At 42.7% G+C, this 57,671-nt stretch carries 51 protein-coding genes (2 of these 51 running past the window's edge); 22 read left to right on the forward strand and 29 right to left on the reverse strand.

Going from position 1 to position 57,671, the window contains the following annotated elements; genetic code table 11:
• The 3 genes from relA to dgt form a co-directional block, all read right to left on the reverse strand.
• A protein-coding gene (gene relA, locus LDO73_RS13395) for a GTP diphosphokinase (protein WP_224058483.1) crosses the window boundary here: on the reverse strand, positions 1-925 show its 5' end (the start). It extends 1,307 nt beyond the left edge of the window; only the first 925 of its 2,232 coding nucleotides appear in the window; it begins with the start codon at positions 923-925; its stop codon lies off the left edge, out of view.
• 16 nt (positions 926-941) lie between these two features.
• Entirely contained in the window at positions 942-2,273 is a 1,332-nt protein-coding gene (gene rlmD / locus LDO73_RS13400) for a 23S rRNA (uracil(1939)-C(5))-methyltransferase RlmD (protein ID WP_224058495.1), read from the reverse strand.
• A 204-nt stretch (positions 2,274-2,477) separates the two neighbouring features.
• The gene (gene dgt, locus LDO73_RS13405) at positions 2,478-4,010 is read right to left on the reverse strand and encodes a dGTPase (protein ID WP_224058508.1); all 1,533 of its coding nucleotides are present in this window, start codon (positions 4,008-4,010) and stop codon (positions 2,478-2,480) included.
• A gap of 131 nt (positions 4,011-4,141) precedes the next feature.
• Here dgt and mtnN point away from each other — a divergent pair, with 131 nt between their 5' ends.
• Positions 4,142-4,834, forward strand: a complete 693-nt coding sequence (mtnN, locus tag LDO73_RS13410; RefSeq protein ID WP_224058525.1) for a 5'-methylthioadenosine/S-adenosylhomocysteine nucleosidase — start codon at positions 4,142-4,144, stop codon at positions 4,832-4,834.
• Between the two features lie 96 nt (positions 4,835-4,930).
• Entirely contained in the window at positions 4,931-5,740 is an 810-nt protein-coding gene (gene btuF, locus LDO73_RS13415; protein ID WP_282560852.1) for a vitamin B12 ABC transporter substrate-binding protein BtuF, read from the forward strand.
• Between the two features lie 320 nt (positions 5,741-6,060).
• Here btuF and erpA read toward each other — a convergent pair whose 3' ends face one another.
• The gene (erpA, locus tag LDO73_RS13420; RefSeq protein WP_224058531.1) at positions 6,061-6,405 is read right to left on the reverse strand and encodes an iron-sulfur cluster insertion protein ErpA; all 345 of its coding nucleotides are present in this window, start codon (positions 6,403-6,405) and stop codon (positions 6,061-6,063) included.
• Between the two features lie 237 nt (positions 6,406-6,642).
• On the opposite strand from erpA, the gene hemL reads away from it, so the two are divergent.
• Positions 6,643-7,932, forward strand: coding sequence for a glutamate-1-semialdehyde 2,1-aminomutase (gene hemL, locus LDO73_RS13425; protein WP_224058534.1), 1,290 nt, complete (start codon positions 6,643-6,645; stop codon positions 7,930-7,932).
• Positions 7,933-8,150: 218 nt separating this feature from the next.
• Here the strand turns inward: hemL and mrcB are convergent, their stop codons facing one another.
• On the reverse strand, positions 8,151-10,697 hold the full coding sequence (mrcB, locus tag LDO73_RS13430) for a bifunctional glycosyl transferase/transpeptidase (protein WP_224058537.1): 2,547 nt from the start codon (positions 10,695-10,697) through the stop codon (positions 8,151-8,153).
• A gap of 211 nt (positions 10,698-10,908) precedes the next feature.
• Entirely contained in the window at positions 10,909-13,368 is a 2,460-nt protein-coding gene (gene hrpB, locus LDO73_RS13435) for an ATP-dependent helicase HrpB (protein ID WP_224058540.1), read from the reverse strand.
• 161 nt (positions 13,369-13,529) lie between these two features.
• Here hrpB and sfsA point away from each other — a divergent pair, with 161 nt between their 5' ends.
• The 7 genes from sfsA (at position 13,530) to panD (ending at position 19,569) form a co-directional block, all read left to right on the forward strand.
• On the forward strand, positions 13,530-14,246 hold the full coding sequence (gene sfsA, locus LDO73_RS13440; protein ID WP_224058543.1) for a DNA/RNA nuclease SfsA: 717 nt from the start codon (positions 13,530-13,532) through the stop codon (positions 14,244-14,246).
• A 190-nt stretch (positions 14,247-14,436) separates the two neighbouring features.
• The gene (dksA, locus tag LDO73_RS13445; RefSeq protein WP_006659320.1) at positions 14,437-14,892 is read left to right on the forward strand and encodes an RNA polymerase-binding protein DksA; all 456 of its coding nucleotides are present in this window, start codon (positions 14,437-14,439) and stop codon (positions 14,890-14,892) included.
• A 378-nt stretch (positions 14,893-15,270) separates the two neighbouring features.
• On the forward strand, positions 15,271-16,797 hold the full coding sequence (gene pcnB / locus LDO73_RS13450) for a polynucleotide adenylyltransferase PcnB (RefSeq protein WP_224058546.1): 1,527 nt from the start codon (positions 15,271-15,273) through the stop codon (positions 16,795-16,797).
• Between the two features lie 71 nt (positions 16,798-16,868).
• The gene (gene folK, locus LDO73_RS13455; protein ID WP_224058549.1) at positions 16,869-17,351 is read left to right on the forward strand and encodes a 2-amino-4-hydroxy-6-hydroxymethyldihydropteridine diphosphokinase; all 483 of its coding nucleotides are present in this window, start codon (positions 16,869-16,871) and stop codon (positions 17,349-17,351) included.
• A gap of 66 nt (positions 17,352-17,417) precedes the next feature.
• A complete protein-coding gene (gene panB / locus LDO73_RS13460; protein ID WP_224058552.1) occupies positions 17,418-18,209 on the forward strand; it encodes a 3-methyl-2-oxobutanoate hydroxymethyltransferase in 792 nt (263 codons plus the stop codon).
• 34 nt (positions 18,210-18,243) lie between these two features.
• A complete protein-coding gene (panC, locus tag LDO73_RS13465; protein WP_224058555.1) occupies positions 18,244-19,107 on the forward strand; it encodes a pantoate--beta-alanine ligase in 864 nt (287 codons plus the stop codon).
• An 81-nt stretch (positions 19,108-19,188) separates the two neighbouring features.
• Complete coding sequence (gene panD / locus LDO73_RS13470; protein ID WP_224058558.1) at positions 19,189-19,569, forward strand: aspartate 1-decarboxylase; 381 nt, start codon at positions 19,189-19,191, stop codon at positions 19,567-19,569.
• An 83-nt stretch (positions 19,570-19,652) separates the two neighbouring features.
• Here the strand turns inward: panD and LDO73_RS13475 are convergent, their stop codons facing one another.
• From LDO73_RS13475 to LDO73_RS13510, 8 genes are all read right to left on the reverse strand, one after another.
• Positions 19,653-20,201, reverse strand: coding sequence for a fimbrial protein (locus LDO73_RS13475; protein WP_224058560.1), 549 nt, complete (start codon positions 20,199-20,201; stop codon positions 19,653-19,655).
• A gap of 9 nt (positions 20,202-20,210) precedes the next feature.
• The gene (locus LDO73_RS13480; protein WP_224058562.1) at positions 20,211-20,747 is read right to left on the reverse strand and encodes a fimbrial protein; all 537 of its coding nucleotides are present in this window, start codon (positions 20,745-20,747) and stop codon (positions 20,211-20,213) included.
• Between the two features lie 16 nt (positions 20,748-20,763).
• A complete protein-coding gene (locus LDO73_RS13485) occupies positions 20,764-21,783 on the reverse strand; it encodes a fimbrial protein (protein WP_224058564.1) in 1,020 nt (339 codons plus the stop codon).
• An 11-nt stretch (positions 21,784-21,794) separates the two neighbouring features.
• Positions 21,795-24,287 carry a fimbria/pilus outer membrane usher protein gene (locus tag LDO73_RS13490; RefSeq protein WP_224058566.1) on the reverse strand — a complete coding sequence of 831 codons (2,493 nt, stop codon included), beginning with the start codon at positions 24,285-24,287 and terminating at the stop codon, positions 21,795-21,797.
• Between the two features lie 116 nt (positions 24,288-24,403).
• Entirely contained in the window at positions 24,404-25,084 is a 681-nt protein-coding gene (locus LDO73_RS13495; RefSeq protein WP_224058568.1) for a fimbrial biogenesis chaperone, read from the reverse strand.
• Positions 25,085-25,131: 47 nt separating this feature from the next.
• Entirely contained in the window at positions 25,132-25,677 is a 546-nt protein-coding gene (locus tag LDO73_RS13500) for a fimbrial protein (RefSeq protein WP_224058569.1), read from the reverse strand.
• 743 nt (positions 25,678-26,420) lie between these two features.
• Positions 26,421-27,191 (reverse strand): ABC transporter permease, encoded by a 771-nt coding sequence (locus LDO73_RS13505; protein ID WP_224058571.1) that lies wholly within the window; start codon positions 27,189-27,191, stop codon positions 26,421-26,423.
• Positions 27,188-28,129, reverse strand: coding sequence for an ABC transporter ATP-binding protein (locus LDO73_RS13510; protein ID WP_224058573.1), 942 nt, complete (start codon positions 28,127-28,129; stop codon positions 27,188-27,190). Before LDO73_RS13510 ends, LDO73_RS13505 begins: the two co-directional genes overlap by 4 nt.
• Positions 28,130-28,383: 254 nt before the next feature.
• Between LDO73_RS13510 and can the strand changes: the two genes are divergently transcribed.
• Positions 28,384-29,037 carry a carbonate dehydratase gene (gene can, locus LDO73_RS13515; RefSeq protein WP_036955599.1) on the forward strand — a complete coding sequence of 218 codons (654 nt, stop codon included), beginning with the start codon at positions 28,384-28,386 and terminating at the stop codon, positions 29,035-29,037.
• A gap of 233 nt (positions 29,038-29,270) precedes the next feature.
• Here can and hpt read toward each other — a convergent pair whose 3' ends face one another.
• Together hpt and cueO are read right to left on the reverse strand one after the other, a co-directional pair.
• A complete protein-coding gene (gene hpt / locus LDO73_RS13520; RefSeq protein WP_108478397.1) occupies positions 29,271-29,807 on the reverse strand; it encodes a hypoxanthine phosphoribosyltransferase in 537 nt (178 codons plus the stop codon).
• A 115-nt stretch (positions 29,808-29,922) separates the two neighbouring features.
• Positions 29,923-31,587 carry a multicopper oxidase CueO gene (gene cueO / locus LDO73_RS13525; protein WP_224058576.1) on the reverse strand — a complete coding sequence of 555 codons (1,665 nt, stop codon included), beginning with the start codon at positions 31,585-31,587 and terminating at the stop codon, positions 29,923-29,925.
• Positions 31,588-31,917: 330 nt separating this feature from the next.
• On the opposite strand from cueO, the gene LDO73_RS13530 reads away from it, so the two are divergent.
• On the forward strand, positions 31,918-32,265 hold the full coding sequence (locus LDO73_RS13530; protein WP_036955602.1) for a YacC family pilotin-like protein: 348 nt from the start codon (positions 31,918-31,920) through the stop codon (positions 32,263-32,265).
• Positions 32,266-32,329: 64 nt separating this feature from the next.
• Here the strand turns inward: LDO73_RS13530 and LDO73_RS13535 are convergent, their stop codons facing one another.
• Both LDO73_RS13535 and LDO73_RS13540 read right to left on the reverse strand, forming a co-directional pair.
• On the reverse strand, positions 32,330-33,370 hold the full coding sequence (locus LDO73_RS13535) for an AbrB family transcriptional regulator (RefSeq protein WP_224058579.1): 1,041 nt from the start codon (positions 33,368-33,370) through the stop codon (positions 32,330-32,332).
• Between the two features lie 191 nt (positions 33,371-33,561).
• The gene (locus LDO73_RS13540) at positions 33,562-34,200 is read right to left on the reverse strand and encodes a TetR/AcrR family transcriptional regulator (protein WP_224058580.1); all 639 of its coding nucleotides are present in this window, start codon (positions 34,198-34,200) and stop codon (positions 33,562-33,564) included.
• Positions 34,201-34,603: 403 nt separating this feature from the next.
• Between LDO73_RS13540 and LDO73_RS13545 the strand changes: the two genes are divergently transcribed.
• Both LDO73_RS13545 and LDO73_RS13550 read left to right on the forward strand, forming a co-directional pair.
• Positions 34,604-35,824 carry a Tm-1-like ATP-binding domain-containing protein gene (locus LDO73_RS13545; protein WP_224058581.1) on the forward strand — a complete coding sequence of 407 codons (1,221 nt, stop codon included), beginning with the start codon at positions 34,604-34,606 and terminating at the stop codon, positions 35,822-35,824.
• Between the two features lie 10 nt (positions 35,825-35,834).
• On the forward strand, positions 35,835-36,662 hold the full coding sequence (locus LDO73_RS13550) for a phosphoenolpyruvate hydrolase family protein (RefSeq protein WP_036955608.1): 828 nt from the start codon (positions 35,835-35,837) through the stop codon (positions 36,660-36,662).
• A 92-nt stretch (positions 36,663-36,754) separates the two neighbouring features.
• Here the strand turns inward: LDO73_RS13550 and LDO73_RS13555 are convergent, their stop codons facing one another.
• Together LDO73_RS13555 and LDO73_RS13560 are read right to left on the reverse strand one after the other, a co-directional pair.
• Positions 36,755-37,516 (reverse strand): hypothetical protein, encoded by a 762-nt coding sequence (locus tag LDO73_RS13555; RefSeq protein WP_224058582.1) that lies wholly within the window; start codon positions 37,514-37,516, stop codon positions 36,755-36,757.
• Positions 37,517-37,683: 167 nt separating this feature from the next.
• The gene (locus LDO73_RS13560) at positions 37,684-38,580 is read right to left on the reverse strand and encodes a diaminopimelate dehydrogenase (protein WP_224058583.1); all 897 of its coding nucleotides are present in this window, start codon (positions 38,578-38,580) and stop codon (positions 37,684-37,686) included.
• Positions 38,581-38,773: 193 nt separating this feature from the next.
• Here LDO73_RS13560 and LDO73_RS13565 point away from each other — a divergent pair, with 193 nt between their 5' ends.
• On the forward strand, positions 38,774-40,120 hold the full coding sequence (locus tag LDO73_RS13565) for an MATE family efflux transporter (RefSeq protein WP_224058584.1): 1,347 nt from the start codon (positions 38,774-38,776) through the stop codon (positions 40,118-40,120).
• Between the two features lie 196 nt (positions 40,121-40,316).
• Positions 40,317-41,642, forward strand: coding sequence for a serine dehydratase subunit alpha family protein (locus tag LDO73_RS13570; protein ID WP_224058585.1), 1,326 nt, complete (start codon positions 40,317-40,319; stop codon positions 41,640-41,642).
• A 146-nt stretch (positions 41,643-41,788) separates the two neighbouring features.
• On the opposite strand, the gene yjiA is transcribed toward LDO73_RS13570, so the two are convergent.
• The 4 genes from yjiA to LDO73_RS13590 form a co-directional block, all read right to left on the reverse strand.
• Positions 41,789-42,754, reverse strand: a complete 966-nt coding sequence (gene yjiA / locus LDO73_RS13575) for a GTPase (protein ID WP_224058586.1) — start codon at positions 42,752-42,754, stop codon at positions 41,789-41,791.
• A gap of 39 nt (positions 42,755-42,793) precedes the next feature.
• Positions 42,794-42,997: a YbdD/YjiX family protein gene (locus LDO73_RS13580; RefSeq protein WP_154602399.1), complete on the reverse strand. Its 204-nt coding sequence runs from the start codon at positions 42,995-42,997 to the stop codon at positions 42,794-42,796.
• A 101-nt stretch (positions 42,998-43,098) separates the two neighbouring features.
• Complete coding sequence (locus LDO73_RS13585; RefSeq protein WP_224058588.1) at positions 43,099-45,252, reverse strand: carbon starvation CstA family protein; 2,154 nt, start codon at positions 45,250-45,252, stop codon at positions 43,099-43,101.
• Between the two features lie 394 nt (positions 45,253-45,646).
• On the reverse strand, positions 45,647-46,135 hold the full coding sequence (locus tag LDO73_RS13590; protein WP_224058590.1) for a WG repeat-containing protein: 489 nt from the start codon (positions 46,133-46,135) through the stop codon (positions 45,647-45,649).
• 360 nt (positions 46,136-46,495) lie between these two features.
• On the opposite strand from LDO73_RS13590, the gene LDO73_RS13595 reads away from it, so the two are divergent.
• A complete protein-coding gene (locus LDO73_RS13595) occupies positions 46,496-48,103 on the forward strand; it encodes a GMC family oxidoreductase (RefSeq protein WP_224058592.1) in 1,608 nt (535 codons plus the stop codon).
• A 49-nt stretch (positions 48,104-48,152) separates the two neighbouring features.
• Here the strand turns inward: LDO73_RS13595 and purT are convergent, their stop codons facing one another.
• Positions 48,153-49,331 carry a formate-dependent phosphoribosylglycinamide formyltransferase gene (purT, locus tag LDO73_RS13600; protein WP_224058593.1) on the reverse strand — a complete coding sequence of 393 codons (1,179 nt, stop codon included), beginning with the start codon at positions 49,329-49,331 and terminating at the stop codon, positions 48,153-48,155.
• A gap of 161 nt (positions 49,332-49,492) precedes the next feature.
• Positions 49,493-50,419 carry an EamA family transporter RarD gene (rarD, locus tag LDO73_RS13605; RefSeq protein WP_154627587.1) on the reverse strand — a complete coding sequence of 309 codons (927 nt, stop codon included), beginning with the start codon at positions 50,417-50,419 and terminating at the stop codon, positions 49,493-49,495.
• Between the two features lie 641 nt (positions 50,420-51,060).
• On the opposite strand from rarD, the gene LDO73_RS13610 reads away from it, so the two are divergent.
• Positions 51,061-51,690: a response regulator transcription factor gene (locus LDO73_RS13610; protein ID WP_224058594.1), complete on the forward strand. Its 630-nt coding sequence runs from the start codon at positions 51,061-51,063 to the stop codon at positions 51,688-51,690.
• 745 nt (positions 51,691-52,435) lie between these two features.
• Here the strand turns inward: LDO73_RS13610 and LDO73_RS13615 are convergent.
• Complete coding sequence (locus LDO73_RS13615; protein WP_224058596.1) at positions 52,436-53,068, reverse strand: helix-turn-helix domain-containing protein; 633 nt, start codon at positions 53,066-53,068, stop codon at positions 52,436-52,438.
• A 217-nt stretch (positions 53,069-53,285) separates the two neighbouring features.
• A complete protein-coding gene (gene rimO, locus LDO73_RS13620; protein WP_224058613.1) occupies positions 53,286-54,620 on the reverse strand; it encodes a 30S ribosomal protein S12 methylthiotransferase RimO in 1,335 nt (444 codons plus the stop codon).
• Positions 54,621-54,797: 177 nt separating this feature from the next.
• On the opposite strand from rimO, the gene LDO73_RS13625 reads away from it, so the two are divergent.
• Positions 54,798-55,181: a hypothetical protein gene (locus tag LDO73_RS13625; RefSeq protein ID WP_224058616.1), complete on the forward strand. Its 384-nt coding sequence runs from the start codon at positions 54,798-54,800 to the stop codon at positions 55,179-55,181.
• Between the two features lie 131 nt (positions 55,182-55,312).
• Here LDO73_RS13625 and LDO73_RS13630 read toward each other — a convergent pair whose 3' ends face one another.
• The gene (locus LDO73_RS13630) at positions 55,313-56,242 is read right to left on the reverse strand and encodes a haloacid dehalogenase-like hydrolase (RefSeq protein ID WP_224058618.1); all 930 of its coding nucleotides are present in this window, start codon (positions 56,240-56,242) and stop codon (positions 55,313-55,315) included.
• Between the two features lie 266 nt (positions 56,243-56,508).
• Here LDO73_RS13630 and LDO73_RS13635 point away from each other — a divergent pair, with 266 nt between their 5' ends.
• The 3 genes from LDO73_RS13635 to LDO73_RS13645 all read left to right on the forward strand — a co-directional run.
• Positions 56,509-57,066, forward strand: coding sequence for an iron transporter (locus tag LDO73_RS13635; RefSeq protein ID WP_224058621.1), 558 nt, complete (start codon positions 56,509-56,511; stop codon positions 57,064-57,066).
• Between the two features lie 101 nt (positions 57,067-57,167).
• Positions 57,168-57,506 (forward strand): cupredoxin domain-containing protein, encoded by a 339-nt coding sequence (locus LDO73_RS13640; protein ID WP_224058624.1) that lies wholly within the window; start codon positions 57,168-57,170, stop codon positions 57,504-57,506.
• Positions 57,507-57,514: 8 nt separating this feature from the next.
• Positions 57,515-57,671: the beginning of an FTR1 family iron permease gene (locus LDO73_RS13645; RefSeq protein ID WP_224058627.1), read on the forward strand. The gene runs 701 nt beyond the window's last position; the window shows 157 of its 858 coding nt (coding positions 1-157); its start codon is at positions 57,515-57,517; its stop codon lies off the right edge, out of view.

Here is a 57,671-nt window from a genome sequence, read left to right on the forward strand (position 1 = left end):
CGTCGAACTCATCGGGTAAATGACGGAAATGGGTATGTACAATTCCCAATGCTGCGTAACAATCTTGCAGTCTTTCCACCACAATACGCACCGCACGCACATCGTATAACTCGCCAAATGCCAAGGATTTCTTCTGCATTTTGCGCCAAATACTGTAGATGTGTTTTGGTCGCCCGTACACTTCCGCTTGAATTTGCTCTTTGAGCATATATTTGCGTAATGTTGTCACAAAATTATCAATATAATCTTCGCGGTCAATACGGCGCTCGTGCAGCAATTTCGCAATTTTTTTGTATTCGTCAGGGTGCAGATAACGGAAACAGAAATCTTCTAATTCCCATTTTAATTGCCCGATCCCTAAGCGGTTTGCTAGCGGCGCATAAATGTTGGAACACTCTTTTGCAGCTAAGACGCGTTCATCTTCGCTGGCATCTTTAACTTCGCGTAAATGGGCGATACGTTCGGCGAGTTTAATCACCACGCAGCGGAAATCTTCCACCATCGACAGCAGCATACGGCGGATGTTATCCACCTGTACGGAACTGGTTTCGTTAGATTGCGTGGCTTTAAGTTCACGGATAGCATCCATTTCAATCACGCCTTTTACCAGCGCATGGATGGATTGACCAAAATCATCAATAACGGATTGTTCGTCGAGTTTTCCCTCTTCAACTAGAGGGAACAATAACGCGGCTTGTAAGCTACCGATATCCATGCTGAGCGTGGATAGAATTTCGGTCATTTCAATGCCGCGCCACAGCAGCAGAGGTGCAATATCCTGCCCCGATAATTTATCGTGACAATACTGCCAGGTATGGATGAGTTTTTCTTCTGATTGTTTATTATTCAAACCCAAATCATTAACCCATTTTTCGGGGGCAAATTCACCTGCTGGGGTTAAATGCGCACTTCTTACTGCAACCATATCTTCTCCCTACCTGTTACACCTCTGGGCTACGAACAAATAGCGCCATAGATTCCAGATGACTAGTTTGCGGAAACATATCCAACATCCGCAATTGAGATAACTGATACCCGCCTTCAAGCAAAACTTTACTGTCTCTTGCCAGCGTTGTTGGATTACAAGAAACATAGACAATTTTTTCTGGCATCAGTTTAATTAAATGTTCCATTACGCCAGCGGCACCTGCTCGAGCAGGATCTAGCAGCACTTTATTAAAACCTTCTTGCGCCCACGGCTGAGTGTGGATCTGTTCTTCCAAGTTCTCATTATAGAACGCCGCATTCTCAATTGAGTTGCGCTGGGCGTTATTTCTGGCTTGAGTGACTAAATTTTCAACACCTTCAACACCAACCGCCATTTTTGCTAAACGGGCAATTGGCAGCGTAAAGTTACCCATCCCACAGAAAAGATCCAATACCCTATCTTCTGGGCTTAGATCTAACCATGCTAAGGCTTGTGCCACCATGTGCTGGTTAATTTCGCCATTCACTTGAATAAAATTTGCAGGACTAAATTGTAAGATTTCACCCGCCACCTGATATTCAGGTAATGCGGAGTCAACCTCAAGCGGAACTAACTGCCCTTCATTCCCTGCTAACCAAATACTGAGCTCATGAGATTTGGCAAATTCTAGCAAGCGTTTTCTATCAGATACGTCAACAGGGGCTAAATGGCGTAACAGGATAAGATTGCCGTTATCCCCGTGAATCAGCTCTACATGCCCTAATTTACTGGCAATCGATAGCTGATTTAAACAACTGGACAGTGGCGCTAGCAGCGCATCAAGCTCTGCGTGTAATACAGAACAACTTTTAATATCCACTAGCGTGTTGGTTTGCGTTTGGCGAAACCCCATCATTAAGTGATTGGATTTATTTTGATATTGCAGCCCCAAACGCGCTCGGCGGCGATAGCTATATTCTTCACCACCAATCACCGAAATAGGTGGCAATACAGACCCTGTTTCACGTCCCATTAAATGCTGTAAAGCCCGCGCTTTGCTTTCACGTTGAAGCCCAATTTCCACATGTTGCTGTTGGCAGCCACCACATTGATTAAAATAACGGCAGCGCGGTTTCACACGTTGCGGGCTAGTGCTGAGACGTTTAATAACTTTGGCTTTGGCGAAATGGCGTTTATCCTCAGTCAGTTCGACTTGAGCCTCTTCCCCTGGTAGTAAACCAGTGATAAATATGGCTTTGCCATCATGGCGAGCTACGCCTTGCCCAGCGGCATCTAAACTATCGACATGAACCGTGATTTGGCGGCGTTGGGTGGTGCGGCGATTTGGCGAGTAAAATTGGGCCATAAGTAGTCACTAAACGGGGTTAAATAATTTCTATTTCAAGCCACAGGTTGGTAAGCCAATATTTACTTTATAACGGCTTACTTTATCACTGCGACTGCCTGATAATTGGGTAGACAAATTAGCGGGCTATCATAGCATTTTTTTACCAAAATGAGTGACCACTTAGTTTTTTGTCACGCTATATACTGATTTTTTTTATCAGCGTTAATTCGTCACCATAAATTTTCGATACTCTTCATAAGCATAATGGTCAGTCATTCCGCTAATGTAGTCTTGGATCAGTCTGGCTCGATAATAAAACTCTAACATCGATTTATCCGCATCGCTGGTGACTGAAATTTTCTCTAAAGCTTCGTTATATGAGAGTCGATGTTTATTCGATAACTTATGAAATAGGCGAGTTTCGATGAAAAAGTGCTTATGGTAATTTTGTGCTACTAATGCCGCAAAATCCGCTCTATCCATCATCAATAGTGGGCTGTAAATATCTAATAATCCACTGATAATTCGGTAGCCTTGTAACTCTAACTCTTCCACTTCATGGTGATTAAATACATGCTTAAACGCCACTGTTTTTAAGGCTTTTAATAGTCGATGTTCTTGGCTTTTATCTTCAAGTAACGCGCTGTTAAAACTACCGTGATAAATTTCAGGCAGGTTTTGAATAAAGCGCTGGGCGCTGTAATGGGCGAGTTTTCCCGTAATGTTGACACGTAAATACATGAAAAACTGATCTTGCTGAATACGCCTTGTGTGGTTATCGCTGATATTATTAAATGCCCGCAAAATAGTTTGGTCGAAGAGATCCCCAGATTTTACCTCGCCCCACTCTGCTTTTAGGTACTCAATTAATTGCTCAACGGTATAAATGCCCTTTTCTGCTGCATCGTCTAAATCTGCAATACAGTAAGAAATATCATCCGCCGCTTCCATGATATAAGAGAGCGGAAAACGGCAATATTTATCCATATCCAACTTTTTACTTAACTCGCTGACAAAATCCGCTTCAGACCAATAATAACCGGGTTTTTTCATTAAATAGTCAAACTCAGGCGGGGTCGGTTCAAGGTCATAAGCGCCGCGAGTATATTTCAAAATAGAACCAATTTGGGCGTAGGTTAAATTCAGCTTGAGCAGGCGATGCGCCATGCGCAGCCCTTGTGCGTTACCTTCAAACGAGCATAAATCTCGTTTAAGCTGACGACGAAAGAGATCTTGCTTTTCATTACCTGTCAGTTGTAACGCTTTAATTTTGCAAGGGTCTGGCGTTTCTGGCGTGAAGAGATAATCTGGCGATAATAATTTACTGAACCAACGCTGAATCGCCGCTTCACCGAAATGCCCAAACGGCGGGTTGCCAATATCATGCATTAAGCACGCCATTTCCACGAGGCTTTCAAAGGCATCACAACGGTCGGTTAAACCATATTCATCAAGTCGTTTTTTCTTTTTCAGTTCACCCAACACCGTTTTGCTGATGTAGCGCCCCACCTGCTGAACTTCAAGAGAGTGCGTTAAACGGCTGCGTACTGCGGAATTTTGTTCAAGGGGAAAAACTTGGGTTTTCTGCTGTAAACGACGAATAGCGGCAGAGTTGATAATCCGTCCACGGTCACTTTCAAATAAACGGTTTACAGCATCCTCATCATCGGGTGAAATTTTTTGATTTTTCCCACTGCTCATATAGTTACGTTGGAAACTCAGCTTTTTAACAAAATTAATCTCTTTTTCCGCCATACTAGCCCCTGCGCCTCAACTTTTTATTCCAGCGTTCCCAAAGAAAAGGCAGAGGAAAACCCACCTTTCGATGTTACACTTTAGCCATCTACGACATAAGTGTCTAATTAATCAACAGTGAGTATGACATAATGAAAATCGGTATCATAGGTGCGATGGAGCAAGAAGTTGCGACCCTGCGCGAAAGAATTGAAGGCTGCCAAACATTGAGCCTTGCTAGCTGTGAGATTTATACAGGTAAAATGAATGGCGTTGATGTTGCCTTATTAAAATCAGGCATCGGTAAAGTGGCAGCAGCGATCGGGACTACTTTACTGTTAGAACACTGCAAGCCAGATGTTGTCATCAATACCGGTTCTGCTGGCGGTTTAGATCCACGTTTAAATGTGGGTGATATCGTCGTATCGACCGAAGTGCGCTACCACGATGCGGATGTCACTGCATTTGGTTATGAGCCTGGTCAAATGGCACAGTGCCCACCCGCATTTATTGCCGATACAAAACTCATTGAAACTACCGAACAGTGCGTTAAAGCGTTAGATATGAACGCCGTTCGCGGTTTAATTTGCAGCGGTGATGCTTTCATTAACGGTGCTGATCCTTTAGCTCGAATCAAAGCGACATTCCCGAACGTTGCAGCCGTTGAAATGGAAGCTGCTGCTATCGGCCATGTCTGCTACCAGTTTAACGTGCCTTTTGTGGTGGTTCGTGCAATTTCAGATGTGGCAGACAAAGAGTCCCACACTAGCTTTGACGAATTCTTACCTGTCGCTGCACGCCAATCTTCATTGATGGTTGCGGCGATTGTCGCTGCATTAGCATAGTCTATTGCTCATTTTATCAAGGCATAACTGACCTTCATTTATGCCTTTTCTAATACCTTTTTGTGAAGTAATGCTATGAATCTAACGAGCAAACTCATGCGTTCACTGATTGGTTTTCTGTTTTTCTTAAGCCTCGCCAATAGCGCATTCGCCGACCCTAAATCTCGGGTCATTAGTTTATCTCCCGCCAATACAGAGCTGGCTTATGCCACGGGGTTGGGGGATAGCTTAATTGCCGTAAGCGCCTATTCCGATTACCCCGAATCCGCCAAAAAACTTGAGCAAGTTGCGGATTGGCAAGGGTTGAATGTGGAGCGGATTATTGCCTTAAAGCCGGATTTGATCTTGGCGTGGCGAGGCGGCAACCCACAGAGACCATTAGATCAACTGGCGTCGTTGGGGATTCCAATTGTCTATTTTGATCCACAAAGCATTGACGGGGTTATCGCCTCACTGGAAGAGCTTGCACAATACAGCCCTCATCCAGAAGTGGCAGAGAAAAATATCGCCCAAATGCGTAACACGTTAAAGATGCAAAAAGATAAATTAGATAATAATAAAAAATCTAAGCAATTATTTATTCAGTTAGGTACTCAACCATTATTTAGCGCTGGAGATAATACGCTTCAAAATGATGTGGTTAAGACTTGCGGCGCTCAGAATATTTTTGAAAACAGCGCAGTCCAATGGCCTCAAGTCAGCCGTGAGCAAGTACTCACCCGCAAACCCGATGCCATCATTATGACTGGCACTCCAGAGCAAGAAAATGCCATCAAAGCTTTCTGGGGCACACAACTCAATGTCCCCATCATTCGCTTAAATGAGGATTGGTTCCACCGCGCCGGCCCTCGCATCATCAATGCCACCGAGCAGCTTTGCAACCAGCTAAACGCATTACCAAACTGAAAACTAAAGAAGTAGATGTTAAGAATTTGAGAATTTAAGAATTTAAGAATTTAAGATTACAGCAGGATTTTTCTAAATAGTTCGAGGTGTGACAAGGCGGCAAATGAGGAAATTCCTAGGAGCATACACAAGTATGTGACTAGGGTTGACGAATGAAGCCAACACAGTCACAACTTGAAATATAACGAAAAAAAATTTTTCTAAATAGTTCGAGTTGTAGCAAGGCAGCAAGAGAACGAGGCCCTAGGAGCATACACAAGTATGTGACTAGGGCGAGAGAGCGTAGCTAACGAAGCTACGGCTTGAAATATGACGAAAAATCACACGCTGAAGGACGACCCACACCCACACGTGGATTTGGCATTCGGATTCGTCACAATAAAGCGCGATCCTTCTAACCCTTCGGTGTAATCCACACTTCCACCCACTAAATATTGCAGGCTCATTGGGTCGACAACTAGCGCGACACCTTGTTTTTCGATAGTCATATCCCCTTCGTTGATTTGATCATCAAAGGTAAAACCATATTGGAAGCCACTGCAACCACCGCCCGTAATATAGACGCGCAGACGCAGATTTGGGTTGTTTTCATCAGCGACTAAGTCTTTGACTTTGGTTGCTGCTTTATCAGTAAATTGCAGAGGCAGAGCTACATCATCACTCATTTATTACTCCAGACCGGTGACCGGTAAATTCATATGTAAGGCAAAGCCTACTTAGATCAATTTCCCAATTATCCGTCACCTGACTCATTGGTTCAAGTGTTGTTACACAATTGAGCACAGAGTTACTATTCATCCTTATGATTGGCTCATCATTGTGATTGATAGCATTGGTTTAATCGCCCTTGTGCTTTAGAATAGCGGCAACTTTTTATTTAGTCTCTTTTCAGGAGCCCTGCAATGCACCATTCCGAAGAATTATATAATGAAGCCCAACAGCTGATCCCTGGCGGTGTTAACTCCCCTGTTCGCGCCTTTAATGGTGTGGGTGGTACTCCGTTATTTATCGAGCGCGCTGATGGCGCTTACATTTATGATGTCGATGGCAAAGCTTACATTGATTATGTGGGTTCTTGGGGTCCAATGGTATTGGGTCACAACCATCCTGCTATCCGCGATGCGGTGATTAAAGCCGTCAATAAAGGCTTAAGCTTTGGTGCGCCAACGGCTGCTGAAGTGGAAATGGCAAAACTGGTGTGCGAGTTAGTCCCATCTATCGATATGATCCGTATGGTCAACTCCGGTACTGAAGCCACCATGAGCGCGATCCGCCTTGCTCGTGGTTATACAGGTCGCGATAAAATTATTAAGTTCGAAGGTTGCTACCACGGTCACGCTGACTGCCTATTAGTAAAAGCAGGTTCCGGTGCACTGACAATGGGTGAGCCTAACTCTCCAGGCGTACCTGAAGATTTCGTTAAGCATACTTTAACCTGCACATACAACGATTTAGCCTCTGTGCGCCAAGCTTTCGAAAACTACCCAGAAGAAGTGGCATGTGTGATTGTTGAACCTGTCGCGGGCAACATGAACTGCGTTCCACCAACCGCAGAATTCCTGCCGGGTCTGCGCGCATTATGTGATGAATTCAATGCACTGCTGATCATTGACGAAGTGATGACAGGCTTCCGTGTTGCACTCGGTGGCGCTCAAGATCACTACAACGTACAACCGGATTTAACCTGTTTAGGTAAAATCATCGGTGGCGGTATGCCAGTAGGCGCTTTTGGCGGTCGCTATGAAGTGATGGAAAAATTAGCACCAATCGGCCCTGTTTACCAAGCAGGTACACTTTCTGGTAACCCTGTTGCCATGGCGGCGGGTTTAGCCTGCTTAAATGAAGTCTCTCAACCGGGGGTTCATGCACGCTTAACGGAGCTGACCGATAAGCTGGCTCGTGGCTTAGCCCGTGTTTCTAAAGAGCAAGGCGTGCCAATGGTAATCAACCATGTGGGTGGGATGTTTGGTCTATTCTTTACTGACGCCGAATCAGTAACATGCTACCAAGACGTGATGAAGTGCGATGTAAATCGCTTTAAGAAATTCTTCCACTACATGTTAGAAGAAGGCGTTTACCTCGCCCCATCTGCTTTCGAAGCGGGCTTTATGTCTATCGCCCATAGCGATGAAGATATTCAACGTACCATCGATGCCGCTGAAATTGCACTGGCAAAAATCAAAGCCGAATAATCCCCGCAATAAACCACACCCATAAAAATAGGCTCAATCTGCAAAGACTGAGCCTATTTTTTATCTATTTCTTAGGATCTATTTTTTGATCTGTTTTCTTTTCCAATCAAACTCAACATTCTCCAAAATCCCGTGCGTTGTAGCTAGGCGGCAAGTGAGCTAAGCCCTAGGAACATACACAAGTATGTGACTAGGGTTAGCGAGTGCAGCCAACAACGCTACGGCGTGCGGGATGACGGAGAATTGGACGGAGAATCGCCAAACATATCCTTTACCCAGTCCGGTGCTGCTTCCTCTTGCGGAGCCTCACCATTCCCATTCAAATTCCACGCTGGATCTTGCGATGCAGATCCTTGGCATAGGCTTTGCGGGTCTTCTGTCCAGACTGGCAACATTCTGCCGCCACCTAAATCAGAGCAGCTAAATTGGCCATCCATCATAACGCGCATGTCGGTTATCCCTTCTGGCGCTCGGTTGATAAGTGTCAGTGGCGTTTGGTTATCTAAATAGCGTTGATAAACTCGCAGTGCTCCTGTTGAGCCCGTTAACTGTGTTGGTCCGTTGTTATCACGACCGACCCAAACAATAGCCACTTCCTTACCGTCGATACCCGCGTACCAGCTATCACGCAGGTCGTTGGTGGTACCCGTTTTACCCGCCAGATTGTATTTACCATATTTATTCAGTAATACGCGCCCAGTACCTTGCTGTACCACTTGCTGCATACCAAACAGCGTTAAATAAGCGGCTTGAGATGGTACGGCACGCTCTGCGGATGGGTAACTTTGATACAGCTCTTTGCCATCACCATCAATCACTGAACGTAATGCAGATAATTTTGCGCGATTACCTTCGCCACCAATGGTTTGGTACACTTGCGCCACTTCAGCTGGCGTTAAGTTCACCGCACCTAACAACATCGCAGGCACTTTTTCCATCGCACTTTCTGGCGCACCTAGACGGATAAACGTATTCATCACTTGGTCGAGACCAATTTCCATTCCTAAGTTTACGGTTGGAATATTTTGTGATTTCGCTAATGCATCCACCAGCATCATACGGCCATTGAAGTTACGGCTATAGTTGCGTGGGCTCCAACTTTGATTACCGACCTTGATGGTCAGCGGTTCATCGGATAGCCACGTATTTAAGCGGAAACGGTCTGGCTCACTTAACGCCGTTAAATAAACCGGTGGTTTTGCTAAAGAACCAATGCTTCGACGGGCATTTAGCGCTCGGTTGAAACCTGAGAATTGTGGATCAGAGCCGCCGACCATTGCACGTACTTCGCCGTTAATACGGTCGACAACCACCATGGCACCTTCGATATCATCCAATTTACGTGCTTTACGTAAATCAGCCACACCGAACTCTACCGCATTTTCTGCCGCCGTTTGCGCCACAGGATCTAAGGTGGTAAAGATTTTCGCCCCAGAGAGATCTTTAACTTTATCCCCAAGCTTCTCACTCAGTTCTTGTCTCACCATCTGCATAAATGCCGGTTGAGATGCGACTAATCCCTCTTTGTTTTTCACGCCGAGCGGTCGAGCACTCAGAACTTGGTACATCTCATTATCGATAACACCACGGGTTTCGAGGATTTTAAGCACAATGTTACGACGTTTAATCGCATTTTGTGGCTTAGTCCACGGGTTAAAGGTTGATGCACCTTGCACCATTCCTACCAGCAATGCTTGTTGGTCAAAGCTTAATTCATTGATTGGTCGGCCAAAGTAATACAGACTCGCCAGCGGGAAGCCGCGAATTTCATCATTACCATTTTGCCCTAAATAGACCTCATTCAAATACAGCTCAAGAATGCGTTCTTTGCTGTAGTTGTAGTCTAAAATCAATGCCATAAAGGCTTCGTTCGCTTTACGTTTCAGGGTTCTTTCGTTAGTTAAAAATAGGTTTTTCACCAACTGCTGCGTTAAGGTACTTCCCCCCTGCACGGAGCGACCCGCGGTGACGTTCGCTACCACCGCACGACCAATAGAATATAAGCTAACACCATCATGCTCATAAAAGTTTCTATCTTCCGTTTCGAGGAGGATTTTCACCAAGGATTCAGGGAAGTCCGCCATTGGCAGCACTAAACGCTGTTCATTATTCGCGGATTGCATCATGGTGATCAGTTTCGGATCTAAACGGAAGAAACCGAACGAGCGCCCATTTTCAATATTTTCAATCTTGCTCAACATGCCATTTTCAAACACCAGACGCGCGAGGACTTGCCCCTCTTTTTGGTCTGGGAAATTAAATGGACGACGCAAAATTTCAATGGTATTGCCTTTCACCACAAACTCACCGGACGTGGTGATTTTGCTGACTTTACGGTACTGCATCCCTTCAAGCAGGTTGCTCATTTCAGCTTGGCTGTAATCCATACCCGGCTCAAGGTTTACCATGCGTCCGTATACCGCCGCAGGCAAGTCCCACACCTTACCATCAAGGCGTTCTTTAATTTGTTGGTTTAGATAAAAACCGTAAGCCGCCAGTATCACTGCGAGTACCAGCATTAATTTAACTAGCAGCCAGAACCAGCGCCATTTACTCTTGCGAGGTTTGTTCTTTTTTGAGCCTTTTTTGGTCATTTGCTCTTCTTCATCGTCTTCATCATCAAGATATTCATCATCAATATCTTCATCATCGTATAGATCTTCATCATAATCATCGCGGCGTCTACGGCGGCGTGAAGAGGATGACGATTTCTCAGCAGCGCGTCTTTTACGTCTGCCAATGGGTTCAAAATCTTTACCGGACATGGTCGCTCCATATCTCCTATACCTAAATAGGCATTAAAATCTAACTATACATGCATAAGTACAACTACAAATACGTAGAGGTAACATAAGGCTAATTTTGGCTCATAACTCAAGGAATTTCACGGAAGAAAGCTCCTAATTACACTTCCTTACGCTGCCTATTGGGCACCATTGCCTAATTTACAGCCCGTTATTAGAGCACAAAATTAGGTTATTTCGCACGCATCATCGCTTTTTTTGTTTGTCGTGTTGGTTCGGCATTCGCGGGGTCATCTGGCCAAGGATGTTTTGGATAACGCCCTTTCATCTCTTTTTGTACCTCTTTATAGCTCCCTTGCCAAAATGCACCGAGATCTTGAGTTATCTGGATAGGACGCCTTGCAGGCGAAAGCAGTGATAATGTTAATGTCACTTTGCCATTTGCTACGGTTGGGTTGGCTTTTTCACCAAACACTTCTTGCAGGCGAATTTCAACTACGGGTGGCTTGTCTAGCGCGTAGTGAATACTTACCTCGCTCCCAGAGGGAGCGATATAGGTTACAGGGAAAGTGCTGTCTAGCCATTGGCGCTGCTGCCAATCCAATCGATTTAATAATAAATTCATTAAATCAATTTCTTGCAGCTTTTTCTTGCTTGTCACGCCATTAAGATAAGGGGCTAACCATTCATCAAGCGTCTCAAGTAAAATTTCATCATCCATTGCAGGTAATGACGAGTCAGGAAAATAACGTGCAGCTAATTCACAACGAATGCGCAACTGCAGGGTATTTTCTTGCCAGTTTAACTGTTGCAAACCATTTTGCTGAAGCCAGTAAACCAGTGCATTTTTAATCTCTTCCGGTTCTGGATTAGTCAGCCGTTGAGATTTCACGACTAACTGCCCACATTGCAAGCGCCGCCATGCCAGCAAGCTCCCCCGCTGCTCATCCCATTCAACTGTCTCTTGAGTGCTAAAAAGATGCGGGCAATCCTGTTGAAGCTTTTCAATTTCAATAGAATACGCCAGTGAGATACGCGCATCCGCCGAGGTTTCTGACTGCCATAATGCCGCTACCATCAGCCATTCATTGCCCATCAACGGGTCATTGTCATTCAGTGTTGCCCCTAACCCGCTGGCTAATTGATAACGAGTCTGATGGTCACGGGATTTTGCTATGTAGTCTGGAAACCCTGCGGCAAGTAATGTTGGTAACCACTCACTAATCAGCCCAGTGGTTTTTCCTAAAGAATGGGTAACCTTGCCACCACTCAAGATAGAGGCGCGTTTGCACCAGTTCTCCGTCGGACATTCTAAATGGGTATGTAGGTCGATTGCTCCGCCCCGAGGTGGCTCTTCAATAATTGCTGTTAATAATGCAGCAAGTTGAATAACGGATTTATTTTGAGTTTGTTGCGCGTGATATAGCATGGCAGCAGTACGAACTGACGTTCCGGTACCCGCCATTTTACTGCCCATCGACGTGAGTTTCCCTTGGGCATCTGTGACACCCAATTTGAATAATAGGGTTTTCGCTGCCGATAATGCCGCCTCAGGGGGAACATCTAACCATTGGAGTTGAGAAATGTCGTGACAGCCCCATTGAAGGAGCGCTAACCATAATCCGCTTAAATCACTATTATTAATTTCCGCTTCACTAAATTGTGCTGCTCGTTCGGCTTGTTCAGCACTCATTAGGTGCCAGCATACACCCGCTTCTAAACGCCCAGCTCGCCCCGCACGTTGGGTCATTGAAGCTTGACTAATGCGTTTTTTAATTAGCTTTGTCAGCCCACTTCGCGGGTTAAACTGCCCCACTCGCTCAAACCCGCTATCCACCACTAAACGGATCCCCTCGATGGTGAGACTGGTTTCCGCAATGTTGGTCGCCAGCACGACTTTACGTTTTCCTTCAGGGGCAGGCAGAATCGCTTGTTGCTGGGCTTGAATTGACAGTGCGCCATACATTGGACACAACATCACATCGTCAGTCACTAACCCTTCTAGCTCGCTTTTCGTCCGCTCAATTTCGCCCACACCGGGTAAAAAAAGTAACAAAGAGCCAGCTTGTTGCTGCATCAGTTGCCAAACCGCACTAGCGACTTCTTGATGAAATGGTTTGTTTGGATTGATAGGCTTATATTCTCGTTGAACAGGGAATGCCCGCCCTTGTGAACTGATCACTGGCGCATCAGGAAATAACTGACTAAGGCCTTGATCATCAAGCGTAGCGGACATTAACAGAATTTTTAAATCATCCCGCAGTGCTTGCTGAGAATCCAATAATAGCGCTAACCCTAAATCAGCCTGCAAATTACGCTCATGAAATTCATCCAAAATAACCAATCCGACACCTTCAAGCATCGGGTCATTTTGTAATTGGCGAGTGAGAACCCCTTCCGTCACTACTTCCAAACACGTTTTTGCGCTCACTTTGCTTTCTGAGCGCATACGTAAACCAATAGTTTCCCCTGTCGATTCTCCTAACTGCTGTGCTAAGCGAGCGGCGACTGAACGCGCTGCTATACGCCGTGGCTCTAACATAATAATCCGCCCTTCTATCTGTCCACTTTTGAGGATTTCTAACGGCAGCACCGTTGATTTACCTGCCCCCGTCGGCGCATGTAACAGAACTTGAGAGGATTTCGCTAAAGCAGCGAGTAAGTCATCACTTACTTCTAAGATAGGGAACACTAAGGGGTAACTCCATGAGGTTTAACTTTCTATGAGAAGCATTGTAGCATTAACAAATTGTAGCATTAACGAATATGGCTCATTAATACTGTCTATTAACTAAGCCCATCTATAGCATGGTGCTATGTTATGTCACGAACAACGCGGTAAACGGAGAATACATGGAATTTATCCCCCCTTTAAAATCAGCCACATTAATTAAACGCTATAAACGTTTTTTAGCGGATGTCGTCACCCCCGAGGGAGAGGAAATGACGATACACTGCGCAAACACAGGGGCGATGACTGGCTGTGCAACCCCCGGAGATACTGTGTGGTACTCTACCTCGGATAACCCGAAACGAAAATATCCGTACAGTTGGGAGTTAACGCAAACCCAAAATGACCATCTAATTTGTATTAATACACTGCGAGCAAATCAATTAGTGGCAGAAGCGTTGGCAAAAAAGCATATTCCAGAATTATCTGACTACAGTATAGTGACCCCAGAAGTGAAGTACGGCAGTGAAAACAGTCGGATTGATTTTTTACTCACTCAAGAGGGCTTGGCTGATTGCTTTATCGAAGTAAAATCAGTGACTTTACTAGAAAATAACCATGGCTATTTCCCTGACACTCAGACAATCCGAGGACAAAAACACCTTAGAGAGCTGACTTTGATTGCTAAAGAAGGAAAACGCGCCATACTTATGTTTGTAATTTTACATAGCGGTATCCACGTAGTATCCGCGGCTGCACATATTGACCCTAAATATGCAGCGTTATTAGAACAAGCTATAGCCAATGGCGTCGAAGTTCTGTGTTATCAAGTGGATATATCTAAACAAAAAATGCAAATAGGGACATCAATTTGCTTTACCCCGACTAAGTCATTTTAGTTTAGTCGATATTTAAATAAGGTCATCGAGTTAGGAGTGCTAGTGAAGGGAAGAAACACGCTTGTCCTCACAGCATTACAAAACTCATCACATGAACGATTGCCAAGACGGCTGTCTTCTGATATTTATAGCGACCTTAAATTTTCCCCCTTGGGGTTTTTGTAAAATTTGCGTGTGTAGGAGAAGCATTATGCAAGAAGGGCAAAAACGTAAGACATCGTCCTTAAGCATTCTCGCCATTGCCGGGGTTGAGCCCTATCATGAGAAGGCTGGCGAAGAGTACATGAACGAAGCCCAATTGGCGCATTTTAAGCTCATTCTCGAAGCATGGCGCAATCAACTCAGAGATGAAGTGGACCGGACTGTTACTCATATGCAAGATGAGGCAGCTAACTTTCCAGACCCCGTTGATAGAGCCGCTCAGGAAGAGGAATTCAGCCTCGAATTACGTAACCGCGACCGCGAACGTAAATTGATCAAGAAGATCGAAAAGACGCTGAAGAAAGTTGAAGATGAAGATTTTGGCTACTGCGAATCTTGTGGTGTGGAAATTGGCATCCGTCGTTTGGAAGCGCGTCCAACAGCAGATTTGTGCATTGACTGTAAAACATTAGCAGAGATCCGCGAAAAGCAGATGGCTGGCTAATTGTTGTTTTGGGAGTCCTCAACGGCGCATTAACCCTGCGCCGTTATAAGGATTCGCACCCTCAAAAAAGTTTAAACTCCCCTTTTCCTCATCTTTATATCTCTCATTTTTTCTACATTTGTTATCGTTTGCGTCTCGCGAAAAAAGCTACAATTTGTATAATATTCACTGGTTTAATTGATATAAAAAATAATTAGCCATGACTTTTATTCGTTTAACCATTCTCAAAGAAACTTCAGTGAGCTATGATTAGCCGCTTATTTTGTTTAATGAATCTATGTAATGACATCGAGGTGTACTATTTTTAACCGAGTAGCAAATTTCTGCCGCAATATTTTATCTCGTAATGAACCAGCATCGTCCGCAGAACAGGACTCGATGCCAAAGCGTGGTGCACGAGACACACAGGCAGCCGGTGAAAGGCCAGTCACTCCTTCTGCATCAGAGAAAAAATCTGAGAGGAAAACTCGGCATGAGCAGAATACTAGACATGACCAGAATACGAGACAAACAAAGAAAGCGGTTCGTCCCTCTAAACGTTCCGATGCTCAACCCCAGAAGCGAACATCCGTGACGAAACAAGAATCGATTACCGTTATTCCACGCGCTCAGCACATAATCTCGCGTGATGATATTAGTGAAAATGCACTGAAAGTATTGTACCGCCTCAATAAAAATGGCTATGAAGCCTATTTAGTTGGCGGTGGTGTACGTGATTTGTTATTAGGCCAAAAACCAAAAGATTTCGATATCACCACGAATGCAACCCCAGAGCAAATTCGCAAGCTATTTCGTAATTGCCGACTGGTTGGTCGTCGATTCCGCCTTGCGCACATTATGTTTGGTCCAGAAATCATTGAAGTCGCCACCTTCCGCGGTCACCACGACCAAGAAGTCGATGATAAAAACCAGTCATCTCAAGCGCAAAATGGCATGCTCCTTCGCGACAATATTTTCGGTTCCATTGAAGAAGATGCTATCCGCCGTGACTTTACCGTCAATAGCCTGTACTACAATATTGATGATTTCTCTGTACGTGATTACGTCAATGGATTGCAAGACTTAAAAGATGGCGTCATCCGTCTAATTGGCGATCCAGAAACGCGTTACCGTGAAGATCCGGTTCGGATGATCCGCGCTGTTCGTTTCGCCTGTAAGCTGAATATGCGTATCGAGCCAAATACCGCAGAGCCGATTCATCGCTTAGCACCATTGCTAAGTGAAATCCCTTCTGCTCGACTGTTTGAAGAATCATTAAAATTACTTCAAGCCGGTCATGGTTACGCAACGTATAAAATGCTGACGCAGTACCATCTGTTTGACCAACTGTTCCCTGTGATTGCCAGCCGCTTCACTGAGAATGGTGATTCACCGATGGAAAAAATCATTGAACAAGTGTTAAAAAACACCGACTTCAGACTGAAAAATGATAAGCGCGTTAACCCTGCATTTTTATTTGCAGCCATGTTATGGTATCCCGTCACTGAGCATGCGGAGAAATTATCACAAGAAGGCGGTCTCGCTTATTATGATGCCTTTGCACTTGCAATGAACGATGTACTGGACGAACAGTGCCGCTCTATTGCGATCCCAAAACGTATCACCACCACCATGCGTGATATCTGGATGTTGCAATTACGCTTACCACGTCGCCAAGGGCGTCGTGCGAATAAATTGATGGAGCACCCGAAATTCCGTGCCGCCTTTGATTTATTAGAGCTTCGAGCCAATGTGGAACACCGTAATGAGCTACAAGAACTCGCTTTATGGTGGGATGACTTCCAACAAGCCAATGCCCAGAAACAGCGTGAAATGATCTCGGAACTCGGTAGTGCGCCAACTCGCCGCCGCCAACGTCCGCATCGTTCATCACAATCCGGTAATAGAAAACCGAATAAATCATAATGGTGTCAATCGCAGCGGCTTAAGCGGTCGTTGCGATCACCTTAGAGAGATAAAGATAGAGAGATAAAGAGATGGAGCAAGTGTACATTGCCATTGGCAGCAACTTAGGCGAGCCACTGAAGCAAGCACAACAAGCGATTGCCGCATTAGATGCGATCCCAAACAGTCGCGTTGTGAGCACTTCTTCTATTTATCGAACTAAACCCCTCGGTCCACAGGATCAGCCTGATTTTCTCAATCTGGCGGTTTTGCTGGAAACAGAACTCGAACCTGAAGACTTACTCAATCATACTCAAAAAATTGAATTGGATTTAGGGCGCGTTCGCAAAGATGAGCGCTGGGGGCCGAGAACATTAGATCTCGACATCATGCTGTTTGGCAATCGAGTGATCCACACCGAGCGCTTAACTGTTCCACATTATGGGTTAAAAGAGCGTGAGTTTATGCTATACCCGCTCAGTGATATTACCCCTTCCCTGATTTTTCCAGATGGTGAAAAACTGTCAGAAAGACTTACACACGTCCCTCAAAATGGCCTAATGCTTTGGGAATAAATTCCTAATGTGTTTAACCTCGTTCAGGTATGGTCATAAGAGAAATCATTTCCGGAGGTTATTTTAATGAAACCCATTTCTCTCGCTGATTTGTGTCAATATAAAAAAGAGAAACACAAATTTGCTACCATTACAGCCTACGATGCCAGCTTTTCTCAACTGTTTGCTGAGCAAGGTATCCAAGTGATGCTGGTTGGTGACTCCTTAGGTATGACTATCCAAGGCGAAACTAGTACCCTTCCTGTCACTGTCGAGCAGATTGCTTACCACACTCGCTGCGTACGCAAAGGTGCCCCTAACGCATTTATCATCGCTGATATGCCTTTTATGAGTTATGCCACCCCTGAGCAAGCCTGTACCAATGCCGCTATTTTGATGCAAGCTGGGGCAAATATGGTGAAAATCGAAGGTGGCAGCTGGCTATGTGAAACCGTCAAAATGCTGTGTGAACGCTCCGTACCGGTCTGCGGTCACTTAGGCTTAACCCCACAAGCGGTAAATGTACTTGGGGGCTATAAAGTCCAAGGTCGTGATGAAGTCACCGCCAATCAGCTTATCAAAGATGCAATTGCCCTCGAGAATGCGGGTATTCAACTGCTGGTTCTTGAATGTGTACCTACATCCCTTGCTAACCAAGTCACTGAAGAATTGCTGTTACCCGTCATTGGAATTGGTGCTGGTAATGGTACTGACGGACAAATTCTGGTGATGCATGATGCGTTAGGGATCACCGCCAAACCACCAAAATTTGCGAAAAACTTTTTGGCTGAAGCTGGCAATATTCACGATGCTATTCGCCTATATATTCAAGAAGTTGAGCAAGAAATTTACCCGAGTGACGCTCACTCATTTTCGTAATTCTGTATGAAATATAACGATAAGGATGGGAAGTATGCGGATCGTTGAAACATCGCCAATCTTGCGCCGTGAAATTCGTCGCTGGAAACAAGAAGGCAAACGTATTGCGTTTGTCCCAACGATGGGCAATTTACATGATGGGCACCTGACACTGATTGACCAAGCTAAACAGCAAGCCGACATTGTCATTGCCAGCATTTTTGTCAATCCAATGCAGTTTGACCGTCAATCCGATTTAGCCAATTATCCTCGTACCTTGCAGGAAGATTGCGAAAAGCTGAAACGTAAAAATGTCGATTTAGTTTTCGCACCGTCTGCGGCCGAGTTTTACCCTGAAGGAATGGATAACCAGAGCTACGTTGAAGTACCTGAAATTTCCACCATGTTAGAAGGGGCTAGCCGTCCTGGGCATTTCCGTGGCGTTGCGACCGTGCTGACCAAGCTATTTAATCTCGTACAGCCTGATATCGCATTATTTGGTGAGAAAGATTATCAGCAGCTTCAGTTAGTACGAAAATTGGTGACTGACCTTTCTTTCGATATTCAGGTTGTCGGTGTCCCTATCGTTCGTGCTAAAAATGGCCTAGCGCTGAGTTCACGCAATAATAATCTGTCTGCCGATGAGCTAAAAATTGCCCCTCAGCTGTTTGCTATTATGCAAAAAGCAGGAGAAAAGCTCGCGGATTCTCCCGCGGCAGCAACGGGTTTAATTGGTGAAATGGAAGAGTCTTTGCGCCAAGCAGGATTTACCCCTGACGAACTCTTTATTCGCGATGCCGATAACCTCGGTGAACTGACGGTTTCCAGCCGCCGCGCCGTGATTTTAATGGCTGCTTGGTTAGGCCAAACCCGTTTAATCGACAATCTGCAAGTCGATTTACCGCTCGATATCGCTTAACTAATTTAAACATCATTGATGTCACAACTAGGTAGTAAGAAAACGCACTAACAACGCTGTGGCTTAAATGAGGAAGAATAAATGCAAAGAAAAATGTTACTAGGAAAACTCCACCGCACCACTGTCACTCAAGCAGACCTCCACTATGAAGGCTCTTGCGCTATCGATCAGGATTTCTTAGATGCCGTCGGCATCTTAGAATACGAAGCTATTGATATTTATAATGTAGATAATGGCGAACGTTTTTCAACCTATGCGATTGCAGGGGAACGCGGCTCTAAAATTATTTCGGTGAATGGTGCTGCGGCACGCCGTGCAGCAGTTGGCGATAAGCTGATTATCTGCACTTATGGGCATTTAACTGAAGAAGAAGCGCGCCAGCATAAGCCCAAAGTCGCCTACTTTGATGCGAATAACACCATGAGCCGTATTGCTAAAGCTGTGCCAGTACAAGTGGCTTGATGCATTCCCCAGAATATACTTCTATTTTCTGGGGATCGAATTACTAGACGAATTACCTACTCATTATTTTAATCAAAAACTGATTAGTTGTAATAGATATCGAGGCTTAAGTCTCCATTTGCAGGACCTGGAGTCACCACATCTGCAGTCTGTTTATAATAAGATGCAAAGTAGACGGTAAAAGGTCCTCCTCGCTCTTGATTTGAACGTACACTGATACTGCTATCAAACATCATGATATACGAAGAAACTGGGTTAGTACTGGTCCTATATCTTGTCTGAATACCCAGCCCTGTTGCTGCATCTCGTCCACTCAAGCGCAATATCGTATCTCGGTAAGAGGAACTTCCACTCAATGTAACGCTGATCCCTGCATTTTCGGCACAATCAAAAACTAAACTCCACTCTGTGGGTTTAGTAGTCGAACCATTTTTCAAACCAAAAGTGGAATTTATAAGATGGTCACCAAGGTTGACATTTTGCACCCTTGATGAGTTCAATGAACATGTTCCTGCTTGAACTCGGCCTGTAACATTAAAAATAGCATCATAACTTAATGCTTCTACGGGAAGAAAAAACATTAGCATAAGAAAGAAATAGTGATATGCAGATTTAATTCTTTTTATTTTCATCTCTATTCCTTAATTATTTTCCACAACAAATGTGATTGAGGCATTGGCATTACCTGCCGTCGCTGAATCCGCCAATAATTTATAATTGGCTCTAAATTTCACCTTGTTTGACCCACTACTTGTCGCTTTAGAACTGAGTAACACGCTCACAGAGTTATTTCTTTTTGATTCCCAAACTCGACGTTCGGCTGAATAGGCTTCAATTTGAATAGCCATGCCGGTCGCCGCACCATCACCTTGGTCTATTGCAAATGAGCGCCCATCAATTGCTTGGGTGCCTTGGAGTTTTCCAACAATTTGGCTACCGGATGTACAGGTAAACTCTAATTCAAATTCTTCCCATTCCGTAGTGCTATTTTTAGACATTCCATAAATTAACCAAACGCCTAAGTTAACATTTAAATTATCTGTCACTATTTTGCAGGTAGAGCCTTTAATTGAACCCGTAAAATTGACTTTCACGGATGCGGCCGGATCGGCGGCCAAACTCATAAACGGTACCATCGTAAATATGTAAATGATGAGGATGCTATAGATATATTTCATTATTTATTACCCTCTTTTATTTATACACGAGGGTAATAGTCACTTGAGCATTCCCTTCTGTTGCTTTTACGTTATTTGAGGTTTTGACGTATTTAAAATCGAATGTTTTTGTGATCACTTCGCTCGAGCGACCTGTATTGATCAATGAATATAACTGGCTACTAGATAACGTTCTATCTCCACCTAATCTTAATGGCGTTGATTTACCGGCTTCAAAAACCTGTACAGCAAATCCAGGATCTTCCTTTTGGTTTTCTAAGTAAATAATATTTGAGTTAATATTATCTGCATGCATATTATCTGCAATACTATAGAAAATAGACATTTGGCTTGGGCAATCAATGACAATGGATTGCTGTGCATGCCCAAAAGTTTCCCCAATGTTTAACGCTCGAACTTTTGCAATATCATGCACACCTAAATTCACGCTTTGACGAACCCCCGTAATTTCACAAGTTCGTTGCGCCCATTTAATCACCGTAGATGTCGGTTGAATTTCACCAACAGCAGAAATCCAATCGAGGTTACCCATGCATTGAACATTAATAGGCTCAAAGTTTGTAACAACATTATCTTTACCTTCAATGTTGCCAGATGTTGTTTTGACATACATCATTTGCACCTCTAACGGTAATGCGGATGCGTATTCTACTGGAATAGGATTATTATGTGTTTTCAACGGATACCAACGGCTAGTTCCTTGCTGGCGAACAGCCGCAACATAACCAATCCCCTCTTGCCCTGAATGAAAAACAGTGTAATCCCCAGATCCATCCTTAAAAGTTAGCCCTGTTGACTTACCATTTATTTGAGGTAAAAAAGTAAAACTTCCCGCCTGATTTGCCTGGCATAATTCATTATTAGAAACTGAACTAAATGTTTTCCAGCCATCTCCTAATACCGCGGTTTGAGGTGATTTTTGAGTCGCAGCATTGATTTCTAAATCACCGAGATTAACTCGTAAAATGCCAGCACTTAATACATCTAAAGAGAATAATGAGATGCCAAAGAATGCAATAATTTGTTTTAATTTCATATCAAAATCCTCTATAGATGATGGCTGCATGTAACAGGCAAAATAGGTAAGTGTTGGCTTAACTGTTGAGGCGTTAATTGGTATTCTGCAATACACTGATCTTGATCTTTCTTACCCCACTTAACCTGAAAACGCCCTTTTTCAGGCATTCCACTCAAGTAAATATCACCATTTTCATTTGCGATCGCTTGGCTTGTATTTTGAGTATCATCACCCACCAACTGAGCCATTGCCCCAAATGGCACACTTTTACCGTTATATGAAACGTTAAATAGCAAACGATAGCCAACATGAGTTTCATAGTTAGCAATAATTGCCGCCCCCTTAGTTGGCACAACTGAGACGGTATTGGTTTTTAACTCCACATTATCAGGCAGTGTGCTGACATTGAGTGAGATTTCGTTTTTAGCATATGGATTTAAGTAAGGAACGATGGCATAACCGCGATAATCCGTCGAAACGCCAGTACGGTTAGCTATTTGAACATTATCCGCGCCAGGCGCTCGAACAATGGCAAATGAATCGTTAATAGGTTGAGATAACGTCACGCCATACGGATGTGCAACTACCGCCCCAGACATACCGTAGTTAGCTCGTTGAGTATTGCTATCATAGCTGTATCCAGCATTCGCAAGCCCAAAGCGACCACGATAAGAAGCGGAGGCATTCCCACTCGCTTTTCTGTCATTATTACCGTATGACTGTTGAACTGAGTAGTTTAAATTTTGATCTTCAAGAAGAGTCCCACTGACGCCAGCCATCGCATCAACATTTCCATGGTTATCCGTCGTTAAATTTGTACTTAGTGATGCAGTGCTTCCCAAATTATTATCAAGTGGGATTGAAATTGAAAAAGAAAAAATATTGTCGGCTTTTCTTTGATATGGCGTATCAGAATAACTGTAATTTATACTGTACGTTATTCCTCCATGGGTATTGTTATATCCTGCATTGACCGAACGTTCTTTACCTGAACGATTCCAATAATCCTGCTGGTAAGACGATAAATATATATTGCCAAGTTCGTTCAAAGACTGGCTTATCATTATTTGGAAGCGATTTTTTTTATTATTGATATAGAATGAGTTGGTGTCACTATTCGCTTCAGAGAATGTATAATAACCTTGTGTCGAATAACGGTAATTTGCCAAGGTAACAGATGTTCCCGTTGTTAGCATATTTTTAGAATATTGAAACCGATATGACTCACCGCTGTTGCTAGTTTCTTTGCCTCTTAACCCTTTTGTTTTTGCTTGAGTAACATCACCTGAAAATGCCCCCCAAACACCCAAGTTAATCCCCATTCCCAATACATAGGATTGATAATTCTGAGACAGTAATGTACCCACATACCCAGTAATCCCTTTCGGTAATCCATAGATAACCGTACTCTGCATAAACTCAGGTTCAAGACCATTATCATTCGCTTTATACTTACCACCAGTCAAAGAGTATTTTAATTGCCCTTCTCTTTGCATAATGGCGACTGATGAAAATGGGACGACATAACTACGTTCCGAGCCATCGGCTTCTTTAATTATTACCGTTAAATCACCACCAGACCCCGTTGAATATAAATCATCAATTTCAAATGCACCGGGAGAAACATAAGATTGGTAGATAATGTAATCATTTTGTTTTACAGTCACTTCCGCATTACTTTGAGCAATACCACGAACAATCGGTGCAAAACCTCTTAGTGAATTAGGTTGCATCGCTTCATCACTTTGTAATTGAATTCCACGAAATTGAAACCCATCAAAAATTTCGTTTGGAGTGACTGTATCGCCAATAATTAGTTGAGATTTTAAGCTATTAATGCCTCTCTCTAAGCTAGTTTCAATACTCTGCCAATCTCTATCTCCCGCATTATCCGAATACGTTGAGTAATTTTTTAGACGCCATGGCCCCATATTTAATGCGCTTCGTAAATTAGCATAGTGAGAATTACTGCTTGAAGCGTTATTGCGCCCCCAATTATTTGAGCCACTATAATAATAATTCATGACTAATGCTGGAACGCCATTTTCCCATTTACTCACAGGAATAGCATCAGCCGCTATTTTGTCCATTGAAACTTGGGGAATCGATAACATCAGTTTTTGCTGAGTTAAATCTAATGTAGACTTAGCATCTTGAATATATTGGTCAATATTCCCGATTTCATGATCATCGGAGAGCGTAGCTAAAGCAGGAATAGCACTGACTTTAACCCCCCAATCCGCCAAATCACCTTTCGTTAAAATGGGGACTAGCTGTTCATGAGCCTTATCCTCAACAAACGTAATCTCTTTTGTTTCGACTGAATTGCCATTAATAATGATATCAACGCGATATTTTCCAGCCAGTTGCCCACCTGGCTTTGAAAACTGCTCAAGATCTTGTAGATGAGCCACATTTTGCCCTTCCACAATACTTAATGAATTTGGGTTAAAATAGTCACTCGCGATAGCATTATAGGGACAAACACCCAAAATAATGGCTGAAGAAATGACTCTTATCATTTGTTTAAGCTTGAAATTTGAACACTCATTATATGAACACATCGCATATCCAATATCGCCTTGATAAAAATCCAATTGTTTTTGTTTCATTGGCATAACGAGCTATCTTCCAAGTATTATTTAAGCGTCTGAACTTTTGATTTAGTTATTGTTCCGTGATCGTTCACTGAACTCCACGTCACTTTATTCGCTTGAAATCCTGAAATATTCCAAGATGCATCCCCAAATGGTGGCACCATTCCAGGATTTTCAATTTCTTTATTACCAACCGTTAATTCACCAAATGACACATAGTAAGGTGTTGAATTTTTAGCCTTTAGCGTATTACCTTGTTTTTCGAAACTCAGTTTTTCATATGCTGTTAAAGCATCCGAAGTTGGTAATGCACTTGGTCTATAAATAAGCTTTATTTTATTGTTGATTGAAATAGTTAGGCTATTTGTTGCATTCTGTTCTGATGGTGGAATGGACTTCACATTCAACCAATAAACTGATTCTCTGTCGGTAGGTAACTTAGGGTCGGTTAATACAATACGCACCACATTCGCAGACTCAGGTTCAATTCTAAAAAGTGGTGGGGTCACAGTAAAAGGGGGTTTAGCTTGATCATTTTCATGAAAGCTATTGACCCACGACTGCACTAAATAAGGGCTTTTTTCTTCATTTCTAACCGAAATTGACGCTTCTTTTTTATCACCTTCATAGATGACTCTCGTACCACCTAATACAACGCTCGCATTTGCACTAACCGTTGATATGCAAAACAGAGATAAAGCAACAAGCGATTTTTTCATCATTTTTCCCTTACAAATAAAAGAGGGAACCAACGTTCCCTACAATTAACTTATTGATTATATTGAATAGTAACAGTTACATCCGCATTTGCCGCACCTGGGGTCACTTTGTCAGCCGTTGTTACATAACGTGCATAATATGTTTTCTCGCCTGAGTTATTGGTTAAATCAATTCCATCAACCTCAGTACCAGGCACATAGTAATTTTTATTCGTTGCGCTAGCTGAAATCCCAATGCCTACACCTGTTGCAGAGTCAACTTTATATAATGCTGGTTTATCTGCGTGTGGTGTTCCTTCGAAAATGACTCGAGCTTTATTAATAACATCAGGACAATTGCTAAGACCGATAGTAAATGGTACTGCTTCTGTTGTTTCATCCGCTTTTTCGAATGTTCCTGAAATCCAAGTGCCTAATTGTACTGTTCCTTCATTTTTATTTTCATTATTAGCCTCAACAGTACAAGTTGTATCGATAAATTGGCCTTTAAAATGAATTTTTCCACTTGCATTACCGGAGCCCGGAGCTGCACTTACTGCACTTGAAAAAGAAATGGCAAGAATAGAACTCAATAATAATGTTGTTTTAAATTTCATGGGTGTCCTCTCAAATATATAGTAATAATACTTAAATAAATAAGGATAAATAAATGTAGAGTAATTAAATATTATCGGTGTCATTGACTCCCAATAATTATATAAACCCATATCAAATTAACCCACCAAACGAGTAAATGATTTTAATTTGAGATTAATTAACTAATAACCCCAAGGAAAATAAACAACAAACAAAAAATTAGCATAAAAATCCGATCAATTTAAAATATATAGAGTGTTAACGATAACAATGAAGTTAAGTTTAATTTTTATATTATATTTTCATGTGTAACGCTATATTTCCAAAGAAACAGAAATTAATCTTTACTAAAATAAATTTACCCTTTCGCAAATAAATCCCTCAAGAAAAAATACAATTCATTAACAACGGACTTCCCTAGGTTTCGAAGGCTATATAAAAAATCCCTTATATCCGCCTTATCTGTTTATTTTTTGTCGAATTCATATCAAAAATGCCAATACCAATAGAAATAGGCACCTAAAAAATCGAGTTAAGAATATTCTCATTTATAACAATTGATAATATTATTGATTGAAATTCACAATTAAAATGGGTAGTTGTAAATTAAGATTAATAGTAACAATTTGAAACTATCTTCATCGTGATATAAACATTCTGTTTTTATAGTTAATAAAAAAGACTATTCTTAAATAATTCAATAAATGAAATCCAAGAATAGTCTTATTTTATATAATAATTAATATAGATTATGACATTATTACTAGCTTCTTAATCCGCGACCTTGTTCAATTAAATACCATGTCAAAGCATAGAAAATAATTAAAAACACCATTAATACACTCAAAGTCACGACGATAGACACATCAGCAATGCCTAAAAATCCATATCTAAAGCCACTAATCATATAAACGATGGGGTTCAGCTTAGAAACCGCCTGCCAGAATGGGGGTAATAGCGATAACGAATAGAATACCCCACCCAGATAAGTTAGTGGCGTTAATACGAAAGTAGGAACGATACTGATATCATCAAACGTCTTAGCAAAGATAGCATTCAGTAGCCCTGCAAGGGAGAACACAATTGCCGTTAATAACAGAGTGATCACCACCATTGACCATGAATGCACTTGCAGCGGAATAAAGAACAATGAGACAACCGTGACTAAAAATCCGACTAAAATCCCACGGGCAACCCCACCGCCAACAAAACCCGCAATAATCACATGGGTTGGTACGGGAGCCACTAACAACTCTTCAATATTTTTCTGGAATTTAGACCCAAAAAATGACGAACAGACGTTGGAGTATGAGTTAGTGATCACCGCCATCATGATAAGACCGGGAACAATAAACTGCATGTAGTCTACGCCGCCCATATCACCAATCCGTGAACCAATTAAGTTTCCGAAAATCACAAAATAGAGCGACATGGTGATCACAGGAGGCAACAACGTTTGCACCCAGATACGACCAAAGCGAGTGACCTCTTTGATCCAAATCGTTTTTAGGGCAACCCAATATAGCGAGATCATTGCGCACCTTCCTGCACTGAAACTTGATTATCTTTTTTCACTAAGCTGACAAACAGCTCTTCAAGGCGGTTCGCCTTATTGCGCATACTCAAAATTTGAATTCCTTGGTCACTTAACTGGCTGAATACGCCATTGAGCCCTTGCTCACGTTTCACATCCACTTCAAGAGTTGACGTATCCACTAAGCGAGATTCATACCCCATTAAACTTGGAATTGGGCTTTTTGGCATCAAATCGAAAATAAACGTTTCTGACTCTAGCTGGCTTAAAAGCTGCTTCATACTGGTATTTTCCACCAGCTCACCATGCTGAATGATCCCGATATTACGGCACAGCATTTCCGCTTCTTCCAGATAGTGAGTAGTCAAAATAATGGTGGTGCCCTGTGCATTCAACTTTTTCAGGAACGTCCACATAGAACGACGCAATTCAATATCGACGCCGGCTGTCGGTTCATCGAGGATCAACAATTTTGGTTGATGCATCAACGCCCTCGCAATCATCAAGCGGCGCTTCATTCCCCCAGATAAATTACGGGCGCGTTCATCACGTTTTTCCCACAGATCTAACTGCGTGAGATACTGCTGTGCGCGTTCATTTGCCACATTTCGAGGTACACCATAATAACCCGCTTGGTTTAAAACAATCTGTAATACTGTTTCAAACGGGTTAAAGTTAAACTCTTGAGGCACTAATCCAAGTTGTTGTTTAGCCAATACAACTTGCTTATCTAAGTCATAGCCAAACACTTTCACCGAGCCACTGGTTTTGTTGACCAATGAGCTAATAATGCCAATCGTTGTTGATTTTCCTGCACCATTCGGTCCAAGTAAGGCATAGAAATCACCATCTTCCACGCTTAAATCAATGCCACGCAACGCTTTCACGCCACCTGCATAGGTTTTGGTCAGCTGCGATAGTTCGAGTGCGTAAGTCATATATTAAAAATACCTTTATTCTTGGGGCTGTTTGGAGGCAATATAGATTAATGATGCCACTTTTTCCTGTCGGATGTTATGCAGAAAAGTGATAATAATTTAACAATATATTATTCAACATCCCCCTTAATGAGGGTTGTCATGTATAAATGAGTGGTTCATCATAGATATGAAATTAGTATAACTAATTATTATTTAATCAATAAATGCTGTATAAGATTTTATCGCACAGTCACACAACTAGGCTATAAGTCATGATGAGAAAAATTGAAGAGCTGTTTGCTAATAACGAAGCATGGTCAGCGTCTGTAAAAGAAAAAGATCCTGAATTCTTTAAAGAATTATCAAAAGCTCAAAAACCAAGATTTCTATGGATCGGCTGTTCAGACAGTCGAGTGCCTGCCGAAAAGCTGATCAACGCAGCCCCTGGGGATCTCTTCGTTCACCGTAATGTGGCGAACTTAGTTATCCATACGGACTTAAACTGTTTATCAGTTATTCAGTATGCGGTTGATGTTCTGGAAGTCGAACACATTATTATCTGTGGTCACTATGGATGTGGTGGTATTGAAGCAGCGGTGGATAACACCGAATTGGGCCTGATCAATAACTGGTTATTACACATTCGAGATATCTGGTATCGCCATAGTTCTATGTTAGGTGAACTGAAACCGTGCGAGCGCTTAGACCGCCTTTGCGAATTAAACGTGGTTGAGCAGGTGTATAACTTGGGTCATTCCACTATCATGCAATCCGCATGGAAACGTGGTCAGAAAATAATGATCCACGGCTGGGTCTACGGTATCAATAATGGCCGCTTACACGACTTACACATTACCTCAGATAGCCGCGAAAAATTAGAGTTAGGTTATCGTGAGGCTATCTCTAAGCTCACACAGAAAAAATAATTTTTCGAAAATAAGATAGCAAAAGAGCAGCTTAGGCTGCTCTCAGACCATTGACAAACCATCAGGTTTGGAAATGGCTCTTTAAGGTTGTAAAATTAACGAGGAAAATCAATTTATTGATTTTCACCTGATAACACAAAGAGGGAAAAACCACGCTTTTATCCCTCTTTGTCATCAACCTAAAGAGCAGCCTAGGCTGCTCTTTTTATTGCTAAGAATACAGTTTTAAAAACTTACTCTTCCAGCAGAGTGACATGCCCAATATACGGCAGGTGGCGATACTGCTGCGCGTAGTCGATACCATAACCGACAACGAATTTATCTTCGATTGAATAACCAATCCACTCAACCGGTACATCTACTTCACGGCGAGAAGGCTTATCCAACAGAGTGCAAATTGCCACAGATGCAGGCTCACGCAGGCCAAAAATTTCACGGACTTTATTTAACGTGTTACCTGAGTCAATAATATCTTCCACGATCAGCACATGCTTACCGCGAATATCTTCATCTAAGTCTTTCACGATTTTCACATCACGGCTTGATGTCATTGCATTGCCGTAGCTTGATACGGTCATGAAATCAACTTCATGAGGTACGGTGATTTTACGGCATAAATCCGCCATAAAAATGAAAGAGCCTTTTAACAGACCAACCAGCACTAAATCACCTTGTTTGTCTTGGTAATGAGCACTAATGCTGTCTGCTAATTCACTGATTCTTTGAGCAATCTCTTCTTCAGAGATCATTACATCCAGAGTATGTTTCATCATCTATTACGCATGTATGGGAAAGGAAAGCGCGTAATTTTAACATAAGCCACACAAAGACGCGATGACCAAAACAAATGGCAGTGACCACTTAGCCGCTGCCACATTAGCAATCTTAACTAACCGTAAAGCCCATCATCATGCCGGTATCTTCATGCTCCAGTAAATGACAGTGTGCCATATAAGGGTGCTGCGGCGTCGCAGTATGTTTGAATTCCACTAATACTTCGCTCACTTGGCCTTCCACTTTCACAATGTCTTTCCAGCCTTGGCGATGCGGTTCAACCGGACGACCATTTTCTTTGAGGATCCTAAAACGCGTTCCGTGAACATGGAATGGGTGCAACATCATATCGCCACGCCCTGAAATCACCCAAACCTCTTGCTGATTTAGCGGCGTATTAAACGCAGGATGGGTCATTGAGAAAACCTGCCCATTGATGGTATTCGCATTATGAATATCCAGATCACCCGAGCCCATACCGCAATGACCGCCACTGTTTTGCGTGCCGGCCGCCATTTTGCCATGCGCCATATTGCTGTTATTCATATTTCCATGGTTCATGTTTCCATTCCCCATATTGCCACCATTCATATTGGAATGATCCATATTCCTCATCATACCGCCATGACCGCCCATGCTACCCATCGCCTGTGGACCATATTTTTCACGCAGCATCATCATGCCTTGCATATCCAAACGCATATCCATCATCAAATGGAATTTACGGCGATTTAGCCCCGTCAGTGAAGGAATGGCTGCAATTGTGGCTAATTGCTCAGGTAATTTTCCAGCGCTCGCACTCAAGGTCGTTTCAATACGTAAAACAGGCAGTGGTTGATCGAATGGCGCGATGGTCATCCCCATTTGGCCAACAGGTAGAGTGACAAGGTCGAAGGAGCGACCATCTGAGGCATCAATCAATACTTCAAAACGCTCGCCCATTAAAATCGGTAATTCAGTTAATGCAATAGGCTCAGCCAGCAATCCACCATCACTGCCCACCACATACATTTTTCGTCCATCACTGGTCGATACGTTCAAACTACGTGCGTTACAACCGTTTAATAAACGCAGGCGGATCCAGCCTTTCGGCGCAACATGTTTAGGATAAACCGCTCCGTTGGTCAGCATCATATCCCCAAACCAACCCACAGCTGCGCTCATCACATCCAGTTGATAATCAATTTGCCCATCATCTTTTAAGCGCTTATCTTGCAGAATAACGGGAATATCATCGACGCCCCACTCACTCGGTAAGCCATATTTTTGGCTATCTTCATCTTTAACCAGTACTAATCCCGCTAACCCCATCGCCACTTGGTAACCCGTTTTTCCGTGAGTATGAGGGTGGAACCAGCAAGTGGCTTCAGGTTGGTTGAGGGTAAAATTGACTTTACGGCTAGCCCCGGGAGCGATAATCGCTTGAGGCCCACCATCTTGCTCGCCGGAAATTTCCAGTCCATGCCAGTGTACGGTTGTCTCTTCGGGTAATTGGTTGGTGATATTAATGTTCACTGACTGCCCATTTTTCAGGCTAAGTGCAGGGCCCAATAAATCGCCGTTATATCCCCACGTCGTAGTTTTCTTGCCCGGTACAAACTGTGAAATACCTTGCTTGATGGCGATTTGAATATTCCCTTGTGCATCCGGTTCTACAAGTGGTGGAATAGCCAATGTGGGATAATTCCCGGCAGCAACAGCCATGCGGCTCCAAACTGGTAGTGCGCTCGCGGCATAAGCGATAGCACTCAGCTTCAGAAAATCACGACGTAACATAGATAACCTTCCTTTTATTTATCAAAATCAACAATCAGTGAGCACGGTATGACAAGTCTGAAATTGCCCTTGCCAAGCAAAACGTGGTTTAATGATTGGGATGATAAAGCTTCCCCTTACAGGAAGGTCAATAAATCCATGCATCTAATATGGGTTTATTACATAGATTTAAGAAAGTTAGAATTGACTAACGAATCTATACACAAAATAATCTAAAGTGCTTAGTATCTATAGAGTACATCGTAGCCATAAAGAAATCAGGCAACTTGATGTAATGCGAGTATGTTCTTATGCTAATGTTACTTGACATAAAAACCAGATGAATATCGAATGCAAAAATTTATATTGATGTCATGCTTAATGATGCTTTTGGGGCTAACCAATACCGCCAAAGCACTCTCTACCAATGAAGCTGAAGACCTCGCTGATCTGACCGCTGTGTTTATTTATTTAAAATATGATTGCGGCTATTCCCAAATTCCTGACAGAGAAATTGAGCGCGCCATTGTTTACTTTGCGAAAAGTAATAAATGGGACTTGGGAAACTACAACTCAGATAAAATGAGCAAGCTGAATAAAGAAAGCTACGATGATTTAAAAGGTATTCCACTGACTCAAGAGTTTAAATGTCAATCTTTGGCGAGAGACTCTTTAGGGCTATTTGCTTACGTAAAATAAACCTAAAATCCCTACGGAAACATGTCGATATCCCTTATAATCCACATCGATACATGTTTCCTTCTTATCCCTCTTTCTTCCCTTTTCTCTCCTGCCAAAACAGAACTACCGATGGAATAGTTTGGATAATCACCATCCGAATAATATGGTTAGACATCACAAAGCCCGCATCCAAATTCATCGTTATTGCAGCAAAAGTCATGGCTTCCATACTTCCCGGTGCCCAAGCCAACAATAGCACCGCAATATCATACCCCGTCATCCACGCAGCAAACACCGTGATCAAAAAGGTCAAAATAATATTGATGATCACCACTTGGGCTGAAGAGTAAATGTTTTTTATCAGGGCAGATAGCGGGAACACAATGAAATGATTACCGATATTCATCCCAATTAAAACCATGCTCAACTCAGTCAGCATCAATGGGAAATGGAGCTGAACATCAATCCAACCTTGAATTAACGTTGCCGCCCCGAGGGACGTTAACATAAAAGGAGCCGGTACTCGGAGGCGTTGCAAAAACATCCCGACCACCACACCCACCGTCACAATCACCAATAACCAGAACGTGGATTCGAGCGTTAACGTTGGCCATTCAATTAGCGGCTGAGGATCACCCTCACTTCCTACCACCAAGCCTGCCAATAAAATAAGAATAATCAAACGAATAGTATGGGATATAACAATTTTTTGCGGCGGAGTATGAGTATGATCCGTTAAGGCAAGGATAGCCGCCATCGCTCCCGGCACCGAGCCTAACATCGCTTCCTGTTTTGTCCACCCTACCTTGCGGTGAAACCAGAAAAAACTAAATGAAAACTGTACGGCTAAACAGGCCACCAGCATCAATAGCAGTAACAATAAGTTATCTGTATCCTTCAGCGACACTTGATTAAACATCAACCCTACAGAGGTTCCGAGTGTCACTTGAACAAAGGTAATGGTGTGTTTAGGGATAGGGAATGAGAAACCAAGACGATGGAAAATGATAATGGCGATAATCGGACCGAACATCAACGCTAAGGGAATGCCGATATAAGTGAGTGCGCCGCCAACAATGGCACAAAGAATGATCCCAACACTCATTTTTATCAGCTTTATCATCGGACAGTAACCATTGATATAATTAATTATATGATCAAGTTATATCACAATCATTCAAGATCATAAGGCTAAGAATGCTGAAATGCTCATCATGTCTGTTTTTCGTGAAGGTTTAACCGATAATCCTACGTGGTGCATAAAATCCCCCTATAGACAGGAGGATATTAGGCGAATTTGAGAGGGGTAAATGTCTATGGCTTTTCAATCTGCTGCTTATCCTCAGTCGCTTGATTAATAATGGCTTTTGCCATCCACTGTGCAATTTCAGTGACCTGATCGTTATCCAATTTCCAGATATCTTTTAATACCAAGAAAATTTCTGAACCGTAGATCACGGAAAATGCTTTGATTACTTTATCAATGACTTCATTTGGGAACTCAGATTTCATCGGTGATGTGACCATCGCCAAAATATCTTTACGATTACCGCGCTCTAATCGTTTCTCTTCGGGTTCCGGTGAAGGTGATGAACGCCCTAACGCCCACTGTTGAAGTGATGTTTGTAACGCCGCACGCAAAACCCCTTCGTGAGCAAACATACGCGGGAACGCATAACGTAACAGCTCATCGATCCGCTCTTCTGTTTTTTCGCTTTGCGGTTTCCACGTCAAAATAGGGCCGAGGCTAACATTCACTGTCGCGGCAATCAGATCACTTTGCGTTGGAAAATAACGATACGCCGTCGCACGCGAAACGCCCGCTTCCATCGCTAACTCAGACACTGACGGCATTGCCCCTTTTTCAAATAGCTCAACGGCCGTTGACACGAGTAAGTTATAGGTACGTTTGCGCGTTCCTTTGTAGTCTGGCATGAGATGGCTCAGTGGCATGTCTTTATCCTTAAAATCGCCTTTCTATGAGTGTAGACAATATCTTTCACAGTACATATTCGCCGATAAGCATTCTTAATCATCTGACGAGTATGTTGTGTGCTCGCTTTCGAAATTACGCTATAAATACAGCACGGTAAATCATTATATTTAAATATTCATAGACAAAAACCATTACTCTGATTTCACTATTTTATGATAACCACTCTATTTATAATGTTTTATCAACAAGATACAAATCATCATCTAAATATCGGAACAGATAACACCAAAAATGAGACCACAGTCTCATTGTTGACTTATCGTAAATGATACTATAGTCTCATTGAGATGAAAAATTCAACATACCCTACACATATTTAAGTAACCAAACAACGTTACATAAAAAACAAAGGATTTTTCTATGCAAAAACATCAGGGTTTTATTTATGTCGCAAGTACCCTAGACACAAAAAGCGCTGAACTTTTTTATGTCAGTGACTTAATAAAAAATGCAGGGCTTGCTGTACGTACCGTTGATTTGAGTACTCAGCCATCATTATTAGAAAAAAATGCTGATGTCACCGCCCAAATGGTTGCCAGTTTCCACCCTCAAGGTGCTGGTGCCATTTTCTGCGGGGATCGCGGGAAAGCGATAGAAGCGATGGCGCAAGCCTTCAGCATCTATCTTGCTGCACAAACTGACGTCGCCGCAATACTTGGGCTAGGCGGCTCAGGGGGTACGGCACTGATTACACCAGCAATGCAAATTTTACCTGTCGGTGTGCCAAAACTTATGGTCTCCACCATGGCTTCGGGAGATATTTCCGGGTATATCGGCGCGAGCGATATCTCCATGATGTACTCCGTCACGGATGTTTCTGGGCTCAATGTCATTTCACGTAAAGTCCTGAAAAATGCAGCCAACCAAATTGCCGGTGCAGTCTGGTTTGATAACGGTGAAAGCGATCCCGCTGAAAATAAACCCGCAATTGCCTTGACCATGTTTGGTGTCACCACACCTTGCGTCCAGCAATTGACTGCAAAATTAGAACACGACCATGACTGCCTTGTGTTCCATGCAACGGGAAGTGGCGGTAAAGCCATGGAAAAATTGATTGATAGCCGCTTATTAGATTCCGTTTTGGATATCACCACCACGGAAGTGTGCGACTACCTATTTGGTGGCGTGTTGGCTTGCGATGAAGACCGCTTTGGTGCCATCGCACGAACTCAAACACCTTGCGTATTATCTTGTGGTGCATTGGACATGGTGAACTTTGGCCGCCCTTCCACCGTGCCAGAACAGTATAAAGATAGACAGTTTTATCACCATAATGCCCAAGTCACACTGATGAGAACGACCATAGAAGAAAACCGTCAGATGGGGCATTGGATAGCAGAAAAGCTGAATGCTTGTGAGGGCGAAATTCGCTTTATTATCCCAACAGCCGGTTTTTCCGCATTAGACATCGACGGCGCACCATTTTGGGATCCGCAGGCAGACCAAGCCTTTATCGACGCATTAACACAGCACTTAGTCACAACAGAAAAACGACAATTAATATTAAGCCCGCATCACATTAATTCATCAGAGTTCTGTGATCAGGTTATTGAATTACACCAGGAAATAGTAAACAAGTAGAGGCTCATCAATGAAACATAACCGCGAAGACTTACTGAAAAATTTCAGAGAGATGATTGCTCGTGGAGAACCCATCATTGGCGGTGGTGCAGGGACTGGTCTATCCGCTAAATGTGAAGAAGCCGGTGGCATCGACTTAATCGTTATTTATAATTCAGGTCGTTACCGTATGGCAGGACGCGGCTCTCTCGCCGGTCTGCTGGCTTATGGTAATGCTAACGAAATCGTGATGGATATGGCGAAAGAAGTTCTCCCTGTCGTGAAGCACACCCCTGTGCTTGCAGGGGTTAACGGTACCGACCCATTCTGCCAGTTCGATAAATTCCTTGATGATATCAAGGCGACTGGCTTTGCTGGGGTGCAAAACTTCCCAACCGTCGGGCTGATTGACGGTAACTTCCGTGCCAATTTAGAAGAAACAGGCATGGGCTACGGTTTAGAAGTCGATATGATCCGCATGGCACATGAAAAAGGGTTATTAACCACGCCATACGTCTTTAGCCGTGAAGATGCCATTGCAATGGCGCAGGCCGGTGCAGATATTATTGTGCCACACATGGGCCTGACCACTGGCGGTAACATCGGTGCGGAAACCGCTGTCACACTGGCTGATTGCGTTGAACTTATCAATGATTGGGCGAAAGCCGCAAAATCTGTGCGTGATGATGTGATTATTCTGTGCCACGGTGGCCCTATCGCCACGCCTGAAGATGCAGAATATATTTTAGCGCATTGCCCTGATTGCCACGGCTTCTACGGTGCAAGTTCCATGGAACGTTTACCGACAGAAGTGGCATTAAAAGAGACCACACAGCAATTTAAATCAATAACTCGCTAGTTTTCATTCTGTATTTTTTTGTTTTACTTTATTTTTGCCAACACCAGGACGCCTACTTCGGTAGGCGTTTTTCTTTCTATTTATTATTCAACTTATTGGCTATCCACATCGCTCATTTGGTATTTTTTCTTTTTACGCAAACTCAGTAGCCCAAATAATGCAGGCAAGACAACAGGCAATGAAAAATAGAGCACACCAAATGCAAACGCCACATGCGGCTTTTCAGGGAACTCCCCGCCCGTACCGATAGAGTCTAAATAATGAATGGATTCCAGATACGCTGGCGTTAACCCGCCATATGGCACCATCCACGATAATAACAGCGCAGTAAAGATACTGAACATAAAGTTCATTGCCATTAAAGCGGAATAACCCATATTTTCTTGGCGTTCTTGGTCGGTTCGGCTGGTTAATCCAAATAGCATCCGGTTTACGACGGTTGCACTGTAGAGATATAAAATTACTGGAGAGTCTCCCAACACTGACATATTAATGGCCAGTGCAAAAAGACCATAAACCAAGGCAAATCCTAATATCACAAAAAAATTCTTAAATACCGACATAAATACGCCGGAGTGCACCAAAATAAACTCGAATATGAGGATCAGCGTGAGGTTATAAATAATCTCTACGCTATAATTTTCAGGGAAAAACCAAACTGAAATAATAAAACCCACATAGAATATTGAAAATCCATAATTTATCATTTTCGAAAAAGCACGGATCACGCTAAATGAATTGTGGGTCTCTTTGACGCTTTTTACCGCTTTATTCTTAGGGAAAAAACTTGCCGATGAGGATTGACGCCCTTTATTTTTATTCGTAACAGGTTTCTTTTCCTTTGGTGTTTCCATTCCATTTCTCCGTTGGCACTCGTTTACGCTTGTGTCGAAACAATCCTAAATAATGGCATTATTCTGAAGGGGAATAAAATAAAAAGTGAGGAGAGAAAATGGTACGCGATCACCATGTTATTCATCGCATAGCGTACCATTAAAATAAGCTCAGATTGAGATAAACATTAAACCAGTTTAGCGATTAAGTTATCTAAATCACCTTGCAGGAAGTTCACTGGTGGGATTTCAATGACGGTATAAGCACCCGCAAGCTGTTTCATCGTTGCCCGTGCGGCAGATACCATAAACTGCGACGTTAATGCAGGGTTATTGATGCGCATTGAGTATTCAAATAACTGATTGTGCGTCGCACCAGAAACCCCTTTATGGGTCATTTGGACTCCGTGCCCCACATCTTTCAATGCATCAATGCTATCTACTTGGCGAATATGGGTTTCATCGGAAGAGAAATAACTATCTTGCTTGATCCCACATACCACATCATCAAACTTTGCACCCGCTTCCAGCTCAACATACACCATACGGCGATGGACGCCAGTGCCTAGAGGAATGGTGACTGAAAGCGCATCTTTCACGCCATCAACCGCTTTTGCAGCAACACTGTGCCCCATACTCATGCCTGGACCAAAGTTAGTATAAGTTACCCCTTTTGGTGCCATCGCTAGCATCAGTGTACGCATGATGGAGTCAGAACCTGGATCCCAGCCTGCTGATACAATTGATACACTGTTATGTTTCTTCGCGACGCTATCAAGCTGGTGTTTTAATGCCACGATATCAGCGTGCACATCGAAGCTATCTACGGTATTAATCCCTAAGCTTAAGATTTTCTCTGCTAAAGTTCCGATAGCTCTTGTCGGGGAACAAAGTAACGCAACATCCACGCCATCTAATTTTTCGATGTCATCAACCACTTTATATCCGGCTAATTCCGCTGGAATATCTTGGGTATTACGACGTACAATTCCGACTAATTCGAAATCATCAGCGGCTTGAACAGCTTCTAGTGCATAACGACCAATATTGCCGTAACCCACTATTGCTGTTTTAATTTTTGTCATTGTGACTCCTCGGTCATTCTGATGTCATATTTCAAATACAAGATGCATATCAATAACAAATTTATATAGATTAAACAAAGCTTAATTACCTAAAAATTTCCGGCTTTTATTACTAGGTTACTTTATCAATTAGAGGTAGAATCCGAGCAAATCTCGTTCTTTTCTCTAATTTCAACGAATACAAAGGTTCTTAATGCATCAGCCCGATGTCACTGAGAGGTCACTCTATTCCCTCAGTTGGCCAATCTTTATTGATATTTTCCTTCATTTGGCCACCTTATTAATTAATACCTACATGGTTAGCCATGTATCGACTGCCTACCTCGCTGCAATGGGGGTCGGGAATCAGGTCTTTGACCTATTTATTACTATCTTTAACTTTATTAGCGTGGGATGTAGCGTCGTTATCGCCCAATATCTGGGTGCAGGTCGCCGTGATAAAGCTAGCCAAGCCATTCATATTTCCATCGCCTTTAACTTTATATTAGGTTTCTCCAGCGCCTTAATTGCGCTCTTTTTTGGCTACAAAATTCTGACCATTATGAATACCCCATCCCACTTAATGGATGATGGGTATGCGTATTTACACATTTTGGGTATCTGTTTAATTCCAGAAGCGATCACCATCATTCTCGCGGCTTGTTTACGCGTTTATGGGAAAGCTCAGCCAGCGATGTGGGTCACGCTGATTGCTAACATCATTACCGTGATTGGTAACATGATTGTGCTGTATGGCTTCTTTGGTTTACCGCAATATGGTCTGGAAGGCGTTGCATGGTCAACGGTGGTTGGCCGCGTTGTGGCGGTTATTTTACTGTTCTGCCTGCTGTTCTACGGTTTAAGAATCAAGTTTACCCCAATGATGCTGATCCGCTGGTCCAGTAAAATGCTGAGCAAAATCCTGCATATTGGCCTACCTGCCGCAGGCGAAAATTTGGTGTGGATCCTTCACTTTATGACTGCATCTGCCTTTATCGGCTTAATGGGTGAAACCGCCCTTGCGGCGCAAACCCTCTACTTCCAGCTTTCGCTATTTATTATGCTGTTTGGAATTTCCATCAGTATTGGTAATGAGATTATGGTCGGGCATTTAGTCGGTGCTAAGCGCTTTGAAGATGCCTATCATCGTGCGTTTAAGAGTTTGAAATGGGGCTTTTACGTCACTATCGGCGTGGTGTTTGCGTTCTGGTTATTCCGTGCACCAATCCTCGATAGCTTAACGGACGATCAAGGCATCATTCAGCTATTACTGCCAATTTTCTTATTATCCGTGTTCTTAGAACCGGGCCGTACTATCAACATCGTCATGGTAAACGCCCTTCGCGCCTCGGGTGATGCGAAGTTCCCATTATTGACCGCCGTGCTCTTTATGTGGGGAATCGCCATTCCGCTGGGCTACTTCCTTGGCATAAAAATGGAAATGGGGTTAATCGGTATCTGGATTGGATTCTTTGTCGATGAATGGGTTCGTGGACTCACCAATGCGTGGCGCTGGCGCTCACGTAAATGGCAAAGCAAACGCCTCGATTTAGAAAGCTAAGCTCACTGGATCCTACCGATGAAAATAGGTAGGATTTTTGTGATCGGCATCATATTTAAAAATACTTTCCCCTAATAAACAATATTAGAGATTAATTTTCTCTTTCATCCCCATTTATTCATAAACATTGTGAAGTTTTTCTCCGTCCTCTTCATTAAAATAATTCCATCACCACATGACTTTTAGGGATATAACCATGGCAACGCAAACTGAAGAACTTCTCTGGCAATATTTTATCAATGCCGTCAAACAAGACGTTAAACCTGCACTGGGCTGCACTGAACCTATTTCCCTTGCTTATGCAGCGGCAAAAGCAGCGTCTTATCTGTCATCGCCAGTGATCCGCGTTGCCGCATTTGTTTCCCCGAATCTCATGAAAAATGGTATGGGTGTCACCGTTCCAGGTACCGGAATGGTAGGATTACCGATTGCCGCGGCGCTAGGTGCTGTGGGCGGTGATCCAGATGCAGGGTTAGAAGTGTTAAAGTCAGCCTCGCCAGAAGCGATTGCACGCAGTAAAGCGATGCTCGCAGACGGTTCCATCACCGTTGATATTAAATCCCCTTGTGATGATGTTGTTTATTCAGAAGCAACAGCCTACAGCGAAAATGATTCTGCCACGGTGATCATCGCAGGCTCTCACACTCATATTGTCAAAATTATCCACGGTGATCAGGTTCTCTTCGATATTACTGAGAGTCAAACAGAAACCCGAGATCCCGTTGATTGTGGTACCGATGTTAGCTTACCTAAAGTCACCGCTAAGGCTGTTTATGAGTTCGCCACTCAAGCACCATTAGACGATATTCGTTTCATTCTTGAAGCCGCACACTTAAATGATGCATTGTCTCAAGAAGGTTTGCGCAATAGCTATGGCCTGCATATTGGTAAGACTCTGCAAACTCAGCGTGACCGTGGTTTATTATCCAAAGATTTATTATCTGAAATAATGATCCGCACGACAGCAGCCTCCGATGCACGTATGGGCGGCGCGGTATTACCCGCCATGAGTAATTCCGGTTCAGGTAACCAAGGTATTGCCGCTACCATGCCGGTCGTCGTCACCGCAGATTATTTGCAATCGACTGAAGAACAATTAGCTCGTGCGCTGATGCTTTCACATTTAATGGCGATTTATATTCATAATCAACTGCCTGCCCTTTCTGCATTATGTGCTGCAACGACCGCCGCAATGGGTGCTGCCGCAGGGATTGCGTGGTTATTAGAAGCTCGCTATGAAGTGGTCGCAATGGCAATTTCTAGCATGATCGGCGACGTCAGCGGCATGATCTGTGATGGAGCATCCAACAGCTGTGCAATGAAAGTCTCCACCAGTGCCAGTGCGGCATACAAAGCCGTATTGATGGCGCTAGATAATAGCTGCGTAAGAGGCTCGGACGGGATTGTGTCGGATGATGTGGATCAGTCAATTGCGAACTTGTGTTCGTTGGCGGCAGGTTCGATGCGGCATACGGACATTCAAATCATAGAAATAATGTCCTCCAAAACTCTTCGTTCTTAACGCTGCTGGTGCGTTGACTTCTCTTAGCTACCCTAGTCACATACTCTTGTATGCTCCTAGGGATAGCTGGCGTTTGTCGCCTTCCTTCAGCGCTAATAACTTTGAGTTTAATTTTGATTTCTGAATTTTATTCTGACTGCTGATTTTTAATTTCTGGTTTCTAGTGCGGCGAATTTTTCGCGGATTTCGGCTTCTGGGAGATCGATGCCGATGAAAACGAGAACGCTGCTGCGGGTTTCATCTTCGCCCCAATCTCTGTCCCAGTCGGCGCTATAAAGGCGCTGGACTCCTTGGAATAATAGGCGTTTTGGCTCGTCGACGATGGACAAAATTCCTTTATAACGCAATAAATTATCCGCAAAACCAATCAGCAAATCTTCCATCACTTGGGAGACGGCCATTAACTCAACCGGATAATCAAACTCCAACACAATCGACCCCACCTCATTTTGCTGCTTAGGGGCAAAACGGAACGTCGGTTGCTTAATATTTAGTTTTGAATCCAGCAAAAATCCCTCAATATCTAACAACAAATCTAAATTAATATCCCCATGAACCACCGGATAAATCGGTGCTCGGGCATTAATCCGCTGCAAACGCTCAATCAACGCATCGGTGTTTGGCTCTATGTCAGTTTTGGTGAGAAGGATTCTGTCAGCATAACCAATTTGCGCTTGGGCAATGGCGAAATCATTAAGTTGCTTATCGGCGTGAACCGCATCCACCAAAGTAATAATGCCATCCAATAAATAACGCTCGCACAGCACTTCATGGGAGAAAAATGTTTGTGTAATCGGTCCTGGGTCTGCCATTCCCGTACACTCAATCACTAAACGTTCAAAATCGAGTTTGCCGCTGTCTAAACCGTCCAATAAATCCAACAACGCATTCTCTAACTCATTAGAACGACTGCAACAAATACACCCGTTGCTTAAGGTGGTAATTTGCGTGGCACGGTCGCCAATCAACGCATTATCAATAGGGACTTCGCCGAACTCATTTTCGATCACTGCAATTTTATGACCATGCTCCGCGTTGAGAATGTGGCTCAATAGCGTGGTTTTTCCTGCACCCAAAAAGCCCGTTAAAATCGTTACATTGATTGGTTTCATTATTGCCCTCATCATGCCGTTCATTGATAAGAAAATTCGTTAACAACAGCGAAATCCGCCTTTACCATTGCCGCCATAGCGAGCATCTTGTCGTTCACGAAAAAACTCTTTATAGGTCATCACAGGTTTATCGGGGTGATTATCTTTCATATGCTGCACATAGGTATCGTAATCAGGGATCCCCACCAGCATACGCGCCGCCTGCCCTAAATATTTACCGGTTTTACCCAAATTTCCAAACATAACCATCTCCAAAGGTAAAATGCCCGACATTGCATTTTCGTACAATGTCGGGCTTCCCTTATTGTTTCGAGTGAAATTCAACTCGACGCATTATTCTGCTCTTAGTGTGAAGATGACACTTTCACGCCTTCTTTAGGAACAGGAACATAAGGGGTTTCTTTATCTGTACGATTTGGGTTTTTATGGGCTTTCATCCCCACGCGGATACCGTAGAAGATAATACCGTAAACCACCACTAAGAACAGAATACTCAGACCCGCGTTAGTGTAGTTATTAATAATAATGTGATTCATATTAGTAATTTCTTGTGCTGTTAACTCAGCACCACCCGCGGCGATTTTCTCTTTGTAAGATTTCGCTAAGTATAGGAAACCTTCCAGTTGAGGATTATCGCTGAATAATTTCAGTCCCAGTGCCCATGTGGTGCAGATTAATAACCATACCGCTGGTAACACGGTCACTAAGATGTATTTACTGCGTTTCATCTTAATTAATACAACCGTACTCAGGACTAACGCTACCGCTGCCAGCATCTGGTTGGAGATACCGAACAGTGGCCACAAGCTCTTAACGCCGCCCAGTGGGTCAACAACACCTTGATACAGTAAATAACCCCATAAGCCTACGCATCCTGCTGTACCAATGATCCCAGCAAATAGAGAATCGGTTTTCTTCAGGAATGGTACGAAGTTACCCAGTAAATCTTGCAGCATAAAGCGACCAGAACGAGTACCTGCATCCAGTGCCGTTAAGATAAACAGTGCTTCAAACAGAATACCGAAGTGATACCAGAAGCCCATGTTGGCAGCTGGCATAATTTCGTGGAATACAAACGCAATACCGACAGCTAAGGTTGGCGCACCACCCGCACGGTTTAGAATCGAAGGCTCACCGATGTCTTTTGCTGTCTGCATGATTTGTTCAGGCGAAATAACAAAGCCCCATGAACTGACCGTTGCTGCCGCATGAACAGACACATCTTTCAATTGCGCCATAATTGCAGCGCCATCAGGACCACCCAGCTCATGCAGGTTAGGCATAGTGATACCTAATGCTGATGGTGGAGTGTTCATTGCAAAGTACAGACCTGGCTCGATGATAGAAGCGGCGACTAACGCCATGATAGCCACGAAAGATTCCATTAACATCGCACCGTAGCCGATGTAACGCGCGTCTTTTTCGTTCGCTAACAGTTTTGGTGTCGTACCTGAAGAGATTAAGGCGTGGAAACCAGATACAGCACCACACGCGATGGTGATGAACAGGAATGGGAACAGTGTACCTTTCCAAACTGGGCCAGAACCATCAACAAACTGCGTCACCGCTGGCATTTTCAGTTCAGGATTCAGGATAACAATACCCACCGCTAACCCAACGATAACCCCGATTTTCAGGAATGTCGCTAAGTAGTCACGAGGTGCTAAAATCAGCCATACTGGCAGTAACGCGGAAACAAACGCATAACCGACTAATGCATAAGTAATGGTCGTATCTTTAAAGGTCAGCGCTGGACCCCAGTATGGGTCATGAGCAATCACACCACCAAACCAAATAGAAGCGACTAACAGTGCAATACCGATAACGGCAATTTCACCCACACGCCCCGGTCGGATATAGCGCATGTATATCCCCATAAAGAGTGCAATCGGCACAGTAGAGCAAACCGTGAACACACCCCATGGGCTTTCAGCCAGTGCCTTAACCACGATCAGCGCCAACACGGCGAGGATGATGATCATAATTAAGAAGCAGCCAAACAGTGCTAGCGTACCTGGGATTGGGCCCAATTCTTCTTTAACTATCTCACCAAGGGATGCACCGTTACGGCGTGAGGAGATAAACAGCACCATAAAGTCCTGTACCGCCCCCGCAAGGACAACCCCTGCCAGTAGCCACAATGTTCCCGGTAAGTAACCCACCTGAGCCGCCAATACCGGTCCAACTAATGGACCCGCCCCTGCGATAGCCGCAAAGTGGTGACCAAATAGAACGTTTTTATTGGTTGGAACATAGTTTAAGCCGTCATTATTAATGACCGCTGGTGTAGAACGCGTTTCGTCCAGCTTCATCACTTTTTTAGCGATATATAAGCTGTAGTAGCGATAAGCAATCAGATACACCGCCACAGACGCGACGACGATCCACAATGCGCTAATGTGCTCACCGCGTCTTAGTGCGACAACCCCTAAACAGACTGCACCGATGATCCCGAGGATCATCCATGGAATGTGTTTTAAAATACCATTTTTGTTCATAGAACACCCTTCTGAGGTAGAACGAACATGCCATTAATACGTAATTACCGTTTATTAAACTGCGAAAACGTTGTTTTTAATCGTTTTCGATGAATAACAAATGATTTTTTAATAGGCAGTGGTTGAATGATTTTGAGTGTGAAAAATTGAGTTCTGCCATAGTGGGTATGGTAAGAAATTACTATCAGGAAAAGTGAAAAGTTACCTTGAGTGGTGGCATACAGAATTAAGCGGTTAGTTTTTTACAGTGAATGGTTTTCAAGAGCCGCCAAACCCTCAAAAAATGTGATCTGAGTATCAAATATTTTTTATTTCAATAAGTTAAGCAATCTTTAAAATCATATTTTGATTGTAACTTTTGTTAAATTTATGGGGTTAATACATGAATAAAACGCTAATTCTCTCTGTTCAATGGATTAACAATTTCTTGCCATTCTCCCCCAACCCACCAGCTATGTTCTCCGTCGGTTTGTCGCTCGCACTTCACGCCGACCTTGGCTTTACCGTTTTCAAATGGATATGCACAATCATAAATCGGCTCAATCACAACCTCTCCGGTTTGTGCGTTGGCGTAACCTATCTTTTCCCCCTGACGAATTCGATATAGGCCTTCACTCGCAGGGTCAAGGCCATTATCAAAATAGTAAAATTGATACACTTCATTACCCTGCTTATCCACGAGTCTGATACCACCTTTTGTGTATACGCTTCCGTTAAGGCAATACAGGAAAGGTGAAGAAGGTTCAAAGCAGCGGATTTTTTCGTTTTCATCTTCCGCCATTAACTGAAACTGTTCTTCAAGCGGCATGGCTGCCGCTATCGTCGTCATAAACACAGAAATAGATAATCCCATCAGCATGCTTTTTATTCGTATCACGTTCATTCGTAAAGGCACCTTTAATTTTATTAGGTGCCCAGCATCCCTTAAAGCATCCCTAATGGGTATCAGATAATCGCGAAATTGCTTTCTATATGTTTTTTTCGTTCACACTATTTTTCACTAAGGATAACGCAATCAATAAAACATTAACTTATTAATAAAATTAATAACAAGACTAAAAAATTATGAAATTCATATTTTCCTTTTAAATAACAATAATTAGATAAAATTAAAAAATAATTACATAGGAAATTGTTTTTGAAGCAAATCACACTAACAGAACATTATTTACACATTAATAATCCAAAGGCGTTATTGTTAAACAAATGATATTTTAATGTTAATTTCAATAAGGGGAATAGAATGAGCACACAAAAATATGACTATATTATTGTCGGTGCAGGCTCCGCAGGTTGTGTTCTCGCCGCACGCCTGATCCAAGAAACCCAAGCTCGCGTGCTGCTTATTGAAGCGGGCGGTAGCGATAACCACATGTTTATCCGTATGCCTGCTGGCGTAGCAAAAATTATTGCCCAAAAAAGCTGGCCATATGAAACCGAACCAGAGCCCCATGCCAACAACCGTAAAATGCAAATTGCTCAAGGTCGCGTGCTGGGAGGCAGTAGCTCAGTGAATGGTATGATCTACATTCGCGGGCAAAAACAAGATTATGATAACTGGGAACAAAAGTACGGATGCGAAGGCTGGGGTTACCAAGACGTTCTTCCTTGGTTTAAAAAAGCCGAACGCAATGAAAGCCTAACTGGAGAATATCACGGTACTGAAGGGCCTCTTCCCGTCAGTGAAAACCGTTATCGCCATCCACTTTCTATGGCATTCATTCAAGCGGCTCAAGAACATGGTTTACCTTACGTTAATGACCTTAATGGAGAAAGCCAACAAGGAACCAGTTTCTATCAAACCACCACACATAATGGGGAAAGAGCCAGTACATCCAAAACCTATTTGAAATCAGTAGCGAATAGCGACCGTTTAACCCTCAAGCTCAATACCCAAGTTAACCGCATTATTATTCGCGATGGACAAGCGGTTGGCGTGGCTTACCAAGGTAAAAATGGTCACGAAGTCGAAGCCCTTGCCCGTGAAGAAGTGCTGGTTTGCTCCGGCGCAATGGGATCCGCGAAGTTATTGATGCTCTCTGGTATCGGCCCTGAAGAACATCTTTCTTCTTTAGGGATCAAAACAGTGGCTAATTTACCGGTGGGCAAAAACTTTCACGACCATTTGCATATGTCTATCAATGTCACCACGAAAGAACCAATCAGCTTATTTGGTGCAGACCAAGGCTTTGCCGCTATCAAACATGGTTTTGAGTGGATGGCATTTCGCAGTGGGTTATTAGCCTCTAACGTTTTAGAAGGCGCAGCCTTTAAAGACAGTTGCAACCAAGGTCGCCCTGATGTGCAAATTCACTTTTTACCTATTTTAGATAGCTGGGATGATGTACCGGGAGAGCCTCTACCTGCCGCTCACGGTTTTTCATTGAAAGTCGGTTATTTACAACCAAAGTCACGCGGGGAAGTTTTACTGCGTAGCCAAAATCCGCAAGATCCATTAAAAATTCACGCTAATTACTTGGCTGATCCAGAAGATATGGAGGGTTGTAAGCGTGCGGTGAAATTCGGTTTAGAGGTATTAAGCCAGCCATCATTGCAAGCTGTCAGTAAAAATACGTTGATGCCTCCAGCCCAAGTTCAGCATGATGAGGGTCAATTAGAAGAGTTTGTGCGTAATTTTTGTAAAACGGTTTATCACCCCGTCGGCACTTGCCGTATGGGAACCGATACCGCAGATTCTGTCACTGATTTACGTCTGCGCGTCCATGGGATCAATAAGCTACGTGTGGTGGATTGTTCTGTGATGCCAGAAATTCCAAGTGGCAATACCAATGCGCCAACCATCATGGTTGCGGAGCGCGCAGCCGCGATGATTATTGAAGATAGGCAATAATCCCCCTAAAAAGCCCCCCGCCTGAACCCAACATGGCGGGGGATAATCACTAGCCTGTTACTTTCACTCGAGCCGCCGCCGTTTTTGCCATCTCTAACGCTTGTTCAATCGAATCCCCAATCGCGAGCGCCACACCTAAACGACGAGTTCCTGCTATTTCCGGCTTACCAAATAGACGCAATTGAATATCAGAACCGAGTGCCTCGTGAATGCCCGAAAAAATCACATTCCGGCTATGCAGCTCAGGTAAAATTACGGCCGATGCGCTAGCACCATACTGGCGAATAGTGCCAATCGGTAAGCCTAAGAAAGCGCGAACATGTAATGCGAACTCAGATAGGTTTTGAGAAATCAACGTCACCATACCTGTATCATGAGGGCGAGGAGAGACTTCGTTGAAAATGATCTCATCGCCACAGACAAACAGCTCCACGCCGAATAAGCCGTATCCACCTAAAGCGGTGACAATTTTCTTCGCCACGTCCTGCGCTTTTTGCAACGCAACGTCGCTCATCGCTTGCGGCTGCCAAGATTCGCGATAATCACCTTTTTCTTGGCGATGTCCTACTGGCGCGCAAAAATGCACACCATCTGCTGCGCTAATGGTTAATAAGGTAATTTCAAAATCGAAATTCACCATTTTTTCAACAATCACGCGTCCTTGACCTGTACGCCCACCTTCTTGGGAATAATTCCAAGCACTCTCAAGCTGCTCCGTTGAGCGAATAACGCTCTGCCCTTTCCCCGATGAGCTCATGACTGGTTTTACAATGCAGGGAAAACCAATTTCATGGGCTGCGGCTTCAAAATCCGCTTTCGTTTCCACAAAGCGGTATTCAGACGTCGGCAGCTGTAGCTCTTCAGCGGCTAAACGACGGATCCCTTCACGGTTCATGGTTAGGTAAACCGCATTGGCGGATGGCACGACTTTTTGTCCTTGCTTTTCGAGTTCCACCAAGGTTTTGGTGGCAATCGCTTCAATCTCAGGCACGATAAAATCCGGCTTTTCATTTGCAACAAGTTGGCATAGTGCTTCACCATCCAGCATATTGATGGTGTAACTGCGATGAGCGACATGCATCGCAGGTGCATTGTCATAACGATCCACCGCAATCACTTCAATACCCAAACGCTGGCACTCAATCGCCACTTCTTTACCTAACTCTCCCGATCCGAGAAGCATTACTTTTGTCGCGCTAGAACAAAGTGCAGTACCTAATTGGCTCATGATAATGACCTTATATCCCCAGAGATAAATGCAGCTACATAAAAGATGATGTCTAAAAAGATGGCATGGATTATATACGCAATCGTTTGCTTTAGCCATAATAGAAGCGCAGCCTGCTCACGATATTCTCCGTAAGCAGGCTAATTGATTAAAATTACAGGCTAAATTTGAGGGGGCTCATCCCGCCCGGTCACATAAGGTTGGCGACGGGCACCTTTGCCGTAGCGTTTATGGAGTAGCGCTAATACACAAAATAGTAGGCCAATCCAAATCAAGGTAAAACTGACACCTTTGACCCAATCGAAAATTTCATTAAACAGGAAAACCGCTAACAAGAATTGAATTGTTGGCTCTATATATTGCGCTAAACCAATCACTGTTAATGTAGTGCGTTTAATCGCCGCCGTGAAAAAGAGTAATGGAATAATAGTCACAGGTGCCGCCAACATGTACAACACTTTGGTTTGCCAATCACCATTTTCTACCGCGCTCATTCCATGCGCTGATAACCACCATGTGATACCTACTGCCAAGGGTAATAACCAGAGCGCCTCTAAAAACAGCGAGGTGATAACATCAAAACGAATAAATTTACGGATCAAACCATAAACCGCAAAGGCGCTTCCCATCACTAAGGCTAAAACGGGTAGTTCCCCATATTGAATGATTTGGTAGGCAACACCGGAGAAAATAAACACAACCGCAAGCTTTTCAGCGAAGACTAAACGCTCTCGCAAGAAAATCACACCAAGCAAGATGGAAAATAACGGATTAATAAAATAACCCAAGCTCGCGGCCAGCACTTGTCCATGGGTTAAGGCATAGGTGAAGGTTGTCCACGACACCGCCATAATCGAAGAGCTAAAAAAACATAGTACAATTGAACGCTTATCCGCCCACACTTGCTTCCATAGGGATTTATTCTTGATAAGTAACCGAATAAAAAATAAGAACGGAAGAGACCAAATCAGTCGTTGCGCCAGTAATTCCATGGCTTGAGCATCAGGAAGTAATCGATAAAAAAGTGGGGTTATTCCCCAAAGGATATAAGAAAAGATAGCTAATGCTACCCCTGAACGCAGCAACATAATTTATCCGTATGAAAGTGTGGTTGATTTTTCTTCTCTATAATACGCCAATAACGGAAAGATAATAGGTTGAAGTGCAAACTATCACTCAGGTTATCGACCAGTTTAATCACACTAAACACTTTTATTAATGATACGCAAACCAATAGCACAATATCTTTTAAGGAAATCATTACGTGTATTCACTCACTTTTTTAGAGTGCTTTGCAATTTTACTGAAGTAGTTTTAATGGCTTCACCACAAAACTTAAAAGCAGATAAAAAATATCAAGGGGGATGATTAATTAAATTTCATAAAATTGCTAATAGTGCTTTTTATGACTAACGTTTTGCGATATTATTACTTAGCTAAATAACATTATTTTCATGTTATCTAGAAAACATAATAATCGTAAGGCAAGCTTAAAACTCTATCTTGTTACAAAACATTAAACAGATGTTACGTTTTGACACATACTTTAACTTTTGTTTCTTTTTTATATTAAAATTAGGTAAGTACTTTTTTTAATATCATTTACGTTCAGCAATAATCTATAAAAAAGAATAGTTGAAATTATATTGCCATTTTCATCGGTAAATTATTTTCATTCTATTAAACTACGTTAATTTGAATGTCAAATCCGTTTAACAGGAGTTTGGTGATGAATAGCGCCATTCATGTAATCGTTAAAAACGATAATGTCTTTAAGAATAAACTGAAATCAAAGATGGAATCTTTTGATTTTATTTTTAAATTCTATAATGATGAAGAGGTATTTATTAGTACTTATACTTACCCTAAAGAAGAAAATGCAAAGGATTGTGTTTTATTATTCGTAGGCAATAACTCAAATCATATTAATAAATTAAAAAACCTTACTCAATCTTTAGCCGTTGTCCCTGTTATCGTCATCGCTGAAGAGCCTTCAGCGGCACTATGCAGAGACTGTTTCAAGGCTGGAGCCTTTGATTTCTATGCATTTCCATTTGATGACAGAGTGTTTCTAAGCGCTATTCAAGGAGCGAATGAGCACTTTGATAAACAAAATGAAAATCATAAAAAATATATTTATTTAGCCGATAAATTCGACCGTCTCTCAGCAAGAGAGCGTGAAATTATGGACATGATTTTAGACGGAAACACCAGCCGGGAAACGGCTGAAAAACTGTCATTATCACCAAGAACCGTAGAAGTACACCGTTCAAATATTTATACAAAACTAGGAATAAAGTCATTACCTCAACTAATCCAAGAGTATGAATATATTAATACTTATTCTGAAAATACTTAATTATCCTTATTCACCAGCCCCCCTTCCTGCCTAATGGTTTATCAAAAAATCATTAGGCATTTTTTCATCCTCACAATTATCCAAGAAAATATAATTAAATTTAGATTTTTATTTAGATGATTATTTAGTTTAACCATTTAACTTAACTATACACTTAACTTTCCACTTAACTTTCCACTTAACTTTCCACTTAACTATTCGGTTAACTATTTTTCACTATCAAACTTAGCATAACGATTATGCTTTCTATTTCTATTTATTCATTTATCACCCTAAAATAACTATTTTTTAGTCAATAGTGGAAAATTAAATAAATTGCACTATCATTTTTATACAGGGAAACTGTTACTCTAGTTATCAATAACAAAAATCACATTTATAGCTAAATATAAAATTAATATATTTAGTTTAAAATAAAATATAAACCTATATATACCCCCATCGCCATTTACTCCAGCTGTGAGTAAGTGTATTCACTGAAATAAAAATCTATAACATCAAATTAAAACCAATTCCTAAAAAAAAGCGTACTGAGATCAACATACTTACCGACAAGATAAGTTGATAATCTTAGCTCTTTTTCATTTATTCTCTTTCGTTTCGCTGCAAGGCGTGACTGAGCCCACAATCAATATACATTGATATGTTGGGCTTAGTGATTACCGTAAGGCTGTGTGATTTGAATGCTTCGAACGTTTTCGGCATTGCTGCTAAAAATTAGTAGAAGCTTTTTTTATCAGCGGGGTTAGAGCTTGTATTCGCGAATATCAATCTGATACTGCTTCAACTTACGCCACAGTGTCGTACGTCCCATATTTAACGCTTGATGCATCTCCTGAATTTTTCCGCCGTAAGCCAGCGCGGCTTCGATAATTAATGCTTTTTCCACTTCATGGATGTTCAAGTCATGGAACAGATTATGCCCGTGAGTCTTCTCTGAAAGTTTTTGCCAGTAAAAGTGACACTTCAGCTTTTCACTGATTTCTCGCCCTAAGGTAAGAGTGAGTGCTAACAATATATTGCTGCTACTTGACTCCCCACGTAACACCAACGTGGCGAGCAAGCGCGTTTCATCATAAATAGGGGCGAAATAGTAAGTATGTCCTTGTGAGTTAATCGGCTGGTCATCTAGTGAAGTGACCTGTATTTGAGAGAATATCCAAGATGGCAACATGGCGCTGCTGTCTGATTTGCGGTTAGACCATAAGGTTTGACCGTATTTATCCAACAACATTCCTTCAATGTCGAAATCATGGATAGGTGATAAACCACTTGTGATGGCTTCACTTGCCAGTTGTATCAATAACTCCGGATTAATGGAGCATGATGATTTTTCTGTAAGCTGTGCGAGTTTGGGAATTGTGAAATCAATAGTCATAATCAGCCTTATTCTTCGATAAGTATTCTCCCTGATTATGTCAAGTTATCAGTTAAGTTTTATATCCTAGATCAAGTTATGATTTGATTGATTTTGGCGGGATGATATAGATCAAGTATTTGAAAAGTAGAAAAAACCTAAAATAGTGGATTATATCGAAAAAAGCCTGCGAAAGTGATCCGCAGGCTAAATTTCGAGCTAGATAATAGCCTGTTTTTTATTCGGTAACAACGGTGCCCCACAGGTCATATTCATCAGCATGCTCAATCAGCACTTTAACGATATCCCCTGCTTTCACATCAAACTCGCCATTGAGGTACACCATACCGTCAATTTCTGGCGCATCGGCCATACTACGACCTACAGCACCTTCGTCATCGACTTCGTCGATAATAACCAACAGTTCACGACCCACTTTCTCTTGTAAGCGCTGAGTTGATATCTCTTGCTGAAGCTGCATAAAGCGATGATAACGCTCTTCTTTAACCTCTTCAGGGACTTGGTCAGCCAGTTCATTTGCTTTTGCGCCTTCAACTGGGCTGTATTTAAAGCAACCGACTCTATCTAATCGAGCTTCTTGTAAGAAATCCAACAGCATTTGGAAATCTTCTTCTGTTTCACCTGGGAAGCCGACAATAAACGTCGAACGCAATGTCAGCTCAGGGCAAATTTCACGCCAGCGCTTAATACGCTCTAACGTTCTTTCTACCGCTCCTGGGCGTTTCATCAGTTTTAAAATTTTCGGGCTGGCATGCTGTAATGGAATATCCAAGTAAGGTAATACTTTACCTTCTGCCATTAATGGGATCACATCATCAACATGTGGGTATGGATAAACGTAATGCAGACGAATCCAAACACCCATAGAAGCTAACTGTTCGCATAATCCAACCATGCTGGTTTTCACCGGCTGACCATCCCAGAACCCAGTACGGTGTTTAACATCCACACCATAAGCAGAAGTATCTTGAGAAATCACCAGTAACTCTTTAACGCCTGATTCCACTAAACGCTTGGCTTCATTTAATACATCACCAATAGCACGGCTATCTAAGTCACCACGCATAGAAGGGATGATGCAGAAAGTGCAACGGTGGTTACAGCCTTCGGATATTTTTAAGTAAGCATAATGTTTTGGCGTTAATTTTACGCCTTGCTCTGGGACTAGACTAAAGAACGGATCATGCTCTGGTTTTGGCACATAGTGGTGAACGTGATTTAACACTTGTTCATAACTATGTGGGCCCGTAATTTCTAATACCTTCGGGTGAACTTCACGGATTTGGTTCTCTTTTGCGCCCAGGCACCCTGTCACAATCACTTTACCATTTTCGTTCAACGCTTCGCCGATAGCTTCTAACGATTCTTGAACGGCACTATCAATAAAGCCACAGGTATTCACGATAACCAGATCGGCATCGTCATAGCTAGGAACGACTTGGTAACCATCAGTACGCAGCTCCGTTAAGATACGCTCTGAGTCAACGAGGTTTTTTGGACAGCCAAGCGAAACAAAGCCAATCTTTGGCACTGAATTCGTATTTTGCGACATAGCTCACTTCTTTATTATGTTATAGATATTGTTTTAAAAAATGGGCTGGATTTTACCTGAAGTATAGCGGGAATTGTATATTTTTTTGGCGATGGAAATGACAAAACAGTTACTTGTGCAGTTAATCCTATTGATGCCGATAGCATTATTTAACACATTAATAATGAGATATTTCTAATGAAGAAACTACTGCTCCTATCCATACTTTTTAGCTCATCACTCTATGCCTCTGAAGCTGATGTTGGAAAAGTATGTAAAGCAGCTTCCGCTGCAATGTTTGGTCGTGATCATAAAATCATGCAATTAGAGAAAATTGAATCTGCAGTTGCATATGTACACTACATCAGACCTGTTGACGGAACACTGTGGGCAATTAAGTGCAAGCTAATAGGTAATCAAGTGATGTGGGCATCTAACAACCCAGATAGTATCGGGCGTTGGAGAGATGATCCATTAGATGAAAAGGTATTTTATAACGTTAAAGATGATCAACTCAGTATCACCGAAATGTACAGTGATGGCTCAAATATAAAAAAAACCTATCCTGTAAAAGAACTTTAATTATTTCAGTAATAGTCATGCAATCATAGAAAGCTGTTGATTTACTAATTGCAAAAATGAGAAATGACATTTAGAGCGAAATTCCCGCGCCATTTCTAGCGCAGGGATTTCACCCAGAAAAACAGCAAAGATTAGCGGTTAATTGAACGGGCGATACGGGAATAGGTGTGTCTAACACCGCGGATCACAATACTGTAATTCAAGATATTCTCCGGTAAGGCAATGCCGTTATACCCCGAATCACCAATATGATGTAAATCTGTTCCTGCCATTTTGCACATTAAGGCAATCTGGCGGATGGTTTGCAGGTCCGATCCTTCTTGGGATGTCCCAATCGCCGTCATCGTCATTACACGTTGTGAATGGCAATAACTCACCATTTTCTGCACAAATTCTGAGGATATTCCCGGAACGGTTCCCGGCGCTGGCAATAAAATAATATCCGCACCGCTCTCTATAAAGGAATGAATATCCTCTTCGGTAATTAATTGCTCAGCAGACGCATTGAGGACTCCCGCCGCATGCATTTTTCCCGTAATAAGAACGATATCTTCCCCCACCACCGCTTTAAGTTCTTTTAGACTTTGGTTGATTTCTTGGTTAGTCACACCATTGCCCGGATTTCCGGTCAGGACAATAATATCGACCCCCATCTCTTTTAATTTCAGGGCATTTTTGACGGTAGCCAAACGCCCTTCAGAGATTTTCCACTGTTTATCTTGATGGGGATTATTAAACCCTGCTGGAACAGGTTCCAAATTCACACCTATCGCACGTCCTGTTAAGTGCTTTAAGGTACGGATAATGTCATCAGGTGCAATGCCTTCTGGTAATCCCTGCATCACAGGATTATTCACATCAAAAACATTCAATAGCAAAATATCTGCGCCTTGGCTTGCTGCCAGTTCCGCATTAGTGACGTTCATCAAAACTGGTTGAATAGTCCCGATAGTTTCACTCACCAGTAATCGCCCTTCACTAGCTTTAATCGCTTCCAGTAAGTTTTTCTTGTTCATTTTTGCAATTTCAGAAGCGGAACAATCCAAATAACGTTTTTGCATCTCCAGCACCTCAATTTTATACCTAATGAATACCGATCAACGTATCGACTATAGCATGTGAAACACACGACGGTGTCTGAAGCAAATCACCTTTCTAATACTTATTTTTTATCACTAAAAAAGAAAGTATTAACACTTTGATTAATATTAAATTTAAATACATTCATAGCAAGGATTGGATATAAGCCTAAAACATTCTGCTTGTTTTTGAGTAATAGTAATGATTATCATTATGTTTCTAACTTCATTCAGGTAAGGATGTCACAATGAAATTCGCTTATCAGGCTGCCGTTTCGGGCTTAGCCTTATTCTCTCTATCCGCCTTTGCTCAAGAGTATCCTCTCGGTCACCCAGTCATTAAAAACGGCATGGAAATCCAAGGTGTTTATTTACAACCTATCACCATGGACACCGAAGAAGGTCATCACAAAATGGCTCACATGCCAGCGGATAAAGCCGACGTTCACTTAGAAGCCGATATTCATGCGGTAGAAGAGAACCCGAACGGCTTTGCAGAAGGCGATTGGATGCCTTACTTAACGGTCGAATATACCGTTACCAAACTAGGCGATAAGCCACAGACTCAATCAGGCACCTTTATGCCGATGGTGGCAAGCGATGGCCCTCACTACGGTGAAAATATTAAACTGAACGGTAATGGTAAATATCGCGTTACCTATAAAATTTACCCACCGTCACACAATCAACAAGCCGCTTTCGGTCGCCACATTGATAAAGAAACAGGGGTTGCTCCTTGGTTCGAACCGTTTGAAGTCTCTTGGGACTTTGACTATGCCGGCATAGGTCGCAAAGGCAGTTACTAATTTTTCAATGATGCGCTGAGGGCTTTCGCGGGGGTAATATTCCGCGCGAGCCCTTTTTCGCTAGTAAGGAACTCTCAATTTTCAATAAGTTTGAGCCAACAATGAAAACATTACTCAGCTTTTTACTGGTTTTTATTTGCGCATTACTTCCGCTATCAGCCTTAAGCGCCGAAAAATATACCGTTGAATTAGAAATGAAAAATGGGGATTTAATCCCACGCGTTCTGGAAGTGCCAGCGAAAACCATTATTCGTATCAAAATTACCAATACAGGCACTGAACCCGCAGAGTTTGAAAGTTTGCAACTGCGTAAAGAAAAAGTATTAGCCCCCGGTGCCAGTTCCGTTGTGGTTATTGCACCTTTAAAACCAGGTAGTTACACATTTTTCGACGATTTCCATCTGTCACATCCAAAAGGCGAGATCATCGCTAAAGAGTAGGATTCAACATGGGACAAGTTCTCTTTGTAGTTTGGCGCGAAAGTTTTGAAGCGCTATTAGTTATCGGCATCATTTATGCGTGGATCAAACGCCACCCAGACGCTCGCAATGGGATGAAATACCTGTGGGGCGGTGTTGGGCTTGGTATCGCCATGTCCATCTTAC

This window comes from Providencia alcalifaciens (assembly GCF_915403165.1).
GTDB classification, from domain to species: Bacteria; Pseudomonadota; Gammaproteobacteria; order Enterobacterales; family Enterobacteriaceae; genus Providencia; species Providencia alcalifaciens_C.

Bases quoted from the DNA above. Each gene is read 5' to 3' on its own strand.
- rlmD (WP_224058495.1), bottom strand. From the start codon at position 2,273: ATGGCCCAATTTTACTCGCCAAATCGCCGCACCACCCAACGCCGCCAA.
- dgt (WP_224058508.1), bottom strand. From the start codon at position 4,010: ATGGCGGAAAAAGAGATTAATTTTGTTAAAAAGCTGAGTTTCCAACGT.
- mtnN (WP_224058525.1), top strand. From the start codon at position 4,142: ATGAAAATCGGTATCATAGGTGCGATGGAGCAAGAAGTTGCGACCCTG.
- btuF (WP_282560852.1), top strand. From the start codon at position 4,931: ATGCGTTCACTGATTGGTTTTCTGTTTTTCTTAAGCCTCGCCAATAGC.
- erpA (WP_224058531.1), bottom strand. From the start codon at position 6,405: ATGAGTGATGATGTAGCTCTGCCTCTGCAATTTACTGATAAAGCAGCA.
- hemL (WP_224058534.1), top strand. From the start codon at position 6,643: ATGCACCATTCCGAAGAATTATATAATGAAGCCCAACAGCTGATCCCT.
- mrcB (WP_224058537.1), bottom strand. From the start codon at position 10,697: ATGTCCGGTAAAGATTTTGAACCCATTGGCAGACGTAAAAGACGCGCT.
- sfsA (WP_224058543.1), top strand. From the start codon at position 13,530: ATGGAATTTATCCCCCCTTTAAAATCAGCCACATTAATTAAACGCTAT.
- dksA (WP_006659320.1), top strand. From the start codon at position 14,437: ATGCAAGAAGGGCAAAAACGTAAGACATCGTCCTTAAGCATTCTCGCC.
- pcnB (WP_224058546.1), top strand. From the start codon at position 15,271: ATGCCAAAGCGTGGTGCACGAGACACACAGGCAGCCGGTGAAAGGCCA.
- folK (WP_224058549.1), top strand. From the start codon at position 16,869: ATGGAGCAAGTGTACATTGCCATTGGCAGCAACTTAGGCGAGCCACTG.
- panB (WP_224058552.1), top strand. From the start codon at position 17,418: ATGAAACCCATTTCTCTCGCTGATTTGTGTCAATATAAAAAAGAGAAA.
- panC (WP_224058555.1), top strand. From the start codon at position 18,244: ATGCGGATCGTTGAAACATCGCCAATCTTGCGCCGTGAAATTCGTCGC.
- panD (WP_224058558.1), top strand. From the start codon at position 19,189: ATGCAAAGAAAAATGTTACTAGGAAAACTCCACCGCACCACTGTCACT.
- LDO73_RS13475 (WP_224058560.1), bottom strand. From the start codon at position 20,201: ATGAAAATAAAAAGAATTAAATCTGCATATCACTATTTCTTTCTTATG.
- LDO73_RS13480 (WP_224058562.1), bottom strand. From the start codon at position 20,747: ATGAAATATATCTATAGCATCCTCATCATTTACATATTTACGATGGTA.
- LDO73_RS13485 (WP_224058564.1), bottom strand. From the start codon at position 21,783: ATGAAATTAAAACAAATTATTGCATTCTTTGGCATCTCATTATTCTCT.
- LDO73_RS13490 (WP_224058566.1), bottom strand. From the start codon at position 24,287: ATGATAAGAGTCATTTCTTCAGCCATTATTTTGGGTGTTTGTCCCTAT.
- LDO73_RS13495 (WP_224058568.1), bottom strand. From the start codon at position 25,084: ATGATGAAAAAATCGCTTGTTGCTTTATCTCTGTTTTGCATATCAACG.
- LDO73_RS13500 (WP_224058569.1), bottom strand. From the start codon at position 25,677: ATGAAATTTAAAACAACATTATTATTGAGTTCTATTCTTGCCATTTCT.
- LDO73_RS13505 (WP_224058571.1), bottom strand. From the start codon at position 27,191: ATGATCTCGCTATATTGGGTTGCCCTAAAAACGATTTGGATCAAAGAG.
- LDO73_RS13510 (WP_224058573.1), bottom strand. From the start codon at position 28,129: ATGACTTACGCACTCGAACTATCGCAGCTGACCAAAACCTATGCAGGT.
- can (WP_036955599.1), top strand. From the start codon at position 28,384: ATGATGAGAAAAATTGAAGAGCTGTTTGCTAATAACGAAGCATGGTCA.
- hpt (WP_108478397.1), bottom strand. From the start codon at position 29,807: ATGAAACATACTCTGGATGTAATGATCTCTGAAGAAGAGATTGCTCAA.
- cueO (WP_224058576.1), bottom strand. From the start codon at position 31,587: ATGTTACGTCGTGATTTTCTGAAGCTGAGTGCTATCGCTTATGCCGCG.
- LDO73_RS13530 (WP_036955602.1), top strand. From the start codon at position 31,918: ATGCAAAAATTTATATTGATGTCATGCTTAATGATGCTTTTGGGGCTA.
- LDO73_RS13535 (WP_224058579.1), bottom strand. From the start codon at position 33,370: ATGATAAAGCTGATAAAAATGAGTGTTGGGATCATTCTTTGTGCCATT.
- LDO73_RS13540 (WP_224058580.1), bottom strand. From the start codon at position 34,200: ATGCCACTGAGCCATCTCATGCCAGACTACAAAGGAACGCGCAAACGT.
- LDO73_RS13545 (WP_224058581.1), top strand. From the start codon at position 34,604: ATGCAAAAACATCAGGGTTTTATTTATGTCGCAAGTACCCTAGACACA.
- LDO73_RS13550 (WP_036955608.1), top strand. From the start codon at position 35,835: ATGAAACATAACCGCGAAGACTTACTGAAAAATTTCAGAGAGATGATT.
- LDO73_RS13555 (WP_224058582.1), bottom strand. From the start codon at position 37,516: ATGGAAACACCAAAGGAAAAGAAACCTGTTACGAATAAAAATAAAGGG.
- LDO73_RS13560 (WP_224058583.1), bottom strand. From the start codon at position 38,580: ATGACAAAAATTAAAACAGCAATAGTGGGTTACGGCAATATTGGTCGT.
- LDO73_RS13565 (WP_224058584.1), top strand. From the start codon at position 38,774: ATGCATCAGCCCGATGTCACTGAGAGGTCACTCTATTCCCTCAGTTGG.
- LDO73_RS13570 (WP_224058585.1), top strand. From the start codon at position 40,317: ATGGCAACGCAAACTGAAGAACTTCTCTGGCAATATTTTATCAATGCC.
- yjiA (WP_224058586.1), bottom strand. From the start codon at position 42,754: ATGAAACCAATCAATGTAACGATTTTAACGGGCTTTTTGGGTGCAGGA.
- LDO73_RS13580 (WP_154602399.1), bottom strand. From the start codon at position 42,997: ATGTTTGGAAATTTGGGTAAAACCGGTAAATATTTAGGGCAGGCGGCG.
- LDO73_RS13585 (WP_224058588.1), bottom strand. From the start codon at position 45,252: ATGAACAAAAATGGTATTTTAAAACACATTCCATGGATGATCCTCGGG.
- LDO73_RS13590 (WP_224058590.1), bottom strand. From the start codon at position 46,135: ATGAACGTGATACGAATAAAAAGCATGCTGATGGGATTATCTATTTCT.
- LDO73_RS13595 (WP_224058592.1), top strand. From the start codon at position 46,496: ATGAGCACACAAAAATATGACTATATTATTGTCGGTGCAGGCTCCGCA.
- purT (WP_224058593.1), bottom strand. From the start codon at position 49,331: ATGAGCCAATTAGGTACTGCACTTTGTTCTAGCGCGACAAAAGTAATG.
- rarD (WP_154627587.1), bottom strand. From the start codon at position 50,419: ATGTTGCTGCGTTCAGGGGTAGCATTAGCTATCTTTTCTTATATCCTT.
- LDO73_RS13610 (WP_224058594.1), top strand. From the start codon at position 51,061: ATGAATAGCGCCATTCATGTAATCGTTAAAAACGATAATGTCTTTAAG.
- LDO73_RS13615 (WP_224058596.1), bottom strand. From the start codon at position 53,068: ATGACTATTGATTTCACAATTCCCAAACTCGCACAGCTTACAGAAAAA.
- rimO (WP_224058613.1), bottom strand. From the start codon at position 54,620: ATGTCGCAAAATACGAATTCAGTGCCAAAGATTGGCTTTGTTTCGCTT.
- LDO73_RS13625 (WP_224058616.1), top strand. From the start codon at position 54,798: ATGAAGAAACTACTGCTCCTATCCATACTTTTTAGCTCATCACTCTAT.
- LDO73_RS13630 (WP_224058618.1), bottom strand. From the start codon at position 56,242: ATGCAAAAACGTTATTTGGATTGTTCCGCTTCTGAAATTGCAAAAATG.
- LDO73_RS13635 (WP_224058621.1), top strand. From the start codon at position 56,509: ATGAAATTCGCTTATCAGGCTGCCGTTTCGGGCTTAGCCTTATTCTCT.
- LDO73_RS13640 (WP_224058624.1), top strand. From the start codon at position 57,168: ATGAAAACATTACTCAGCTTTTTACTGGTTTTTATTTGCGCATTACTT.